The following is a 57212-nucleotide window of genomic DNA, read 5'->3' as shown; positions in this document are numbered from 1 at the left end:
GCGAAACTGTTCGGCGCCACCGACGAGGAGATCCAGGAGGCGGTGCACTACGCCAAGAGCAGCCTGGGATGGAGTGCCTATCTGAACGGCATTCGGCAGGACTACGACGGCTTCGCCGACGAACTCGCCCGCATCGGCGAGTATCTCGGATCCCGGGGCTGAACTCGTGCGTCTGGAACGGATCCGTCCGACAGTGCTGCGGATGGTGTTGCACGCGCACGAACTGGCCACCCTGATGACGGCGGTGCGCTATGTCGCGAAAACGAGGCCCGCCGAGGTGCCCGAGTCGGCGCGACAGGAGCTCCGGTCCCTGCTGCGGGACTACGACCAGCAGTTGCACCACCTCGACACTTCGGGGCAGCGGGATGACCCGAACCGCTCGCGGGCGGGGTGACGCGGTTCCCATGTGGCTCCGGTCTTTCGGTGCCGTGAGCCCGCTCGGCTCCGGTGCTTCGGCGAGTGGTGGTCTCCCGGTGGTGCGAACCGGAGTCACCGGTCACGGGACAGCCGCCAGTACTGTTTCCGATCCGTGTCCCGCACCACCACGCCCAACCGGGCGAGCTCGTCGCGCAGTTCTCGCGCTTCGCCACCGGAGTCGTTGTTGTGGCGCAGTGCTTTCGCACGCGCCTTGAGCAGCGCGTCCGCTCCTTCGGGGAGCCCCGGGGCATCCGGTACCCAGCGGCGGAATTCCTCGCGGTAGGGGTCCTCGTCGGTCCACCGGTATCCGTGGGCGCGGAAGGCGGCCGCCAGATCCTCGGTTCTGAAGTCGTACTTCTCCCGTGCCAGTTCGACCGCGTCGTCGTCCAGCAGCACGAGTTGCTTGCCGTCCCGGCAGGCGATGTCCACCCGCTCGGCGGGCCATTCGCGGCTCGTACCCCGTCGATTCAGCGCCACACGGTCAGCGGCTACGGTCACCGTGAGACTGTCGTGATAGGCGTACACCGCGAGGGCGATTCCGGCCAGGGCTCCGAGCACGACGAGACCGAGGGTCACCCAGGGCTCGGGCAGCGAGTCGACCAGTTCGGCCGGTCCCCGCATCGGTGCCCACGGCAACCCCACCAGCCAGTCGGCGAGCAGCCGCACACCCCATCCCAGTCCCGCGCCGAACACGGTGAACGCGACTCCGGCCGCCGGGTACGTCCACGGTGGTTCGGCCACCACGGTGGGCTCGGCGGACTGGTTCCGGGAAGGTTCGGGAGTGGATTCGTCGGTCACGGGGGAATCCTACTGAACGATTTCTCCGCTGTGGGGTCACGTGCCGTCAGCTACAGTGGAGCCGGCAGCGATGCCCGGGTGCCGCTGTCATGCTCTTCGAGAGGTTGGGGTGTCGCCGCGCTCAGCGCGGCTTTCGAGCCCCACGTGGCACCGAGTGTCGGGAAGTGCCGCGTGGGGCTCGTCATGGAACGGTCAGGCCGGTCGGCTGTCTCGGTGGATCAGCGGGGATGGCCGATGTCGGCGGCGGGCTCGCTCCGGCCGAAGTGGTTACCCGAGGCCCACATGTGCATCCACCGCTCGTTCTCCTGTCGGTAGGCGTTGCCCTGCTTGTTGACCTCGACGGGCTTCGAATCGTGGTAGAACCAGTTGTTGTCGATGTCGCAGCGGTTCTCCGGCACCCCGCGGATCGCGATGGCTTCCTGCGCACGGCTCTCGGGGAAGACGTCGGTGGTGAACCGGAAGGTGTTGTGGTGGATGTTGATGGTGCCACCCGCGACCTCGGTGTCGCTGCCGTCGTTCTGGGCGCGCCCGTGCATGTCGAAGGCGTGGCTGATCGGGTGCTCACCGACCAGGTTGTAGCGGGCCGTGTATCCGTTCGTGGCGTAGCCGTAACCGGCGATCGAGTGCCGGTTGTAGTCGAAGTAGTTCCACTCGATCACGGACTCGCCGTTGTAGAGGTTCACCCCGTAGCCGAAGTGTTCCATGGGGTTGTTGTGGATGCTGGAGTGATCGATCCGGGCCGAGACGGGGTAGCTACCGGCGCCGACCGAGATGGCCGCGTGGGTGAAACCGTACAGCTGACAGTTGTCCACCCGGCAATTGTCGCCGAGGAAGTGGATACCGCCGATGAGGTAGTTGTCGTAGGCCGTGTCGTCGTAGGGGTTGCCGTCGTAGCCTTCCGGGTCCCAGTAGTTCGCCAGCCGGGGTCCCTGGATCCGCAGTCCGGTGAACCGCACCCGGTCCCCGTAGGTCTTGAACATTGGTAGGGCCTTGTCCGCCACCGGGTTCCGGTCCCTGGTGGTGTAGATCAGCCCGCCGAGACTGCCGTTGTTGCCACGGCCGCCGGAGATGATGACACCGGTGCCGATCGAGAGCGTGTTCTCCGCGCCGGTCATGTCGATCGCGGCGTCGTCGGCGACGCGGATGATGTCGCCGTCACCGGCGTTTTCCACCGCGTTCTTGAAGCTGTCGAAATCGTTGACGTGGAACTCCGGGGTGTCGCCCGGGCTGGCGTGGTAGGTCTTGCCGCCGCCCTGCTTCAGATCCACCGGAGCGGGGTCGGGCATGGTGGTCACCGCGGCAGCGGTGGTGGCTGAGGTCCGCGTGGTCGCGGTGCGGGCCGAGGCGGTCGCCGTGCCCGCGGTCGCTCCCGCCACGGCGAGTCCGGCCACACCGGCGGTGCCCAGCCTCAGGAAGTTCCGACGGCCGAGCCCGCCGTCCGTTCTCCGTGCGGTATCGTTCGAATCACCCGAGTTCATGTTGATCTCCCGCTTCCTGGAGGGTGTTGTTCGGGACGATCGTGATCAATCCGGCGGGATCATCGATTACGGGTTCGACCCGTGTCAACATCCGTTGTCGAGAATGGGACATTTCCCGACACGCCGGGGCAGGCCGCCATTCCCGGAGGCGAGGCGGGCGAGACCGGAACGGGGATGGCAGAGGCGAGGCGGGGCTCGACCCGGTGTCAGCGTCCAGCGGTCTCGAACTCCTCCCGACGGGGCGAGGGCGGTTCCGGGTGCCGTTTGCTGATCTCGGCGCCCAGTTCGGCCAGCCGATCGGGCAGGTCGGCGGGGGGCGCCACGGCACCGGCGCTGGCCGCCTCCCGCAGCTGGCGAGCGGTCGATCGCATGCTCGACACGATCCGTTGGGTATGCTGCAGGCTGAACGCCTCGTCACCCCGCTCGATGTGGATGGCACGCTCCGTGGCGCCGTCGAGCAGCCGCTCCAGCACGATGATCGAGGTCCACCACTTCTCGGCGTTGTTCGCCGAGGTCGGCTCCACCAGGCGCTGTCGCAGCGCGGCGCGCAGTTCGGACAGCTCGCGGTAGCCGCGGCGGCGAGCCCCCGAGCGTCCCCGCTCGAATCCGCCCAGTGCCAGCGAGACGTACTCCGAAACCGTGTCCACCGCCGAGGCGAACCGGGGTGCCAGTGGGGTGTGCCGGTGCAGTGGGGACAGCAGCCCACCGACCACCAGCAGAATGGCGCACCCGATCAGTGAGTCGACCAGCCGCACGGCGGGCAGCGCCGGTGTCGGTTCCACCTGGGTCATCTTCAGCAGCACCAGGCAGGTCACCACGCCGGTGAACAGCCCGTAGTGCCGGCTCAGCGTGTCGGGCACCATCGCGGCCAGCAACACCATGAACGGCAGCAGCCACCAGCCGTGCGGGACGAACGTGAGCAGCGCGGTGGCGGCCACCACGCCGAGCACGCTGCCGATACCGCGCAGCACGCCCCGCGCGAAGACCGATCCCGAGTTCGGTTTCAGCACCAGTGCCACCGTGAGGGCCACCCAGTACGGATGTTCGAGCGGCAGCGCCAGTCCGACCAGCTCGGCCACCGCCAGGCACAGTGCCATCCGCGACGCCAGCAGCCAGCCGGTTCGCCCGACCGCCAGCCCCTCGCGCCAGGCCCGGAACCTGGCGCGGCGGTCCCGGTTGTTGTCCAGTTCGGTGGGATCGGTGAGTTTCGCCGTGCGCAGTGAGTCGGTCAGTCCGGCCAGGGCCTGTTCCAGAGCGCGCACCGCCGTGGAGGTCTCGTGTGCCGTGGGGTGGGAGGGCGGTGGGGTAGTGCCGGAGCGGACGCACCGTGCCAGGGTGCGCATCGTGGTCAGCGTGCGTTCGGGAGGTCTGCTTCCCGCGTGGGCCAGCGCGACCGAGGCCTCCACCATCGGCGTCGTCTGGGAGAGCACCACGTGCAGCCGGTCGTGGACGCGGCTGCGTGCGGTGGCTCCCGCCGTGACGGTGATCAGGACGTCGTGGGCCTCGTCCAACGCTTTCGTCAGGGCCTGCCGCGCGTCGGTGCGGGCTCGCGGGGTCTCGGCGGTGAGCATGCGCACGGTGGTGTCGAAGACCCGGGCCACGGCCTGGCGGGCGGGAGCGGTCCTGCGGAACGGCCAGGTGGCGGCGATCAGGCCGAACGCCATGAGCTCACCGGCCAGGAACCACCGGAGCTGCGCACCCGCCCCCATCGTCTCGGCGGGAGTGCCGGTGGCCACGATGCAGAAGGTGAGCATCTGGGTACCCGCGGCCGCCCAGAGATCCCCCATCCGGCTGGCCAGCACGGACAGTACCGACACCGTGACCACCACGCACGCCGCCGTCCAGGGGGCCGGAGCGAGGACACCCGCCCCGAAGCCGAACCCGCCCAGCACCACGGTCAGCCCCACGCGGCGCAGCCGGTACCGATAGGAGCTGGTCAGGTCCGAGAAGCTGATGCACAACGCACCGAGCGAGAGCAGGATCGTCTCGGCGACGCGCCCGCTCGCCAGGCCCACCGCCTGCGGCCCGGCTATTCCCAGAGCGGCCACCCCCACTCGGCTCCAGTCCACCGGTATCGGGGCGGGACGCAGCATTCTGCGCAGCCAGGACGGTACGACAATTCGCAGCAGGTAAGGCAGTCCGCCCCACCACGGTCGTTGTCGGGAAACCGCGCCGACGGAAGACACTCCACCTCCCGATGATCATGAGTGTGCCGCTCGGAGTACTGGCCTCTCGCGTCCTTCCCCGCCATTATCACCTGATTCGGCCCGCTGAAGTCCCGTTCACCACGCACATCACACCTTGTCGTGTGTCACTCCGGGATATTCGGTGAATATTCGGTGAAAAAGGCGTGTCGGATGTTTCGATGTGATTTTCGGCGCTTTTCCTTCGGGTAGCTGGTTTTCCCGGAATCTCGGAAAGCGCGAATCATTTCTCATGTTTCGGGAATCGTCGGGGTCGAGGGTGAAGCCCGTCGCGCCGCCACCGGCACACTGGGGCGATGACCCAGACGCCGCTGCTGCTGGCCCTCGACCTTACGGGGACGTTCGCGTTCGGACTCAACGGTGCGCTGACCGCGGTGCGGGCGGTGCGGTTGGACCTCGTCGGGGTGCTGACCCTGGGAGTGATTACCGCGCTGGGTGGTGGCATCGTGCGCGACGTCCTGATCGACTCGTTGCCGCCCGCGACCTTCGACGCGCTCGGTTATCTCGGGGTGGCCGCGGCCGGAGCGCTGCTCGCGTTCTTTCTGAGTCTGCCGTTGGAAAGGTTCACCGCGTTGATCACGGTTTTCGACGCGGTCGGGCTCAGCGTGTTCTGCGTGACGGGCGCCAGCAAAGCCCTGGAATTCGGACTGAACGGTGTGCAGGCCGTGCTGCTCGGAGTGATCACGGCCGTCGGGGGAGGAACGATGCGCGACGTCTTGATTCGGCGTGTTCCGACGGTACTGAGCAGTGATTTCTACGTAGTACCCGCGCTGGTGGGGGCGGCGGTGACCGTGGTGGCCGAGCGGGCGGGGATCTACGGCCCGGCCAGTGCACTGGTCGCCGCGGCGGTTTGCTTCGTCATCCGGATGCTGGGACTGCGGTTCAACCTCTACGTGCCGAGCACTCCGCGACGGACCAGTCGTCGTGGCGAAGGGGCCACCGAAGACGGGGGAGAGTGATCCGGTTCCGGACGGGGTTCGTCGTGGGCGTCCGCGTCCTTCGCCCGGATAACGAGCAGAGTCCTGCATAGCACTTCACAAGCTGTTTCGTGACCCCCTGGCCATATGATCTTCCCCATTCACGTGTCGACCACAAGAGGTTGACACAGCTTATCGATAACGGTTTTCATTTTCATATCGCTGTGTCGGCGGTATGCCGACACGGCTGATCACCCAGCGAGTCTCAGGTCGAGGAGAACCGAAGCTTGTTCACAGCATGGAGAAAATCTCGTGCTCGGAAGCCGTTGGCGCTGCTGCTGGCGGTGTCGGGGGTGCTGGCCGGTGCCTGCGGCACGGCGGGAGGCGGCAGCGGGGCCTCCGACAGGGGATCGGAGCGGCTACGGGCGTTCGTGAGCATTCCGCCGCAGCGCTACTTCGTGGAGCGAGTCGGCGGTGAGCACGTCAACACGTCGGTGCTGCTGCCGCCTGCAGCCTCGCCGGCCCTGTACGAACCCAAGCCATCCGAACTGCGCTCGCTGTCCGGGACGGACGTCTACTTCGCCGTCGACGTGCCCTTCGAACGTTCCGTGGCCGACCGGATCAGGTCGGCCGGGGGTGACGACATGCGATGGGTGCGCACCTGGCAGGACGTCGACCGTGGACACCTGGAGGGCGGCAAGCCGGATCCGCACATCTGGTTGTCCCCGCGCCGGGTCAAGACCCAGGCCGAGACGATCGCGGCAGCACTGAGCCGGATCGATCCCGAACACGAGCGCGACTACCGCGAGAACCTGCGACGGTTCGAGGAACGCGTCGACGCCCTCGACGCGGACATAACCAGCGAGCTCGAACCGGTAGCGGGCAAGACGTTCATGTCGTTCCACCCGGCGTGGCACTACTTCGCCGACGACTACGACCTGAAGATGCTCCCGATCGAGTCCGGCGGCAAGGAGCCCGGTGCGGCGCGGTTACGCGAGATCATCGAGCGGGCCGAGAACCGTGACATCCGGGCGGTGTTCGTCCAGCCGCGGTTCTCCGATGACGATGCCCGCACCATCGCCGAGCAGGTCGGAGCCACGGTGGAGCCGCTGGACCCGCTGGCGCGGGACTGGGAGAAGAACATGCGCCACGTCGCGACCGAACTGGCGGACTCGTTGCGGAGCGGTTTCTGATGGGACGGGCGAGCATCGCCGTGTCGCTGTCCGGGGTCCGGGCCGGCTACGGCGCCGCCCCCGTGCTGTCGGAGGTGGACCTGACCCTGGAGCGAGGGGAGTTCCTCGCCCTGATCGGTCCCAACGGGGGAGGGAAGTCCACACTGCTCGGACTGCTCGTCGGTCTGCTGCGGCCGATTCGGGGGACGGTCGAGATCCACGGTCAGCCGCCGCGACGAGCCCGGGGACGCATCGGCTACCTCCCCCAGGACGCCCGGCTCGATCCGGAGTTCCCCCTGACGGTGCGGGATCTCACGGCCATGGGGCGCCTCCGTGCCACCTGGCTGCCGCAGCGACTGCGCGCCGCCGACCGGCCGGCGGTCACCGGAGCCCTCGAACGGGTCGGTCTCGCGGAGCTCGCCGCGCGTCCGGTGTCAGCCCTGTCCACGGGGCAACGCCGACGCGTGCTGCTCGCCAGGGCACTGGCCGCCGAGCCGGACCTGCTCGTGCTGGACGAACCCGAAGCCGGTATCGACGCCGACTCGGCGCAGCACCTCCACCGGCTGCTGTCCTCGTTGACCGGCCGCACGACCATCGTCGTGGCCTCCCACGACATCGACGGCATCGCGTCCCGGGCGACGTGTGGCGTAACCGTGGACCACGGCGTGACTCCGTGGCCCGGCAGCGGACGGCTGGTCGGGGCGCCGGTTCACCACGACGACCCACCGGTCGGTCACGTCCCTCCGCCGGACGGCACCGCGGCTTCCGAGCGGGAGCACGCGCGTTCGACGAGGAGGCCGGTGTGATCGAGGTACTGCGGCTGGAGTTCATGCAGAACGCGGTCATCGCCGCCGTACTCGCCAGTGTGGTGCTCGGTGTCGTCGGCACCCTCGTGGTCGTCAACCGGGAGGTCCTGGCGGGCGGCGGCATCGCGCACGCCTCCTACGGCGGGGTGGGGCTCGGCTTCTTCCTCGGGATGGACCCCTCCGCGCTGGCGATGGTCTTCGGCGTGCTGGCGGCGGTGCTCATGGGGCTGCTGCGGCGTTTCGCGCGGCAGCGCAACGACACCCTGATCGGGATGCTGTGGGCCGTCGGCATGTCGCTGGGGGTGATCTTCGTCCACTTCACCCCGGGCTACACCGCCAACGCCCGTAGCTTCCTGTTCGGTTCGCTGCTGTCGATCCCACGCGGTGACCTCCCGCTGCTCGGTGCGGTCGCTGTGGTGCTCGTGGGGTTCGTCGCGCTGTACTACCGGCCACTGCTGGCCTACTCCGCCGACCGGGCGTTCGCGCGCAGTCGCAACCTGCCCGTGCTCGCGCTGGAGCTGGTGCTGCCCGCGGCCGTGGCTCTGGCCGTGGTGGTGCTCATCCAGCTCGTCGGCGTCGTGCTGCTCATCGCGTTGCTGACCGTTCCCGCCGCGACCGCGGGGTCGTTCACCCGCACGCTCGCGAGCATGATGACCGCCACCGTGGCGGTGGGCGTCGTGGTCACCCTGGGTGGTCTGGGAGTGTCCTACGCGTTCGACCTGCCGTCCGGGCCCGCGATCGTGCTCAGCGCCTGCGCGATCTTCACCGCTGTTCGGGGCGTTTTCCCGCTGTGGCGGGGACTTCGGAGGAGTTTCCGGGACGGACTGGCGTGATCCGGAGAGTACGATGGTTGAAAGGAGAAGGCCGTTGATCGTACCCGACGAAGGCGCCGAGTGATCTCGGCGCCTGATCGATTTCACCGCATGACCCCAGGCTGCGTGGCGTGAGCCCGCAGCGTCACTCGTCGGTGCTGGAAGTGAAGCCGACGTCGCTGGTAACCGGATCGCGTTCGATCCACCCCTTTCCTTCCGCCGCGATCCCTTCGAGGACGTGTCGGGTGTGCGTGAACCCCGCCGCGTCGAGATCGATTTCGGACAGTCGCTCGGAGGTGTCGTTGGGATTGGTGGTCGATGCCTCCTGGTCGGGTTCCTTGACGTTCACTTCCCTGGTAGGGCCATTGATCAGGGTTATCTTCAGGGTGTAACCGAGACCGCTGGACGGGATGATGTCGGTGGAGGAAATCGCATCGAATCGGAAGTTTCCACGTTGTGCCCTGCCGAACGATCCCTGCTCGAAATCCAGTGTCGTGTTTGTCTCGCGTACACCGTCTCGAGTGATCAGAAACAATCTGACATCGTATTTCGAGAAGCGCAGCGGGCCACCTCGGCGCTTTCGCTTGGCGTCCGAAGTGGGAGTTTGCAGGAAAGCGTGAGTTATGATGTCACGCCATGCCAACCTGTAATGACGCAGGGCGTCGTCGAGCATGATCACTTTGTCGCAGTGTAGCCAGTACTCCATCTCGGTTTCCGACGGGCACGTGGTCTCCAGCTTCCGCTTCCAGCGGAGGTACGCCTCGTGGCGTTCCTGGTGGAGACGGTCGCTTTCTCGCTGGTCCTCCTCGAACCGACGGCGTTCCACTGCGACGCGCAGCCAGCGCTTCACGGCGTCTCGCGTACTGGCCACGGCGACGAGCGCGGCGAGCACGGCGGGGAGGACACTTGTCGTCACGGTGGTGACGAGCACGATCAGCGTGGTGGGAACCAGGGCTGCCAGAGCCAGTGAGAACCGCACCTTCGTGGACGTGGCCACCCGATACCGCTCACGGTGTCGCAGCAGTGTTCCTGCTTGCCAGCGCTGCTTGACGTCGGAGGTCAGGTATCGGATCAACCAGTTCACGCGACCGACGCCGGTTCGGCTTTCCCGATAGAGTTCGACGATCTCGTCGCGGAGTGTGGCGCGAATCCCGGCGGTTTCGGCGAGCCACTTCTCGCGGTTCGTGTTCTCGGGGCAGTACTTGTGGAAATAGTGGGAGAAAGAACGATCGACCTGGTTGGCGAACCCGTCCGGATCGGATCCGGTGACCGATGTCGACCGGAAAAAATCACCCTCCTTGAGTCTCAAACGTGATGTCCGGTAGTGCCACTCGAATCCGTTCCTGCTTGCCACGTAGCCGAAAGCCAGCATGGCCAGGTAGGCGAGTACCGACAACACCGTCGCATGAGTCAGCACCAGCCATCCCAGGTAGCCGACAGCGGCCGTGCCGGTGCAGGAAGTGACTATCGCCCATCGGCGGTCGTGCGGCAGAAGGGGATCTTCGACGGGGTGCCTGACCCGTGCGTCCAGGGGGTCGGGTTGAAAGTAGGCCCACACTCGATTACTGCGGTCACCGCTGAATCGGCTCTCTCGGGCTTCATCGCTTGTTTCGGTCCACAGAACGTCTTTCAGTTCGCTGGTGATGAAGAGATCGAGATGCCGCATGATCTTTTCGTGCTGCTGCGACGGCAGATCTCTCAGTTTCTTGTCGGTGTGTCTCGTGCCGATCTCGGGGTTCTCGAAGTGTTCGAACAGTTCGCGTATCGCGTCCAGTGCACCGCTCCAGCTGTCGTCTGTGTGCTCGTGCGGTGATTTCGTGCTGAGTCTCATCTGTTCCCGGTCCTCGGCGGTGAGGTCCCGGTACGAGCGCTTGCTCAGGATCGCCAGCACGCGATGGAACCGTACTCTGGCGCCGTCGTGGCCCTTGGAGATGGCGTCGTCGATCAGATCGCGGGCCTTTCTGGGGACGCCTTCTTGCAGGAGTTTCTCGGCGGCTTCATATTTTTCTTCCGGGGAGTATTCGGCATAATCATTTATGGTTATGTTTGAATTTTTTATTTCGTCGGCTTGGGCTCCGACCTTGCCATTTTCCTTCACGATGTTCGTGGTGTGGTTCGTGTGTTCGCTCATGACAGTCCGTTCGCCGCGGTGATCAGGGTCGCGATCCGTGTCGCCAGGCTGGTGACGTCGCCGATGAGTCCGCTCACCTTCTTGAGGGCCAGCACCACCGTGCCCCTGTCTTCCCGCGGTTCGCTGTCCAGTGCCTTGCCCGCGATCTCGAGTTCGCTCTGAACCGCCTCGTAGGTCCCCTCGTCGATGTTGCCGATCGAACGTTCCTGCCTGAGGTGGTCGCGGAAAGCGGCCAGTTCTTCCGCGAGGTCGGTGGTACCGGACTCCTGCGGACCGGTGTTCATCCGAACGGTGCTGTTGGTCACGTGCGCGGCCTGGATGCCGACCTGGCTTCGGTAGGCGGAGTTGTGAACGACGGTGCCCCGCTGCGGCTCCGAGTGCTGGTTCATCTCGGCGTGCTCCTGTTCCGTGCTCAGTTCCTCGGCGAGCTTGCAGGCGAACGCCGCCGCGTTCGCAGCGGCTCGCGGTTGCCAGGTGCTGTCCTCGCTACTGGTCTTGGTCCCGTCGGCTCTGTCGCTGATGCCGCGCACGACCGCTACTCGCGAGCTGTTCAGGTGACCGGCTTGGGCCACACCGGCCGCTTCCATCTCGATGGCGAGTGCGTCGTTGTAGTGGTCGCGGATCCATCTCGCCTCACCGGAGATACTGGAGTTCTGCACCACTTCACCGGCGGCGATGGCGCCGAAGTGGACAGTCGGTTCCCTCGCGTCGGCTGACTTCTCGTCCCGCCATTCCTCGGTACGGGCGAGGTGAGCGGCGATCTGGACGATCTCGTGAGGTGCTTCCCAGACCCGGGGGCGTGCCTTGAGTCCGTCGTCCTCGCTGGTGCCGCCGTGATAGGCGTACACGTGTGTCGCCATCACGACATCACCCAGTGAAGTGGTGTCTCGCAGGGCTCCCGCGACTCCTACGAACAGGACCGCCGCTGGTGAGAACTGCTGAATCGCACGTTCCGCGAGTACCGCGGCGGGATGGTTCCCCTTGTCGGCCAAACCGAGAGCGATCCGGCAGTTCGTGCCGGACAGTGAACCCAGTTCGAAGCGGGTTCCCCGTTCGTGGCGGTACACACGCGGATCGTTCAACCTGCGGCGAACGGCGGTGTACTCACGATTGAGAGCGGTGAGTATCACCACCCGGTTCTCGGTCATCTCTCCTCCTCTTCCGGATTCGGCGGGTCGGGCCTTACCAGTGGTGGATGCAGCGTGGTTCGTGATCCGGCCCGGAACAGTCGGGCGGGGCGTCCCCGCGTGCTCCTGCGTTCGGTCCCGGCGGAGACGATGAAGCCGGGCACGGCCTGGACCTTGCGGTAGAAATTGCGGGGATCGAGCTCGACCCCCCAAACCGCTTCGTAGACCTGCTGTAGTTGCGAGATCGTGAACGTCCTGTCGCAGAACGCGGTGGCGAGTGGCGAATGCTCCAACTTGTTCCGCGCGCGCTCGACTCCGTCGGTGACGATCTCTTCGTGGTCGAAGGCCAGCCTTCGAGCTCCGGACAGGATTTCCTCGGCCGGTGCCCAGGACGCATCTGCCGCGTCGGTTCCCGCGATCGGTTCGGGAAGGGCGGGAGCGATCACCAGATATGCCACGGATACGACCCGTCCTCTCGGGTCGCGGTCGGGAGTCCCGTACGTGCCCAACTGCTCCAGGTGGAGTCTCGATGCGTCGAGGGCCGATTCTTCGCTCAACTCGCGAATAGCGGCGGCCCGGAGATCCTCACAGGAGTGTTGGAGAAACCCACCCGGTAAAGCCGGATCACCCTGGTGCGGCTCGATGCCGCGTTCCACGAGCAGTACGGACAGCCGTGAGTCCCGCAACGTCAGGATGACGAGATCAACCGCTAGCAGTACGGCCGGAGGTGACCACGATTCGTCACTCATGGTGGGAGATCGTACATTAATGTCAATATGACAGGAAGGGGGTTCACGGTAGGTCCACTTCGGGTGGTCCAGTGGCTCGTCGCCGAAGCGTCGGCGAGGCATGTCGGTGGAGATCTCACGGAGTCCGTGGTTTCAGCGGAAAGTTCCCGGAAAACGGGCTCGTTCCGCCTGAACTCTCCGCCCGCTCGGGTGCAAGCGGGTCCGGGCGGTGCGAGAGAAATCCCCAGTACCTCCGGGAGCGGAGCCGGAAACACGCAACTCGCCACGCCGAATCCGTTGAACGTCGTTCACTCCGTCCGCGCACCCTCGCCGGTGCCGAACCGGACGAGCCCGCCGGTGCCGAGCAGTACCACGGCGGCGAACAGCAGGGCGCTCGGCGCACCCAGTGAGCCGGAGACCACCGCCGCGCACGCGGGCAGCACCACCTGCCCGGCGCGGTTGGTCCACAGTCGCAGGGCGAGTCCGGATCCCCGGTTGGCCGTGCCCGCCGTGCGCACCACCGCGGTCATGGTCAGCGGTTGTCCGATGCCGAGGAGGAAACCGCCGACGGCGAGTGCGGCGGTCATCGTCACCAGTCCCAGGCCGGGGACGGTGACCAGCACGAGGCACGTCCCGGCGCCGAGACAGCTGGCCACGATCAGAGTGCGCCGCCGCCACCGCGCGGCCATGCGGCCCAGTCCCAGCCGGGAGAGGATCGAGGCCCCGGAGCGCGTCGCCAGCAGCGCGCCCGCCACGGCGGGGGCGATGCCCCGCTCCTCGGCGATCAGCGGCAGGTACGCGGTCAGCAGGTCGACCGCGCCGAGCAGCGCGAGGCTGGTGAACAGGCCGGTGGCCATGCCCGGTCGGCGCAGCAGGCTCAGCGCGCCCCGCTGGTCGCCGGACTCGGGGGTGGGCGTCGTGCCGGAGGGGTCTCGACGCAACAGCAGCACCGGCAGCAGACCGACCGCGGCCGTCACCGCACCGACGAGGAACGCCCTGGTCGTCGCACCTGCCAGCGCCTCCCCGGAAGCCTGGCCCAGCAGCAGGCCCGAGCCGAGCGGGCCGAGCATCTGCCCCACGGACACCGCGGCGGTGAACAGCCCGAAGTCGCGGTCCAGCGTCTCGTCGTCCGACACGGTGGTGACGAAGCGCTGGCCACCCATCATGAACACGATGTGGCCCAGGCCCAACACGGCCGAGCCGACGGTCACGCCCGACAAGGAGGTCGAACCGGCCAACCACAGCGGCGCCGCGACGAGCAGCACGGTCCCGGCCAGCAGCACCGGGACGGTACGGCCGTCGCGGTCGGTGTGGCGGCCGAGCGGCAGGGCCACCACGAGCGAGAGCAGCGCGTAGGCGGCCGTGATCAGCCCGACGGCCACCTCACCGCCGCCGAGGGAGAGCACGCGGTACGAGAGCAGTGGTCTGGCCAGGTTGAGGGTGGTCTGGGTACAGACGACGCACACCAGCACCAGTACCAACCTCGGCGATACGCCCTTCGACGGTGCGAGGCTCTTCGATCCGGCTCTGCTCAACACGCCGGTCCGAACTCGACGTCGAACGTGCCCGCGCTGATCCACCGCGTGAGCCACTCGACGATCGTCTCCCGGCTGCGGGACAGGTGCGCGGTGAGCGCTCTCGCGGCTTCCACCGCGTCCCCTGATTCCATCGCCTCGACCAGCTCGCGCGATCGGAGGCCGACCGCGTGCGTCTTTCCGGACGACATTCCTCTCCTCGTTCGGGGCACGGGGAAGTTTACAACCCGGTGTGCGCCCGAGCCGGGGCGCACGTGAGGGACGTTCGGATCAGCCGCGTCCCGTGCTCCGGGGCGCGCATGGCGTTGCTGAGGACGTGGGCCTCGTGCGGCAGCGTTCCCAACTCCGATTGGCGGACGGCGCGAAACCGCGTCTCGACACCGGTCAGGGGCAGAGCCCGGGCGGGTCGGCCGGAGCGGTCGAACACGACCGCGACGCCTCGTCAACGCCTGTCCCGGGACGTACGTCTCGGGGATTCCGAGGACGAGCGACCGATCCGGAGCCAGGATTCCGTTCGAGACCGCGGTTTCCGCGTCGGGCGTCGTCGGTTTCCCGGAGACGTCCGTGCGTATCGCTCGATTCGGTGACAGCGCCGCGCGGACGTGTTCTCACCGAGCGAGACTGGCGAGGTCGGAACAGGAGTGAGGGTGATCTCTCACCGCGACGGGCGTCCGCGGCGGTGAGTCAGGCCGGTTCGAGTCCGGGGATGATGCCACGGAGACGGACGCTGTGTCGCAGCCCGAGGATTCGCTTCGGCCACGGTCCCCGCTCTCCACCGCGTCGTGAGGTACCCGCACGCCGTCGAGTGGACGCTTCGAGGAGAGCAGGTGAACCGAGAACCGCACAGGATCTCACGCCGAACGTGGCGAACGCGCACGCGTATCGCGGAGCACCTGCGAAACAGGATCTGGATCGTTCCCGCCGTGTTCGCGGCGCTGGCCATAGCTGCCGGGATCGCGTTCCCGGTCGTCGACGGGAGCACCGGGCTGACGATCATCGCGTTCGATCCGGAGGCCGCCCGCAGCCTGCTCGGCTCGTTGGCGGGCGGGATGATCACTTTCACCGGCTTCGTCTTCTCGATCCTGCTGGTAGCGGTGCAGTTCGGTTCCAGCCAGTTCTCCCCGCGGATGCTGCTGTTGTTCCTGCGGGACCCGGTCACGCAGCTGGCGCTGGGCACCTTCATCGCCACCTTCCTGTATTCGCTGCTGGTGCTGAGCTCGGTCGGCCGTCCCGCGAATCCCGACTTCGTGCCCCACAACTCGATCTCGATCGCGCTGCTGTCGCTGCTGGCGAGCATGTTCATGTTCCTGCGGCTGATCACGAACACGACGTCGGGGCTGCGCGTGGCCTCGGTGCTGGGCGATATCGGCCGGGAAGCACGCAAGGTGATCGATCGCGTGTACCCGGAACCGGCGTTGTCCGGCGAGTTCGGTGAACGCGAACTCGCTCCGCTGCCGGAGGACTGCCGTGTGATCGCCCATCGTGGTGAGCCCGGCGTGGTCCGGAGCGTGGATCGGCGGGGTCTGGTCTCCCTGGCGACCGCCGCCGATACCGTCATCGAGCTGGTGCCAGCGATCGGTGATCTCGTCGTTGCCGGTGATCCGCTCTTTCGGATCGGGGGTGGCAGCGGTTCGCTCGACGAGGACGAACTCGTCTCCTCGGTCGTGGTCGGGGACGAACGGTCCGTGGATCAGGATCCCGCCTTCGCCTTCCGCCTGCTCGCGGACATCTCCGCCAAGGCGCTCTCACCAGGGGTCAACGACCCCACCACCGCGACGCAGGCACTCAACCAGATCGAGGTCCTGCTGCGGACCATCGCGCGTCGCCGCCTCACCCCCGACATCGTCCACGACGAGTCCGGGATCGTTCGGTTCCGGGCGCGAACACCCTCCTGGGAGGACTACTTGAGCTTGGCGCTCGACGAGACCCGCCAGTTCGGGGAGGGGGCGGTGCAGGTCTCCCGGCGCCTGTCGGCACTGCTGGAGCGCTTGCGGGAGACGGTTCCCGGTTACCGCCTGCCCGCCGTCGAGGCTCAGCTCCAGTTGGTGAGGTCGGGGGCCCGCAGGGCGTTCAGCGACGAGCCCGACCGTGAGGCTGCCGTCACCGCCGATCCGCAGGGGCTCGGTTCGAGGGAATCCGGCGGTTCGCCGGCCCCTCGGTAGTGCTTCCCGGGTAGGTCTTCGTCGAGCTCGACGCGCGTGTCGCGATGCTCTGCACCACCGGATCGTGGGGACGCGGGCGTGGACGCGCCGGTGTTTCCTTCGGTGCCCGGGAAAAACACCGATGCCCCCACCACTGTGGCGGCGGAGAGATCCATCGGTCCGCTCCGGGCGGGCGCGTGATGATCCGGTTCGAGCCGAGCGATGGGCAGGCAGCGCGCACCGACCCGCTCTCGACCGACCCCGTCGCGGTTGGCCGATAGGCGGTGAGCGGGAAGAGGGCAACGTGGCGAGGTTTCCCGTGTTCGGTGTCGGGGACCGACCGCGTGGGGCTGTCGCACCGCGACTCCACGCGGTCGGGTCAGGACGGACATCGCCACGAGCCGCGAGGGTCAGCACACGTCGCGGGAAGAGTTCACCAGCGTGTTGTCGGTGACGGTGATGTCGTCACCGCACGGGTTCTCCACGATCGCCGTGTCGGTGACGGTGAGGTTGTGCAGGGTCACGTTCCTGGTCACCGGGAATTCCGAGCGGGCGGCGAGCCGGATGGTGCCCGGCCCGGTGACCTGACCGCTCTCGGCGGCGATCTCCACGTTGTAGCAGTTCTCGATGAGGATCGCGTTGTTTCCGGTGTTGGCGATGTCGACGTTGTCGATCACCGCGCCGCCGCTCTCGGACACGCAGAACACGCCTCGACCGCCGCCGCGGGCGATCACCTCACCGACGTGGATGTTGGTCGGGTAGCCGCCGTCGACGCGTCCGTTCCGGTTGGCCATCCGAAACGCCGCGTACCCGGTTCCGGTGCCCGCGTTCTCGGCGTCGACCGTTCCGACCGTGGCGTTGGTGGTGTCGTTGAGCAGCAGCCCAGAGTAGGCGACGTCGCGAGCCACCACGGTGCCGACCGTCAGCCCGTCCACGCCGTAGGTCTCCACGCCGTGGTTGTCGGTGCCGGAGACGTAGACGTCGTCGATCCGCACGTTGGTGGTGAGTTCGCCGCGGTCGCCGTGGTTGTCGATGCGGATGCCGAGACCGCCGGACAGCCGCAGATCGATCTGCCCGAGGTGGATGTCGTCGCCGTTGCGGAAGAAGACGCCGAAGTAGGGCGCTCCGGTGACGCTGAGGTGGCGCACCTCGACGTGGTCGGCGTCGCGGCCGCGCACCACGGCGTTGTTGGCGGAGACACCGCCGGTCACGTCGATCGTGCCGCAGGATTCCAGGACGGTGTAGCTGGGCAGGTCGATGGAGCTGCTCGCGCTCATGGTCCCCGAGTTCCACAGGACCACTCGTTCCTTGCTCCGCCTGCCCGCCGTCAGGCTGTCCACGGCGGCCTGCGTCGCGGTTCGCATGTCGCCTCCGCTGTAGACCGTGGTGGAGCCGTTCCGCGCGATCCAGGTGCCGCCGTCCGAGTACACCTCGGCGTCGTAGGAGCCGCTGCCGCACGTCTGCCGCGTCGATGCCGTGCCGGTCGTCCCGGCCGGGGCGGGGGTGGTGGTTTCGCTCGCCGCGCTCGCTTCGCGGTCGGCGTGTGCCGGCGCCGCGAGAGTCAGCGTCGCCAGCAGGGCCATTGCCAGCACCTTCGGGACGCGATCGCGCTCGCCGGATCGTGAGTTGCCGATTCTCATTGTTCGTTCCCGTGATTGTCGGAAGTTTCACCGCGCTGTGCCGGAGACGATTCCCCGGGGCTTCCATTCGGGTTCGTCGGGGAGTGGCTTCTTTCGGTATCCGAGTGGGAGAACCTGGTTTCCCACTTTGGTAAGCGCTTACCGAGTAGGAGGTGAGTGTATAGGCGCGGCGGGTGACAATGTCAAGGATCGATTCGTGAATACAAGGAGAACGCGATCAATTCGCTGTGAACCGTTTTTCCCGGCGGAAGAATCCGGACGGAGTAGTCAGCGCGCCGTCTCGGGCGAGAACTCCCCGCCCGAGAAGCGGCACGAGATCACCCGTGAGGGGATCGTGCCGCTCCCGCCAGCCGGTCAGGCGTCGTCGACGATGACGACGTGGAGGTTTCGAGGGCCGTGTACCCCCTCCACGCGCTCCAGCTCGATGTCGCTGGTGGCGGAGGGACCGCTGACGAAGGTCATCGGTCTGCCCGGATCGAGTGCGGCCAGCGCGGCGGGCACGTCGTCGACGATTCGAGAGGAGGGGACGAGGCACACGTGCGTGTCGGGAAGCAGCGTCAACGCTCTCCGACCCTGACCGGGACCGTGGTCCAGCACGATCGTCCCGGTGGAGGCGATGGCCACCGTGCACGTGGTCACCACCGCGTCCACCCCTTCCAGGGTCGTCGTCGGCAGCGGGGGCCGGTCGTCGAACGTCTCGTACCGCTCGACCAACGGCTCCACCCAGGTGGCGGGCAGCCCCTCCGGAAGCACCACCCGGCCGGCCGCCGCGTGTTCCAGGATCCGCAGCACTGTTTCCGGGACTCCGGCGGAGTCTGCGGCGCGCACCTCCGCGCGGTAGTCGGCGACCCGCTCGCGGAACAGCTCGGGAGGCGAGTCGACAGGACGCTGTCGGCGGTACTCCCGGGGTATCGACTCCGCCGGGGTTCGTTTCCCACCGCCCAGTGCGGCACGCACGGAGTCGAGCACCGCCCGTCGTCCGTCACGGGAAGCTCGGTTCATCGCCGGTCCTCATCGCTCGTCCTGGTCCGCTCCCACCACTGCCGGAAGGACTCGGCGGGCGGGGTGGGAGCGTCGCGCGCGTCGGTCCACCGCGAGAGCGGCCACGGCAGTCTGCCGACCCCCCGTTCGCCGAACAATCCACCGCCGAGCGAGGCCACCCGCTGGGCCCGTGCCAGACGCCCGCTGTCACCGAACACCCACCCCATCGCCCGCATGGCGGTCTTCGTGAGCCGGTCGACCCAGCCCTTCCGCTGCCGCACCGTCCTGTTGCGCAGGTGCACCAGCAGTTCGGGGATCTCGATGGCCACCGGGCAGACGTCGTAGCAGGCTCCGCACAACGTGGACGCGTACGGCAGCGAAGCCGTGTCCTCGGACTCCACGCCGTACAGCTGCGGCGTCAGCACGGCCCCGATCGGTCCCGGGTACACCGAACCGTAGGCGTGCCCGCCGGTCCGTTCGTACACCGGGCAGACGTTGAGGCAGGCCGAGCAGCGGATGCAGCGCAGTGCCTGGCTGCCGATCTCGTCTGCCAGCGCCTCGCTGCGACCGTTGTCCAACAGCACCACGTGGAAGTCGCTCGGCCCGTCACCGGCGGTGACACCATTGAGGACGGAGGTGTAGGGGTTCATCCGCTCGCCGGTGCTCGATCGGGGCAGCAGCTGCAGGAACACCTCGAGGTCCCGCCAGGTCGGGACGATCTTCTCGATGCCGACCACGCTGATCAGGTGTTCGGGCATGGTCAGGCACATCCGCCCGTTGCCCTCGGACTCGACCACCACGAGGCCGCCGGTCTCGGCCACGGCGAAGTTCGCTCCCGAGATGGCGACCCTGGCCCGGAGGAACTTGTCCCGGAGGTGGTGGCGGGCCGCCTCGGCCAGCTGTACCGGATCGTCGGTGAGATCAGCGGGAGCGGGGGTGCCGCTGCCCGCCATCTCGCGGCGGAAGATCTCGCGTATCTCGGAACGGTTGCGGTGGATGGCCGGTACCAGGATGTGGCTGGGCCGGTCCTCGTCCAGCTGGACGATCAGCTCGGCCAGGTCCGTCTCCCAGGCCGATATCCCGGCGGAGGAGAGTGCCTCGTTGAGCCCGATCTCCTGGGTGGCCATGGACTTGACCTTGACCGCCTCGGTCTCCCCTGTCTCGAGGACGAGCTCGGTGACGATGCGGTTGGCCTCGGCCGCGTCGCGGGCCCAGTGCACCGTTCCGCCCGCCGCCGTCACCGCTGACTCGAACCGCTCCAGGTAACTGTCCAGATTGCTCAGCGTGTGCGTCTTGATCGCCGCGCCCGAGGCGCGCAGCTGTTCCCAGTCGTCGAGCTCGCCGACCACCGCGGCGCGCTTGTTCCGGATGGTGTTCGTCGCCTTGCCGAGGTTGTGGCGCAGTTGGGCGTCGCGTACCGCCCGGCGTGCCGCGTCCGGGAACGAGGGCATCCCCAGGTCGACTCCGCTCATCGTTCCTCCTCGGTGCTCGCGAGGATCTCGGCCAGGTGCATCGTGCGGATTCCCTCGCGTCGCCTGTTGAGCAGCCCGCCGATGTGCATCAGGCAGGAACTGTCCCCCGCGCACAGGACCTCGGCTCCGGTCTCGCGGACGTGCCTGGTCTTGTCTGCGCCCATCGCCACGGACACGTCCGGGTTCTTCAGAGCGAAGGTGCCGCCGAAACCGCAGCACTGCTCGGCCTCGGACAACTCGATCAACCGGATGCCGCGCACCGCCCGCAGTAGTCGTCGCGGTTTGTCACCCACCCGCAGCATCCGCAGCGAGTGACAGGTGGGGTGGTAGGTCACCCGATGGGGGAAGTAAGCCCCCACATCGGTCACTCCGAGCACGTCCACGAGGAACTCGGACAGTTCGTAGACGCGGGGCGAGACTCGCTCGACCGCCTCCGCCAGTTTCCGACCCCCGCCGTGCTCGGCCACGATGCCGTGCTGGTGCCGGATCGACCCCACGCATGATCCCGAGGGAGCCACGACGTGGTCGTACCCGTCGAACGCCGAGACGAAAGCGCGCACCGCGGGCACGGCCTGCTCGTGATAGCCGGTGTTGGTGTGCATCTGGCCGCAGCAGGTCTGCCCCGTCGGGAAGTCCACCTGGCATCCCAGCCGTTCGAGCACCCGCAACGTGGCGCGCACCGCGTCCGGAAACAGCGTATCCCCGAGACAGGTCGCGAACAGCGCTACTCGCATAACAGCGGTTTCCCTCCTGGTAAGCCCCGGGGCGGCACTCGCGTACGGGTACACGGGTACCGGTCGGTGCCCGAGCACGGCGAGGTCCTGTCGCCGGTTCCGGGGACCGCACTCGGCCACGGGCCGGTACCCGGATCCGGGGCCGGTTCCTCAGTCGACTGTCGCACGCCCCACGGTTCGGGCGCGATCAGGGACGCGGCGGTCCACGGCGTCCCACTGGTTGGCGGGCCCGCCCGGTTCGAACCGCCGCGACGGCTGCGTGGTGGCCACGAGTCGGCGCAGCTCTGACCGGTCACCGACCACGCCGTGCGCGCGTGCCTGGACCAGCACGTTGCCCAGCGCGGTGGCCTCGGCCGGACCCGCCACCACCGGGAGCCCACAGGCGTCGGCGGTGAGCGAGCACAACAGCTCGTTGCGGCTGCCACCGCCGACCAGGTGGACGATCTCGACATCCCGGTCGGCCAGCTCCGCCACATTTCGCACCGTTCTGCGGTGGGCCAGCGCCAGGCTCTCCAGCACGCACCGCACCGTGGCCTCCGGGCTCTCCGGCACGGGCTCGCCGGCCTCGGAACAGGCCCGGCCTATGGCGGTGGGCATGTCCTGCGGCGCGATGAAGGCGGGGTCGTCGGTGTCGAGCACGCTGCGGAACGCGGGCTGGCGGGCCGCGCCTTCGAGCAGTTCCGCCAAGTCGGCCCGGAAGCCGCGTTCCCGCCAGCGGCGCAGGCACTCCTGTAGCAACCACAGTCCCATGGTGTTGCGCAGGTAGCGGGTGGTGCCGTCGATGCCGCGTTCGTTTGTCACGTTCGCCGCGCGGGAGCGTTCGGTCAGCACCGGGGAGTCGAGCTCCAGCCCCACCAGCGACCACGTGCCGCAGGAGATGTAGGCGAACCGGCTGGTGGTGGCGGGAACGGCCACCACCGCCGAGGCGGTGTCGTGCGAGGCGACGGCCGTCACCGGCACCGAGGAGGGGAGTCCGGTGCGCGCGGTGACCTCACCCAGCGGTCTGCCCACCACCTCACCGGGGGAGCGCAGCGGTGGGAGCAGGTGGGCGGGCAGCTCCAGCCGTCGGGCGAGGTCGTGGGCCCACTCTCCACGTCGGACGTCGAACAGCTGGGTGGTGGAGGCGTTGGTGACCTCCGCGCCGATCTCCCCGGTGAGCCAGTAGTTCAACAGGTCGGGAATGAGCAGCAGGGTTTCCGCCGAGTCCAGTTCACCTTCCTCCAGGGAAGCGACGAGCTGGTACAGCGTGTTGATGGGAAGCCGCTGCAGTCCGGTGGTCCGGTAGAGTTCGCCGTCGTCGATCCGCTCCCGCACCCGCTCGATCATCGCCGCGTTCCTGGGATCCCGGTGGTGACGTGGCTCGGCGAGCAGGGTGCCGTCCCCGTCCAGCAGGCCGTAGTCCACCGCCCAGCTGTCGATGCCCACCGAGGACGGCTCGTACTCGGCGGCACCGCGCAGCCCGGCCAGCGTTTCGCGGTGGATCGCGGTGATGTCCCAGCGCGGACCGGAACCGTCCGCGACCGGGTTGTTCGGGAACCGGTGCAGTTCGGTCAGTTCCAGCAGGCCGTCGCCTACCCGGCCCAGCACCACGCGGCCGCTGGAGGCGCCCAGGTCGACAGCGGCGCAGTTGAAGTCGTTGCTCGTCATAGCGGTCTCGTCCCCGGAGGTCTCGGTGGGTGGCCGGCGGTGCGGGGCCGGGCGGGTGGTCTCCGGTGACGCCGCCGCGCCACCGGAAGAGCCCCGTCAACGCAGGAAGGCGGCGGGAACCCCGCTGTCGACCGGCACGTGCGTTCCGGTCGTGTGGCTCAGGTCGCCGCCCACCAGCGCGAACACCGCCGCTGCCACGTGTTCGGGCAGCACCTCCCGCTTGAGCAGCGTGCGCCGCGCGTAGAACTCGCCGAGCTCGCTTTCCCGCACCCCGTAGTGGGCCGCCCGCTGTGCGCCCCATCCACCGGCGAAGATCCCCGAGCCGCGCACCACACCGTCCGGGTTGACGCCGTTGACGCGGATGCCCCGCTCACCGAGTTCGGCCGCCAGCAGCCGCACCTGGTGCGCCTGGTCGGCTTTGGTGGCGCCGTAAGCCACGTTGTTCTGCCCGGCGAAGACCGAGTTCTTGCTGGCGACGTAGACGATGTCCCCGCCCTGTCCCGCGGCGGTCATGGTGCGAGCGGCTTCCCGGGAGACCAGGAAGGAACCCCGCGCCATCACGTCGTGCTGGACGTCCCAGTCCTCGGCCGTCGTTTCCAGCAGTGGTTTGGAGATGGACATCCCGGCGTTGTTGACCACCAGATCCACGCCGCCGAAGGCGCGCGCCGCGGTCGCGAACAGTTCACCGACCTCGGACTCGTCGGTGACGTCGACACCGACGGCCACGGCCCTGTCCGAGCCACCGAGTTCGGCGGCCAGCTCCTCGGCCGAGTCGGTGTCCCGGTCGGCCAGCACCACGCAGGCACCCTCGGCGTTGAGTCGGCGAGCGGTGGCCCTGCCGATCCCCGAACCGCCGCCGGTGATCACCGCGACCCGCCCGGCCAGCGGTTTCGGGGCGGGCATGCGGGCGAGCTTGGCCTCCTCCAGCGCCCAGTACTCGATGCGGAACTTCTCGGACTCCTCGATCGGCCGGTACCGTGAGACCGCTTCGGCGCCGCGCATCACGTTGATCGCGTTGACGTAGAACTCCCCGGCCACCCGGGCGGTCTGCTTGTCCTTGCCGAAGGAGAACATGCCCACCCCCGGCACCAGGACGATCGCCGGGTCCGCCCCTCGCATCGCGGGCGAGTCGGCCTCGGCGTGGCGGTGGTAGTACTCGCTGTAGCGCCGCCGGTAGGAGGCGTGCAGCTCCCGCAGCCGTTCGGTCACCTCCTCCAGCGGTGCGGTGGGAGGCAGGTCGACCACCAGGGGACGTACCTTGGTGCGCAGGAAGTGATCGGGGCAGGAGGTGCCGAGTTCGGCCAGCTCCGGGTGCTTCTCCCTCGCCAGGAAGTCCAGCACCTCGCTCCGGTCGTCGTAGTGACCCACCTGCGTGTGGTCGGTGGAGACCAGGCCACGGATCACCGGGGCGAGCGCGGCGGCCCGGGCGCGTCGTTCGGCGTCCGGCAGTGCCTCGTTGGCGGGTACCACGGCGCCGAACGGTTCGGGACTTCCCCGTTCGGCCAGGAACTCCTCCGCGGTGCGGATGATCCACAGCGAGTTGCGTTCGCACTCCTGGCTCGTCTCGCCCCAGGCGGTGATGCCGTGGCCGCCGAGGATCACCCCGACCGCCCTCGGGTGCCGGTTCCGTATCTCGGCGATGTCCAGGCCGAGCTGGAACCCGGGGCGGCGCCACGGAACCCACACCACCCTGTCGCCGAAGCACTCCTCGGTCAGTCTCGGGCCGTCCGCCGCGGTGGCCAGGGCGATGCCCGCGTCGGGGTGCAGGTGGTCGACGTGCTCGGCCTCGACCAGTCCGTGCATCGCGGTGTCGATCGAGGGCGCGGCACCGCCCTTGCCGTACAGACAGTGGTCCAGGGCCGCCACCATCTCGTCCTCGCGCTCGACACCCGGATACACCCGGGTCAGCGCCCGCATCCGCTCCAGTCGCAGCACGGCCAGCCCGGACTCGGAGAGTGTGCCCAGGTCACCGCCGGACCCCTTGACCCACATCAACCGTTCCGGTTCGGCGGTGACCGGGTCGTGACCGGTTGCCTTGGCCGAGGTGTTGCCGCCCGCGTAGTTGGTGTTGCGGGGGTCCGCGCCGAGCCGGTGGGACCGTTCCAGCAGTTCGGCGGTCACGCTCCCGGGAGGTTGCTCGTACAAGGAGTTCGTCCTTTCGTGTCCGGCAGAGGGTGGCTCACGCGCCCCAGCCCGCCTGTTGACCGCCCTGCCGTTCGGCGGCCAGCTTCTCCTGGTGGCCGGAGGCGCGGTAGGCGGCGCTCGGGTCGGGCTCGACGCCCATCTCCCGGCGGACCTCCCGCAGCAGCGGTCGCACGTCGCAGTTGTAGGCGTCCATCAGCACCTCGTTGGCGCCCAGCACGTCACCGGCCCGTTGCGCCGCCGTCAGCGCCTCGTCGTCGACGAGCAGGGCCTTGGCGGTGGCCTCCTGGACGTTGAGTACGGAACGGATCATGGCGGGAATCTTCGGCTCGATGTTGTGGCACTGGTCGAGCATGAACGCGATGCCCGCGCCGTGTTCGAGCGCGCCCGCCCGGACGATCTCGTGCATGATGCGGAAGAGCTGGAAGGGATCGGCGGCTCCGACCATGAGGTCGTCGTCGGCGTAGAACCTGCTGTTGAAGTGGAAACCGCCCAGCTTGGACCGTCGCAGCAGCGTGGCGACGATGAACTCGATGTTGGTTCCCGGCGCGTGGTGCCCGGTGTCCACCAGCACCCGCGCGCGCGGGCCGAGGTCGGTGCAGTGCGCGAAGGAGGTTCCCCAGTCGGGTACGTCGGTGGCGTAGAAGGCGGGTTCGAAGAACTTGTACTCCAGCAGCATCCGCTGGTGCTCGCCCAGCCGGCGGTAGATCGTGTCCAGCGCCTCGGAGAGCCGTTCCTGGCGGGCGGCCAGCGAATCCTGCCCGGGGTAGTTGGTGCCGTCGGCGAACCACAGGCTCAGGATCTCCGAGCCCGTGCGGTCCATGATGTCGACGCAGTCCAGGATCTGCGCGACGGCCTTCTCGCGGACGGCGGGATCGGGGTTGCACACGCTGCCGAGCATGTAGTCGTCGTCCTGGAAGACGTTCGGGTTGATCGCCCCGACGCGCAGCCCGAGTTCGGTGGCGTGGTCGGCCAGCGCGGCGTAGTCGTCCACCCGGTCCCAGGGAATGTGTAGTGCCACGCTCGGCGCCACACCGGTGTGGGCGTGTACCCGGGCGGCGTCCTCGAGCTTCTCGTACGGATTTCGGGGGACCCCCGGCTGGGGGAAGACCTTGAACCGGGTTCCGGAGTTGCCGTACGCCCAGGAGGGGGTCTCGATGCGTTGGTCCTTCAGGGCCGCCTTGACGGCGTTCTCGTCCGGCATTGCTGGTTGCTCCGATGTTCAGGCGGCGGTCGGGTGAGGGAGTGACACGCGAGATGCGCGATCATGAACGATTGAAATGAAACGTTTCATTCAAGCGAAGGATAGGATGGGGGTGTAGCCGAGTCAAGGGAGGCGTGGTGCCAACCGCGGGCAGCAACCGCAGAACCGGAGAGGTCAGCATCAAGGACGTCGCCCACCGGGCGGGTGTTTCCATCGGGACCGTCTCCAACGCGCTCAACCGGCCGGACCGCGTCTCGGCCGACACCCGGTCGCGGGTCCGCGCGGTCATCGACGAGCTCGGCTACGTGCGGAGCGAATCGGCGCGCCAGCTGCGCTCGGGGGACAGCCGCATGGTGGCGCTGCTGGTGCTCGACATCGGCAACCCGTTCTTCGTCGCGCTCTCCCGGGGTGCCGAGCGGGCGGCGCGCGAGCACGAGCTGGGGGTCATGATGTGCCACAGCGCGCAGGACCCGGACGCGGAGTCGCTCTACCTGTCCATGTTCGCCGAGCAACGGGTGCGCGGCGTGCTCGTGACCCCGGCGGACACCACCGGATCGAACCTGCTCGCCTTCCGCCGCCACGGCATTCCCTACGTGTTCGTCGACCGGGTGGTCGACAGCGACGACGCCTGTTCGGTCTCGGTCGACGACGTCGCCGGGGGTGAGCTGGCGATGCGCCACCTCGTCGAGGCCGGTCACGAGCGTGTGGCCTACATCAGCGGCCCGTCCCACCTGGCGCAGTGCACCGATCGGCTCGTGGGGGCCCGGCGCGCCGTGGCGGCGACCGGGCTGCCGCCGGAGGCTCTGACGGTGCTGGAGACCACCAGGCTCGACGTCGCCTCCGGGCGGGACGCCGGGGCCCGGCTGCTCGGGTTGCGCCCGCGCCCCACCGCCGTCTTCTGCGCCAACGACCTGCTGGCCCTGGGATTGTTGCAGGCCATGTTCGACGCCGGGGTCCGCGTCCCCGAGGACCTCGCCCTGGTCGGCTACGACGACATCGAGTTCGCCGAGGCCGCCGCCGTCCCCCTGACCTCGGTGCGCCAGCCCGCCGAGCGGATGGGGGCCACCGCGGCCGAGCTGCTGTTGCGCGAGACGGAGGGCGGCCGCGAGCACGAGCACGAGAGCGTGATCTATCCTCCCGAACTCATCGTCCGGCGCTCCACCCTGCCTCGTCGGGAGTGAGGGTTCGCCCCTCCTCGTGGGGATCGGCTTCGGTGCTGGTGGAGGCTCCGGTCTCGTGGGGTGCGTTCTCGGTCTCGTCGCGCCCCGTGGTTTCCCGGCCGCGTTGCCGAGACGTCGCCGGGGTGTTGACTGGGCCACACTCCGGCTCTACGGTCTCGCTCTATAAAACGTTTCATCGAATCGGCCTGGAAAGCCGTGGTGGTTTTCGCGGCGCGGCCCGTTCGGTGTGCGTGGGACGAGGTCGAAGAGGTCTGTGAGATGACGTCAGCGGGTTCCGGGGTGGCCGACCCCAGTGAGGACGCCACGTCCCGGCAGTTCTGGAAGTGGTCGTTCGTCGCGGCCATGGCGGGCTACATCGACGCCGGATCCATCGTGGCCGGATCGGTGGGACTCGGGCTGTGGGTGCGAGCGTTCGACCTCTCCGAGAGCACGGTGGGGCTGCTGGGCGCGTTCAGCTCCAACGCGATCTCGGCGGGTGTGGGAGCGTTGATCGGCGGCTACGTCTGCGACAAGTACGGCCGCAAGAAGATCTACGCCTACGACCTGCTGCTCTACATGTTCGGCACGCTGTGGATCATCTTCGCGGTCAACACTCCGATGCTGTTCGTCGGCTACGTCATCGTGGGGCTGACCGTCGGTGCCGACATCCCCGCCTCGTGGAGCCTGATCACCGAGTTCTCCCCGGCGGGCAGTCGCGGCAAGTTCGGCGCGCTGGCCCAGGTGCTGTGGTCGCTGGGGCCGGTGGTGACCCTGTTGCTGGGACTGGCGCTGCAACCGCTGGGCATGCTGGGAATAAGACTGCTGTTCGCGCACCTGTTCCTGGTCGCTCTGGTGACCTGGTGGATGCGCCACGGTGTGGGGGAATCCGCCCGGTGGAAACGCGAAGTCGCCACCGGAGCGGCCGCGTCCGGTTCCTCCGGAGGTCTCCGGTGGATCGACGGTCTCCGCCCCCTGCTGTCCCGGCGGGCACTGCCCACCATGCTGTTTTTGATCGGCATGTACGGCATCTGGAACCTCTTCGCCGGGACCAACGGGTTCTACTACCCCTACCTGCTGCAGGTGTTCGGAAGTCAGAGCGAAGCGGCCAGCGTCGGCCTGCAGTCGTTGTACTTCCTGCTGGTGGCGCTGTTCACCGGTCTGGTCTTCATGCCGCTCAACGACCGGATCAACCGCAGATTGTTGTTCGCGCTGTCCTCACTGATTCAGATGATCGGTGTGCTGTTCCTGGCGCTGCTGCCGCTGAACTTCACGACCGCGCTGGGCTACATCCTCGCCATCGGCATCGGCGGGGGTTTTGGAGCCCAGCACTTCTTCCAGCTGTGGTCCGGTGAGTTGTTCCCCACCAGGCTGCGTAGTACCGCGCAGGGCCTGATGTTCGCGGTGGTGCGCATAGCCCTGGGGGTCTGGAGCTTCTTCGTGCCGCTGGTGACCGCCACCGGCTTCCGGAACCTGGCGTTCATCCTGGCCGGTTTCCTGTTCGTCAGCGGGGTGATCGGCACGGTGTTCGGCCCTCGGACGGAGGGAAGGACGCTGGAGGAGATCGAGACCAGCGGTGGCTGGCAGCGATACCCGAGTGGGGAGCTCGTCACCGGTACCGCTGCCACCGACCGGTGAGGATCCCGGTCCAACCATCGGACGTCGTCGAGAGGAGAGGCCGTGCGAGTGTGCTTCGTGCTGCGTGTGAAACCGGAGCGAATGGACGAGTACCGGCAGCGTCATCGTGACGTGTGGCCGAGCATGCGCCGCGCGCTGTCCGAGGCCGGATGGCACAACTACTCGTTGTTCCTGCGCCAGGACGGGCTGCTGGTGGGCTATCTGGAGTGCGAGGACTTCGAGGCAGCCAAGGAGGCCATGGCACGCACCGAGGTCAACCGGCTGTGGCAGGCCGAGATGGCCGAGTTCTTCGCCGACACCGACGGTGCCGATCCTGACCAGGCGATGATCGGCCTGGAGGAGGTCTTCCACCTCGACTGACCGGTTCCCCGGCCCGTACCGGGGAGTTCCGTTTCGACCGTTCCCGAAACAGTTCTTCCGTTCCCCGTCGGGGAAGGATCCCGACGGGCCGATTGGTCCACCCGGTGCGTTCGCGGCACTTCGAGAGCCCCAGCCACGGTTTCGCGAGCGAGTGCGCCACCCGTTCCTCGAGATTCAGCGACATCCCAGATCGTCGTTCGGAGGTTGTTCGTGTCAGCGAGTTCCGAATTCGCCCGTCGTGGTTTTCTGGCCGGGGCCGGGGTGACGGCCGCGACCCCGTTTCTGACCCGCGGTGCCGAGGCGGGCGCCTCACCGCAGGGTGATGGTGAGTCCGGTGAACCCACCGAGCTGCACTGGCTCGGCAGGGCCCCGGCCGCGCCGACCACCACGGCATGGGGTGTGCCGTGGCCGCGTGGGAAGGTCTCGGCGGACACCCCGTTCGCCCTGACCACAGCGGACGGTGATCCGGTTCCCGTGCAGTCCTGGCCGTTGGCCTACTGGCCGGACGGCACGCTCAAGTGGAGCGGTCACGCCGTGGCGGCGGGCGCCGCCGCGGATGGTTACCGTCTCGCACCCGGTGAACCCGCCGCGCCCGATGACGCGGTGCGCGTGTCCGAGCACGGCGACGAGATACGGCTGACCAACGGCACGGTCGAGGTCAGGTTGGGCCGCCGGGGTCCACAAGCGATCCGGTCGGTTCGGCGCGGTGAGCGGGTGACGGCCGAGAACGGCAGGCTGGCGCTGCTCGTGCAGGACCGCCCGGACGGCGAACACGCCGAACCACGTCGGACCGAGTGGTCCGGGGTGGTCGAGGAGGCCGAGATCGAACAACGCGGACCGGTGCGCGCGGTGGTCAAGCTCTCCGGGCGCTACCGGCGGGACCACGGCCGCAATCGTGGTGCCGGCGGTCGGAAGATGCTGCCCTGGAGTATGCGGGTCTACCTCGCCTCGGGTGACGAGTCGATGAGTCTGGTGCACAACTTCTACTGGGACGCCGACAGCGGGCACGTCTTCGTGCGCGGCATGGGGCTGCGGCTCGGGGTGCCGATGACCGACGACGCCCACAACCGCCATGTCCGGTTCGGCACCGCCACCGGGGGTGTGTGGGGTGAGCCGGTGCGGGTGCTGACCGGCCTGCGGCGTGATCCCGGCGAGGCGGTGCGGCGGGCCCAGTACGCCGGGAAGGCCACCCCACCGCCGGCCGAGTGGTCCGAGGAGGTCCGGGGCGGATATCGGAAGCTGGCGCTGTGGAACGACTTCGCGCTGTTCCAGGACTCCTCCGAGCACTTCGCGGTGTGGAAGCGGACCTCCTCGGAGTCGAGCTGGCTCAGGAACGCGGGCAGGGGGCACCGGGCCGCCGGGTTCGGCTACGTCGGCGGTGCCTCCGGCGGTCTCGGGGTGGGGATGCACGACTTCTGGCGGCGGTTCCCGCGTTCACTGGACGTTCGCGGTGCCGCGGGGGACACGGCGACCGTGACGCTGTGGTCCTACTCGCCGCACGGCGAGGCCATGGATCTGCGGCACTACGACACCGAGGCACACGGGCTGGGACTGGCCTATGAGGACGTGCAGGAAGGACTCAGTTCACCGGAGGGGATCGCACGTTCCACCGAGATGCGGTTGTGGGCGCTGGACTCGACTCCTTCGCGGGAGCGGGTGGTGCGGCTGTCCGAGGTGGTGGACTCGCCACCGAGGCTGGTCGCCGCTCCGGAGCGCTATCACCGTGCCGGGGTGTTCGGCCGGTGGAGCCTGCCCGACCGCACGAGCGAGCGGAAAGCCGAGTTGGAGGACTCCCTCGAACGCGACGTCGCCTTCTACGCGGGACAGGTCGACCAGCGCCAGTGGTACGGCTTCTGGGATCACGGCGACGTCATGCACACCTACGACGGTGACCGGCACGAGTGGCGTTACGACGTGGGCGGTTACGCCTGGGACAACGGTGAGCTCGGCACCGACGCGATGCTGTGGTACGCCTTCCTGCGTTCCGGTGACCCGCAGGCCTTCCGGCTGGCACGGGCGATGACCAAGCACCTCAGCGAGGTCGACACGCACCACACCGGCCGCTTCGCCGGGCTGGGCTCGCGGCACAACGTCTCGCACTGGGGCGGCGGTGCCAAGGAGGCACGGGTCTCCGAGTCGTTCACCAAGCGGTTCTGCTACTACCTCACCGCCGACGAGCTGCTGGGCGAGCTGATGCGCTCCTCGCTGCGGGCGGACCGGACCATGGTGCGGCTCCCACCGCTGCGCAACGTGCTGGAGCCCCAGGACCGGGTGCCGACGCGACTGCGCATCGGCCCGGACTGGTACGCGCTGGTCAGCAACTGGATGACCGAGTGGGAACGCACCGGTGACACCCGTTGGCGGGATCGCATCGTCACCGGGATGCGCGACATCGCCGCTTTCCCGGCAGGTCTGTTCACCGGCGAGGCCGGTGGTGCGGTCGGGTTCGATCCGGAGACGGCGCACCTGACGAACCTCGGCAAGGGAGACTACGAGGGCGGCTACAACCTGTCGATGGCCTTCTGCGGTGAACAGATCCTGTGGGAGGCGCTCGACCTCGTCGACGTGCCCGAGTTCCGGCGGACCCTGCTGGACTTCGCCCGCTACGTGCAGGCCCCGGCGGAGGAGAAGATCGACAGGTTCGGGTTCGACTTCGATCCCGGAGTGTTCGGGACGATCTACTCCCGGGTGACCGCGTGGGCGGGTGAGCAGTTGGACGAGCCGTGGCTGCGTCGCCGCGGTTGGCAGCGTTTCACCTCCGATCCCAACGGGCGGCCCTGGCCGGAACCGGTTCGGGTGGACGGTGCGGCGGTGGCCTCGCCGGTGGACGAGATCCCCACGAACCGCTCGCAGAACCAGTCCGGCGACTTCACCGTCTGTGGCACCAACGACGCCGCCCAACGTGGCCTGGCGATCGTCTCGTTGCTGGCCATCGCCCCGGACGAGGCGCCCTGATCCGCTCCTCCGCGGTCGCGGGTGGGACGACGCCGGTTGTCGTCCCCCCCCCGCACCGCCTCCGGCCGGACGGTTTCCGGGGGGTGTTCGGCCGTGCCGCGTGCTCCGGGGGGCCGGGTATTTCCACTCGGAAGCCTCCTTGGTGGTGTGGTTTCTCAGCTCTCGTCTTTGGCGCTGATCAGTTCTACGGGGGTGGGAGTTCGTTCGGTGGTTGCCCGGCTTGGGGGTTCACGTCGTTGCCCGAGTTCTGGCAGGAGGGTGACGAGGCCGAGTACGGCCAGGGCGGCGCCGAGCCACAGCGGGGCACGTAGGCCGAAGTGGCCGACGAAGATGCCGCCCACCGAGGAGCCGATGATGATGCCCAGCGTGATGAAGGAGGCGTGGACGGTGTTGACCAGCGGTTTGGCGTTGCCGGTGCGCTGGACGCGGGCGGTCATGGCGGGGTTCATGGTGACGCCGACCAGTCCGATACCGAGCATGAACGCCACGGCGGGGATGTTGAATCCGGCCAGGAGCGCGAACCCTGTCAGGAACAGGGCGTTGAGCACCAGTCCGGCGACCTGGACGCTGACGGTGTAGCGGTCCGCGAGCCGCCCGACGATGTTGTTGCCGACCACGGTGGCGGCACCGTAGGCGACCAGCAGGACGGGGATGGTGCCTTCGCTGAAGCCTGTGACGGTGGTCAGGATGGGGTTGAAGTAGCTGAAGGCGGAGAAGGTCGCACCGATGATGAGGGTGCTGGTGGAGATGACCAGCCACAGCTTGGGGTTTTTGAGGACCCGCACTTCCCGGCGGAAGTCGCCGCTGTCGTCTCCGGCGTGCTCCAGGTGGGGAACTCCGAGGGCCGTGGCCGCCGCGGCGATCAGGGTGAGCACGGTGATGGCCCAGAACGCGGCGCGCCAGCCCAGGTAATCACCGATGAAGGTGGCCATCGGCAGGCCGAGGAGGGTGCCGAGCATGAGGCCGTTCATGACCGTCCCGATGGCGCGGCCGCGCACCTCCTCACGGGTCATCTGGGAGCACGCCGACACGGCGACGCCGAAGAACGCTTGGGAAGCGACGCCGGTGATGACGCGCGCGGCCATCATGACCTCGTAGGTGGTGGCCAGCGCGGCCAGGAAATTACCGACCAGGAACACGGCGAAGAGGACGAACAGGGCGGGTTTGGGGCGCAGCCGCATTACTCCCACGGTCAGGAAGGGGCCTCCGGCGGCCATGGCGACCGCGTAGGCGGTGATGAGATAGCCGATTCGCGGAATGGTCGTACCGAGCCCCTCCGCCAGCTGCGGCATCAGCCCAGCGACGACGAACTCGCTGGTCACCATGGCGAAGATGCCCAGAGCCAGGACATAAACAGCGCGTGGCAATGTGATCACTTTCTCCACCGGTTTTGGATTGATCAGAACAAAATAAGGGCGTGACCGAGCGCCGGTTCGGGTTGTGTCCGATTCAGGGGATCAGCGCCTCCAGGGCGACGGTCGCGATGGACTCCAGGGTGGCGCGGTCGGCCCCGTTCTGGGCCGAGACGCGCATGCCCGCGATCGTGGAGTTGAGGAACAGCGCGACCTCCTTCGCCTCGTGTGTCCCGGAGATCTCACCGGTACGCTGGCCGGACGCGACGGTCTCGCGAAGGACCTCGAGTCGTCGTCGCAGGTCGCGGTTGAGCACCTCGGCCACCTCGGGGTCGCGCCCCGAGAACTCGACGGAGCTGTTGACGCCCAGACACCCGATGTTGCGGCCCTCGCGTCGATGGGTCTCCTCGGTGTCGATGATGGCGGTGAGCAGGTCCCGGAGTCGGGAGACGGTCGGCCGCTCCGGGTTCTCCAGGATGGCCAGTTGCTCGCCCGCCGTCCTGTCGAGGTAGTGCTCCAGCGCGCGGACGTAGAGGGCGTGCTTGCTCGTGAAGGTGTTGTAGATACTGCTCCGCCCCAGACCGGTGGCTTCGCACAATTCCTGGGTTGATGTGGCCTCGTATCCCTTCTCCCAGAAGAGGCGCATCGCCGCCTCCAGTGCGTGCCCCTCGCCGAACGTTCGTGGCCGTCCCATGCGGACACCATAACATCTTTTTGGATCGAACTGTTCAATACTGGCCGTGACGGAAAGGAGCAGGATTCGAGCTCTCGCGGACGAACGAACTCTTGCCGGAGGTCGTCGGGCCGAAGCGACGCTCGTTGCCGGAGGTCGCGGCCTTCAGCCCGTTGTCAACCGGTCGATCACACACCGCCGCACGCACTCGGTGGTCTCGTGCCAGGCACGCCAGCGTCCGAACTCGGCGGAGACGTCCCGAATCGGGACCAGCTCGGCGGCCTCGGCGCTCGCGGTCCCCACCACCGCCAGGACCTCCACGTCGTGTCGCCACGCCTCGCGGGCCACGCCACCGACCACCTTTCCTCCGAACGAGCCGAGGTCGAGCTTGCCCTCCCCGGTGACCACCAGGTCCACGGTGTCCAGGAGCGCGTGCAGTCCCCGCTCGCGGGAGATCGTGTCGAAACCGGACACCGGCCGTGCTCCCAGCGCTGCCAGTCCGCCCGCCAGTCCACCGGCGGCCCCGCCGCCGGTCAGGCTCGAGACGTCCACCCCGAAACGGTGGCGGTAGCTCGCCGCGAGCTCGTGCAGCCGGGCGGTCAGGTACTCGATCCGTTCCGGGCCGACACCCTTCTGCGGGCCGAACACCCGCGCCGCCTCCGGGAACACGGTGTCCACATCGCAGCAGGCCAACACCTCGGGGCGACCGTTCCCGCCGTTCAGCGGCGCGAACGGTGCCAACACCTCCACCGCTCCGGCGCCGCCGTCGGTGGTCGCCGAACCACCCATGCCGACCAGCACCCGCTGTGCTCCCTCCCGCAGCGCGGCCGCGATCAACTCACCCGTCCCCGAACTGCTCGCCCGCTCGGGGGAGTTGCCCTCGGCGCCACCCACCAGAGTCAACCCCGAGGCGCGGGCCATCTCCACCACGGCGCGCCCGTCGGGGTCGAGACGCCAGCCCGCTCGTACCCGCTCTCCCAGCGGGCCGGTCACCTCGGACCACCGGTTGGGGCCACCGAACGCGTCGAGCGTGCCTTCGCCGCCGTCGGCAAGCGGCAGTTCGAGGCATTCCAGTCCGCACGACCGCGCCGCGTCGGCGATGGCGCTCGCCACCTCGGCCGCGTTCGCGGAGCCGCGGAACTTGTCCGGAGCCGCCAACACCCGCATCCAACCCTCCTGTCGTGAAATGTCGTCCCGGTTCTCGTAGCTGGTCGTTTGGCGGAACCTCCGGGGGCGCCTCGCTGCGGGTGCCCCGACATCGGGTAGCGACCTACACAACGTCGGGGCCGTCCTCGCGAGGCACTCCCCGGAGAACCCGCGGGTGGTCGGGCTGCGTGCGTGGTGGTAAGCGGCTGCGCCGCTTGTTGGCATAGCCGAGCTGGCTCGGTCCAGTCGGGGTGTCGGTCGCGGGACCGTGCGTGCCGCGGCGCGCTAAGCCCCGTTGCGTGAGGCGGACGCCTCGCGAGGCCGGGCCGCCTCACCGCGTAGGTCGCTGCTCAAGAGCGGCCCGCCGCCGCGAGGCGCCGTCTCACGTACCGGTTAATCGACCACAGTGACAGAGCGACCGTTCCGGCAAAGCAGCGAGGCATCGCCGGAGGCTCCGCCAAGCGAACCTCCTCCAGAAGCGGGACGAGAGGACTCATGTCAGGCGGAGGTAGCGTTCGATCATGGTGTCCACCACCTCGTCGGAGGGCGTGGACCAGACCTCCTCGTTGAAGATCTCGACCTCGGTGTCACCGGTGTAGCCCGCCCGGTGGACGGCCTCGCGGATCGGTGGGAAGTCGATGTGGCCGTCGCCCATCATCCCCCTGCCCAGCAGCACGTCGGCGGGCAGCGGGGTGAGCCAGTCGCAGACCTGGAACGAGGCGATACGCGTACCAGCCCGTTCGATCTGTTCGAACAGCTTCGGGTCCCACCACACGTGGAAGGTGTCGACCACCACGCCGACCTGGCTCTCCGGGAACGGTTCGGCGAGGTCCAGGGCTTGTTCGAGGGTGGACAGCACCGCGCGGTCCGCGCAGTACATGGGATGCAGCGCCTCCAGGGCCAGCCGGATTCCGTGCCGTTCGGCGTAGGGGGCCAGCTCACCCAGCGCGTCTGCCACCCGTTCTCGCGCCCCCGCCAGATCCCTGGAACCGTTCGGCAGGCCGCCGACCACGAGTACCAGGCAGGCGGCGCCGAGTTCGGCGGCCTCGTCGATCGCGCGCCGGTTGTCCCGCAGCGCCTCCGCGCGTCCCTCGGAAGTGTCGGCGGTGAGGAAGCCGCCCCGGCACAGCGAGGAGACCCGCAGCCCGTTCGAGCGCACCAGTTCGGCCGCCTCGGTGAGACCGAACTCCCGCACCGGTTCGCGCCACAGGCCCACGGCCGGGATCCCGGTGCGAACGCATTCCGCGACGACCTCGGGCAGGGAGCAGCGGTTCAGGGTCTTCTGGTTCAGCGACAGTCGTGCGGTACCGTCCTCGGTCATCGGGACACCCCCGCGGTCACGAGCAGGCAGCGCATGCGGTCGGCGGCCAGCTCCGGGTCCGGCAACGTCCCGGCCAGGTCGGCGAGGCGGAACACCTCCGCCAGGTGCACCACGCTGCGTCCGCTCTGCAGGCCGCCGACCATGCTGAATCCCGGTTGCCGGCCGCGCAGCCAGGCAAGGAAGGCGATGCCGGTCTTGTAGTAGTAGGTGGGGTGGGCGAACAGCTGTCGCGCCAGCGGCACGGTGGGCCCCAGGATCTCGTCGAACCCGGTTTCGTCGCCCTCGTCCAGGGCGTGCAGCGCCCCCGCCGCGGCGGGGGCGATGGCGGCGAACACGCCGAGCAGCGCGTCGCTGAAGGTGCCCGACTCCCCCTTGATGAGCCTCGGGTAGTTGAAGTCGTCGCCGGTGTAGAGCCGGACCCCTTCGGGAAGCCGTTCCCGCAGTCGTACCTCGTGTTCGGCGTCCAGCAGCGACACTTTCACGCCGTCGACGCGATCCGCCCGCGCGTGCAGGATCTCCAGCAGTGACTCGGCCGCCTCGTCGATGTCGCTCGACCCCCAGTAGCCCTCCAATCTGGGGTCGAACGCCGGACCGAGCCAGTGCAGGATCGCCGGTTGCTGCACCTCGGCCAGCAGCTTGTCGTACACCCGCCGGTAATCCGCGGGGCCCGTGGCGGCCGCGGCCAGCTGCCTGCTGGCCATCAGGATCACGCGCGCACCCGCGCGCTGGGCGACGTCGAGCTGCTCGCGGTATCCGGTGACCAGCTCGTCGAGATCGGTGACGTCGGGGGAGAGGTGGTCGGTGCCCACACCCGCCGCGATGCGTCCGCCGACACGCGCCGCCTCCTCGCCGCTGCGGCGGATCAGTTCCCGCGTGGCCTCCCAGTCGAGGCCCATGCCGCGTTGCGCGGTGTCCATGGCCTCGGCGACCCCGAGGCCGCACTCCCACAGGTGCCGGCGAAAGGCCAGGGTGCTGTCCCAGTCGATCGCCGCGGGCGAGCCCGGGGTGTTCTCCCCGAACGGGTCGGCCACGACGTGGGCCGCGGCGTAGGCGATGCGGCTGTTGGGGGGATTCGTCGGGAGTGGTCGGTCGGTCGGCTCGTTCAGGTGGTGTGTGTGGAGCGAACCGTCCGAGCGGGGGAGTTGGATAGTGCGCGACACGGGTACCTCGTCGAAGTCTTCTGTTCGGGTTGTGCCGGGAGGTTCCGTTCTGGTGGAACCTCCCGTGGCTCTCGTTTCGGGCCGACCCGGCACCGGCTGGGACTGGGTCGGGGTCGCCCCCGCGTGATCGCGGCGTGGAGTTCCGCGGCGGTGCCGGTCGTTCCGGCGCTCACCGAGTCGGGTGCCACGCCGTCCGCCGATGCGAAGGGGGAAACATCTGCCAGCAATTAGGAAAGCGTTTTCCAAAGAGCTTAGGGGGAACCTACCGGGAACGCAAGAAACCTCCGGGGAGCGTGCTGGAAAGAGCTTTCCAGCGGGTAGCATCGAATGACCCGAAAGTGAGGGAGGACCGATGCCGCGCGGTTCGGGCAAGGTGAACCTGGTCGACGTCGCGCGCCAGGCCGGGGTGTCACTGGCCACCGCGTCACGGGTTCTCAACGGCAGTACGCGCAGTGTCGGTGCGGAACTGCGGGAACGAGTGCGTCAGGCCGCCGCGAAGCTGGACTACTCACCCAGCGCACCGGCGCAGGCCATGGCGCGGGGTGGCACCGACGTCGTCGGTCTGGTGGTGCCGGACATCTCCGATCCGTACTTTTCCACCATCGCGGCCAGCATCGTGCGCAACGCCGAGCCGCACGGATTGATCATTACGCTGGCCAGCACGGAACGCCGCTTCGAGCGGGAGGCCGAATATGTTGCCTCGCTGCGCAGCCAGCAGGCACGCGGCATCGTGCTGGTGGGCAGTCGGACCACCAACGAGGAGCAGTTGGAGGCCCTGCGGGCCGAGCTGGAGGCCTACACCACCGCCGGGGGAAGAGCGGCGGCCATCGGGCAGCACAAGCTGCCCGCCGACACCGTGATCGTCGAGAACCGGAGCGGGGCACGTGCGCTGGCCGAGGAACTGGTGGCCCTCGGATACCGGCGGTTCGCCGTGCTGGCCGGTCCCGCCGACCTGCTCACCGCCCGGGACCGATTGGTCGGTTTCCGGGAGGGGCTGCGCCGCCACGGGGTCGAGGTGGCCGCTCGTGACGTGATCAACGGCGAGTTCACCCGGGACGGTGGTTACGAGGCGGCCTCCGAGCTGCTGGAGCGCGGCCGGGAGCCCGAGTGCGTGTTCGCGGTCAACGACGTCATGGCGGTGGGGGCGCTGTCGGCGTTTCGCGATCGCGGGGTGCGGCTGCCGGACGAGCTGGCCGTGGCCGGGTTCGACGACATCGCCAGCCTGCGGGACGTGTGGCCCTCGTTGACGACGGTGCGGATCCCGCTGGAACGCCTCGGCGAGCAGGCGCTGGGCTTCCTGCTCGACGAGCCCGCCGAACGCTCCCGCACCCGCCGGTTCCGCGGCGAGGTCGTCGTTCGCGCCAGTACTCCGCCGCTGCGCTGAGGGCCGCTGCGTTGAGGCACCCTCGCGCCGAGCTCCCCGAAGCACCCGGCGGGAATCGGCAGGACCGGCCGGTGGCCACGGTGTCCCGTGGTCACCGGTCCTTCCGCCTCGGGGCTCGCGAGCCACCCTAAGGGTGGGGCCGCTCCACCCGCGCGCCGCTCGCGGCGTCGAACAGGTGTATCTCGCCGGGATCGCGTATCACCACGCGCACCGTCTCGCCCAGGGACGGTGGTCTGCGCCCGTCCGCGCGCACGATCAGCCGCTTGCCGTCCACGGCGGTGCGGCCGTGGATCAGGCAGTCCGCGCCCAGCTCCTCCACGAGCTCCACGCGCAGCGCGAGGCTCTCGGGCTCATCGGAGACCAGCCGCAGCGATTCGGGACGGATGCCGACGGTGACCTCAGAGCTCTCGCCGAGGGAGGCCGTCACCTCGCGGGAGACCGGCAGGGTGAGGTCGTCCAGCCGGGCACCCTCCGAGGTCAACGGCACGGTTTCCAGGTTCATCGCCGGGGAGCCGATGAACCCGGCCACGAAGGCGTTGGCCGGGTGCTCGTAGAGCTCCCTGGGGGTGTCGCACTGCTGCAACACCCCGCCCGCCAGCACCGCGACCCGGTGGCCCATCGTCATGGCCTCGGTCTGGTCGTGGGTGACGTAGATGGTGGTGGTGCCCAGTCTCCGTTGCAGCGCCGCGATGTTGGCACGGGTCTCCACCCGCAGCTTGGCGTCCAGGTTCGACAGCGGCTCGTCCATGAGGAACACCGAGGGCTCGCGCACGATGGCGCGGCCCATGGCCACGCGCTGGCGTTGCCCGCCCGACAGTGCTCTGGGCTTGCGGTCGAGGTAGTCGGTCAGGTCCAGCAGCTCGGCCGCCTCGACCACCCGTTCCCGTACCTCTTTTTTGGGCACCCGGCGCAGCTTCAGGGCGAACCCCATGTTCTCGGCCACGGTCATGTGCGGGTACAACGCGTACGACTGGAAGACCATCGCGATGTCACGGGCCTTTGGAGGCATCGAGGTCACGTCGGTCTCACCGATGTGCACGCTGCCTTCGTCGATCTCCTCCAGGCCCGCCAGCATGCGCAGCGCGGTGGACTTGCCGGAACCGGACGGGCCCACCAGTACCAGGAACTCGCCGTCGTCGACGGTCAGCCGTAAGCCGTCGACCGCGCGGACGGGCGAGCTGCCGGAGAACACACGTGCGGCGTCGTGATAGGTCACTCGCGACATCGATCGTCCTTTCGGAAGGTTGTTCGCGGTTCGTCCTGGGTCACCGTTCGAGACTTTCGAGCGGGACTCGCTGTCCGTCCCGGGAGGAACGCAGCCCCGCCTCGGCGAGCTGGATGCCCCGCGCGCCCGCGAAGAAGTCGTACGGGTGGGGCCTGTCCCGCAGCACGTCGTGCAGGAAGCGTTCCCACTGGGCCTTGAAACCGTTCTCGAACTCCTCGTTGTCGGGGACCTGCGACCACTGCTCGCGGAACCGCTCACCGGTGGGGAGATCGGGGTTCCACACCGGTTTCGGAGTCATCGAACGGTGTTGCACGCGGCAGCCGCGCAGTCCGGCTACGGCGCTGCCCTCGGTGCCGTCGACCTGGAACTCCACCAGCTCGTCGCGGTTGACCCGAACCGCCCACGAGGAGTTGATCTGGGCGATCACCCCGTTGGCGAGCTCGAAGATCCCGTAGGCCGAGTCGTCGGCGGTCGCCTCGTAGGCCTCGCCCCGTTCGTCCCAGCGCGTCGGGATGTGGGTGGTGGCTCTGGCGGTCACCGAGTCCACCCGCCCGAACAGGTTCTCCAGCACGTAGTGCCAGTGGCAGAACATGTCCGAGACGATGCCACCGCCGTCCTCGGCGCGGTAGTTCCAGCTGGGGCGCTGCGCGCTCTGCCAGTCACCCTCGAAGACCCAGTAGCCGAACTCGCCGCGTACCGACAGCACCCGGCCGAAGAAGCCGCCGTCGATCAGTCTGCGCAGTTTCAGCAGTCCCGGCAGGTACAGCTTGTCGTGCACCACGCCGTGCCGGATGCCGGCCCGTTCCGCGAGTCTGGCCAGCTCCACGGCCTGCGAGGAGCTCTCGGCCACCGGTTTCTCGGAGTAGACGTGCTTGCCCGCCGCGATCGCCGCGCGAACTCCCCGCTCCCTGGCGGAGGTGATCTGGGCGTCGAAGTAGACGTCGACCGACTCGTCCGAGAGTACCGTGTCCAGTTCGGTGCTCCACTCGTCGATCGAGTGCCGCTGGGCCATTTCGGCGAGTTTGGCGGAGTCGCGTCCCACCAGTATCGGTTCCACGGCCACCCGCTCGCCGTCGGCGATCTCGATGCCTCCCCGGTCGCGCAGTTCGAGGACGGACCGCAACAGGTGTTGCCGGTAACCCATGCGGCCCGTGACGCCGTTGAGCGCGATACGCAGCGTTTTCTGCGACATGTGTGATCGTGTTCCTCTGTTTGTCGGATCGGAAACGGCGGGGCCACGCCGACCGGCAGGTCTCTCCGCGGCCCCGTGGAAGGGAAATCGGCTGGCTCAGTGGTTCGGAGATCGTGCCTGGACCGCGGTGGCGGCCAGGCTCAGCGGGCCGAGGATCAGCACGGCCAGCACCGGCAGCATCCACACGCACAGGGCCGCCACCGCCACTGCCATGACGAGCAGTACGCTGCCCAACGGATCCAGTGCGCTCGCCCGCACCGCGAGCCGCAGGGCCGGTCGCCAGCCGTGTTCGGACATCGGCAGCGCCACCGTGCGCAGGCAGAGCGCCGCCAGGCTCGCCGTCAGCAGGATCAGCGTCACCGTGACGATTCCGGTTCCGGGGATGACTCCTCGCGTGCTACGGAGCAGTAGGGCGTCGACGGCCAGCAGTGCGACCACCAATACCGACACCGCTCCCGCGAGCAGGTCAGCGGGACCACGTGGTCCGCACAGCCGTCGTGCCAGTGCCCGGAAGTAGCCGGTGCCGTCGGTTGAGCGGCGTCCCCCGGACCGCGCCCGCAGTTGCCCGCAGGCCGTGGACACGGCGGCCGGGGCGGTGACGACCGGCAGCGAGGCCAGCGTGGTGGCCACACCTATCCCCAGCATGTCGGCGAACAGCTCGAAACCGGCCCCGAACGGGCCGCGCTGCCCGCCGGCGTCCGTGGTGGCTGTCATGCGGTGATCACCCCTTCACCCCGGAACTGGCCATTCCTTGCACCAGGAACCGCTGGAAGGCCATGAAGAACAGCACGATGGGAAGCAGCGCGATCACCGACATGGCGAACATCGGGCCGTAGGCGGACTGGCTGGACGTGTCCACGAAGGACCGCAGCGCCAACGTGATGGTGAACTTCTCCGGCTCGAACAGGTAGATCAGCTGCAGGAAGAAGTCGTTCCACGTCCAGATGAAGGTGAAGATCGCGGTGGTGATCAGGGCGGGCCTGCTCAGCGGCAGGATGATCCGGAAGAATGTCCGGAACGGACCGCACCCGTCGAGGGTGGCGGCCTCGTCGAGCTCCTTCGGGATGCCGCGCATGAACTGCACGGTCAGGAACACGAAGAACGCGTCGGTGGCCAGGAACTTCGGCAGCACCAGCGGCCAGAACGTGTTGACCATGCCCAGCTGGTTGAACACGATGTACTGCGGGATCAGCACGGCGTGCTGCGGCAGCATGATCGTGGCCAGCATCAGCGCGAACAGTGGGCCCCGCAGCGTGAACCGCAGCCGGGCGAAGGCGTAGGCGGCCAGCGAGCAGCTGATCACGTTGCCCAGCACCGCGCCGGTGGAGATGATCAGCGAGTTGCCGATCAGCCGCAGCACGCTCACCCCGCCGACGCCCTCCAGCGCGGTGGTGTAGTTGCTCATCGCGAGCCTGCTCGGCAGCAGCCGCAGACTCGATATCACCTCGTCGGCGGGCTTGAACGAGGTCGCGATCAACCACGCCAGCGGGTAGAGCATCACCAGCAGGGCGGCCAGACAGCCCACGTGCAGTCCGACGCGTCCCCAGTCGACGCGGCGTCTCGGCACGGGTTCTCGGACGGCTACCATCGTCACCCCTTATCGTTGTAGAAGACCCAGGAGCGCGAGCTGCGGAACAGCAGCGCGGTCACGATGCCGATGACCACGAGCAGCACCCAGGCCATCGCCGCGGCGTAGCCCATGTGCGAGGCGGTGAATCCGCGGTCGTACAGGTAGAGCGTGTAGAACAGCGTCGAGTCGGCGGGCCCGCCGCGTCCGCCGCTGACCGTGAAGGCCGGGGTGAACACCTGGAAGGCCTGGATGGTCTGCAGCACCAGATTGAAGAACAGTACCGGGGAGAGCATCGGCAGCGTGACCGAGAGGAACCGCCGTACCCGGCCGGCACCGTCCACCTCGGCCGCCTCGTACAACTCGTGGGGGACCTGCTGCAGCCCGGCGAGGAAGATGACCATGGGGGCGCCGAACTGCCAGATCGTCAGCAGCGCGACCACCAGCAGTGCCCAGCCCGGCTGGTTCACCCAGCCGCCCATGTCGATCCCGAAGGTCGACAACAGGTCGTCGACCGTGCCGCCGTCGTTGAACAGCGCGCGCCAGACCAGAGCGATGCTCATGCTCGCGCCCAGCAGCGAGGGGGCGTAGAACGCCGAGCGGTAGAACCCCTTGCCGCGTCCGATGGAGTTCAGCGCCAGTGCGACGGCCAGCGCCAGCGCCAGCTGCAGCGGTACCGCCACCAGCACGTACAGCAGGGTGTTGACCGCCGATCTCCAGTAGCGGGGATCGGAGGTGAACATGTGGACGTAGTTGTCCAGGCCCACCCACTTCGGAGCGGTGAACAGGTCGTACTCGGTGAACGACAGGTACAGCGAGACCAGCATGGGGGTCAGCGTCAGCACCGCCGCTCCCAGCAGCCACGGCGACAGGAAGACCCAGGCGGCCCCCTCGCGCCGTCGTGGCCGGTTCCGCTTGGCGGTGGATTCCGCTGCCGCGCTGTCCGGGGTCGGTCTCGGGTGCGGTGCGCTCACCTGTTGATCAGGTGCTTCGACGTTCAACGTTGCAGCTCCGATCTCGCGTTGGTGAGGAACTGCTCAGCCGTTTTCCGGGGTGACTGCAGTTCGAAGCCGACGTGGTCGTAGTCGCGCTGGAAGGCGGTCTGCAGCGCCAGATCTCCCTGCGGTGGCGCGCTCGGCGGGGCGAGCAGTTTTCCGTCCAGGCTTTCCTGGAACTCGGCGATGCGTTCGTCCAGCCCGGTCAGCGAGGGCGTGATCTTCTCCCGGATCGTCCGGTTGACCGGCAGCCCTCGGCTCACGCCCAGGATCTCGCCCGCTCTGGGATCGTTGATCAGGAAGTCGACCAGCTTCGACGCCGCCTCCGGGTGGGGGCTTTCGGCCGAGACACCGACGAGCATCGAGGGCTTGAAGTACTGCCCCGGTGTGCCGTCGGGACCGACGGGCAGCGGGGCCAGCCGCAGGCTGTCGCCGATGAGCGCCTGGAAACCACCGACGGCTGAGTCCCAGGTGAACCCGGACAGCGCGTTGCCCCGTCCGAACGGCATGTTGGCCGCCGAACCGTCGATCTGGGTGGTCTGCCGCGCCGGACTGACCGCGCCCCGCTGGCTGAGCTCGTTCGTGGTGCGCCAGAACCTCGCCAGATCGGCCGCGTCGTAGTTCAGCCCGCCACGGTCGGTGTAGAGGCTCTTGCCACGCCCGCGCAGCCACACCTCGAACCAGTCCTCGCTCCAGCCTGGATCGGTGGCGCCGGTCCTGTCGGTGGCCTCGCCGAGCTGGCGCATCGCCCGGCTCCAGTCCCGCCAGGTCCAGCCGAACTCCGGCTCGGGCACTCCCGCCCGCCGCCACCGCGCGGAGTCGTAGACCATGACCTGCGAGGTGCGTCCCATCGGGATGGCGTACTGCTCGCCGTTCGACTGGCCGGTGCGCAGCATCGCCGAGGTGACTTCGCCGGTGCTGATCGAAGGCCTGTCGTCGAGGTCGAGCAGCAGCCCCGCCGAGGCGTACTGGCTGATCTGGCGGTAGTCCAGCTGCATCACGTCGGGAGCGTTACCACCGGCGGCCTGGGTGGCCAGCTTCTGGATGTAGGAGTTGTAGCTGGAGAAGGAGGTCTGCACCTCGATGCCGGGGTTGCGGCGTTCGAACAGCTCGACGGCCTCGTTGGTGACCTCGGCGCGGTCGGCGTTGCCCCACCAGCTGAACTGCAGCTCGATCTCGCCGCCAGGCGCGCCGTCGGCTTTCGCGCCGCATCCCGCGAGCAGGCCGCACAGCAGCAGCAACGCCGTGGTCACCACGGTGAGTTTCCCGGCGCTGGTCGATTCCGGGGCTCTCGGGGGTTTCTGCCGCATCACTCGCCTCCGTACGCGACGGTCGTGCCGGGGATCTCGTACTCGTCGCGCCACCCGCACATCCCGTGGCCACCGCTCCGGGAGGGACGCGCCAGCCGCACCCGCGAGCTCGCCAGCTCCGAGACGTCGCCCTCGGCGAGCGCGTCGAGCCCGGCACCGGTGCGTTCGGCCGCTGCCAGCGCGCCGTCGCGCCACAGCTTCTTCCAGTGGTCCAGCCGGGGGGTCACCAGTGCCGCGGCGGCCCGGTGGAACTCGCGCAGCGGTTCCGGGTCTCCCGAGCGCAGCGCGTCCCGCAGCGGCAGGTAACCGGTCACGGCCAGATCCCTGCGGCGTCGGGCGGCCGCCTCGGCGTCCGGGCCATCGGGCAGCGTGGCCGCCTCGGCGTAGGCGTCCGGATCGGCCAGGATCTTCGGCGGAAAGGTGAACACCGCGTCACCGGCCTCGGGCAGTCCGCTGTTCTGCATCAACACCGTCACGCGCAGCGCCTCGTGACCCACCATGCGGTGCACCGTGCCCGGTTCGAACCAGACGACCGCCCCGGGGGACAGTTCGTCCTCCCGGTATCCCGCGGTGCTCAGGGTCTGCACCACGCCCTCGCCCCGGGTGACCACGTAGGCCTCCGTGCACGCCAGGTGCAGGTGGGGACTTCCGCCGCCGAGCCCGTCGTCGGTGGGCCAGTCGTAGCAGTCCACATGGGATATGCCGATCGCTCCGGGAAGCGGTATCGGCCGGTCTTCGGTCATGCCGACCTCCTACCAGGAGTGCTCGTCGAGTTCTCGTTCGATCCGTTCGTGATCACGGGCCCCGTCGGCCAGCAGGATTCGATAGGTGTAGGAGAAGTCCTGTCCAGGGGGGAGTTCGAACTCCTCGAAAAACGCCCAGGACAGCGCCACGGCCGGGGTGGGGTTCGAGCGTACGAACCAGTGGGACTCGTGAATGGCCCCGCTGTTGGCCGGGGAGTGTTCGAAAACCACAGTGGAGTGCCGGTCGACCCCGTCGTGCTCGCCGACGAAGCCCAACCAACGGGCCCGGCGGCCCATCATCTCCTCCTCACCGGAGGCGCCGTCGGGGCCGAGCACGGTGCCTCCGGTGAAGTCGCGGGGGCCGCGCCAGTGCAGGCCGGTGTAGCCCGCCATCTCGCGTCCGGCCGTGGTCGGACTGCCGAAGCGCAGCGGCCGGTCGCGCACGTTGGTGAGCCGAATCGACCAGTCGAGCGCCCAGCTGCCCCGCTCCGGGGTCACCGAGTGCACCCGGATCGTGCGGTGCTCCCGCGCCCAGGGGGTTCCGTCGTTGTGCAGCCAGCGCAGTCGTTCGACCAGACGCATCTCGTCGGTCGCGACGTCGATGGACTCGAACTCCTCGTGCCGCATCGAGCCGATCCGGTCGGGGAGCTCGCGGTAGCCTTCCCCGGTGACGTAGCTGTGTCCGCCCCAGAAGTTCTGGCCGGAGACGTGGCTGGCGGTCAGCTGCAGGCCCTTGTGCCAGCGGTGGTCATTCGGGCGGTATCCCGTCACGGTGTTTCCGGCCAGGGTGCGCAGCGGGTGGGCGTAGGGTTTCCGCGACTCGTACTCGACCGGGTCGGGTTTGTACACGTAGGTCAGGATCTCGGTCCCTCCGGCCGAGACCGTGATGTTCTCGCCGTGCCGGTGGGTCACGATGATCGGATGACTCATGAGCGGTCGGCCTCTCCGTCGCCGGTGAGCTTCTCGGGAGCGCCGCCGTGGACCACGGCGTGGAACGGGTCGTCGGGGCCGATCTCGCCCGAGCGCACCGCTCGGCCGGTGGCGGCGGACTTGTACAGCGCGGTGACCAGCTCCAGAATCCCGCGGCCGTCCTGTTCGCCGCAGGGCGGACGTCGTCCCTCGCGCACCGCCGCGACCAGCTGCCGCAGCATCGCGCCGTGGGAGCTCGGCTCGTCGTGCGCCGGGCTGCGCCAGCGTTCGATCCGTGCCGCGTCGGTGACGTGCGGTGCGGGGGTGTAGTGCCAGTCGGCGTTGCTGTGCCCGTACAGGTGGGTGAGCTCGACGGTGGCCTCCGAGCAGTCCAGGCGGATCCTGCTCACCTCGTCGGGCGAGAGCACGCTGTTGACCACGGTGGCCATGGCACCGGAGTCGAACCGCACCAGAGCCGTCGAGACGTCCTCGGTGGCCACCTCGTGCCACAGTCGTCCGGTCATGGCCCGCACCTCGGTCCAGGGGCCGAGCAGGTGCAGCAGCAGGTCGAGCTGGTGGATGCCGTGGCCCATGGTCGGACCGCCACCCTCGGTCTCCCACCTGCCGCGCCACGGCACGGCGAAGTACTCGGAGTCGCGGTACCAGGTGGTCTGGCAGTGCGCGACCAGGGGCGTGCCCAGCTCGTGCGCGTCCAGCAGCTCGCGGGCGTGCCGCGCGCCGGAGCCGAACCGCTGCTGGAACACGAAGGAGACGTAGGGGCCGTGCTCTCCCTGGGCGGCGATCATCTCCTCGTAACCGGCCAGCGACAGGCAGGGCGGCTTCTCGCACCACACCCACGCCCCGGCGCGCAACGAGCGGGTGACGTGGTCGACGTGGGAGGCGGGTGGGGTGCAGACCGAGACGAGATCGGGCTTCTCGGTGGCGAGCATCTCGTCGATGTCGGTGTAGCCCCGTGGGCCGGGATGGTTCGCCAGGAAGGCGTTCAGCCGTTCGGGGGCGAGGTCGACTGCTGCCACCGGCTCGACGTCGGCGTGTTCGGACATCGCGGTCAGGTGGTGCGTGGCGACCGCGCCGGTACCGATGATCGCGGCGCGCAGGCGGTGGTCGGTGGGGGACGTGGCTTTCTCCTCTCTGGTGCGTCGAGGCCTTCTCACCTCGACCGGAAGGCTGGAAAGCGCTTTCTCGTGTTGCGAGACATTAACCCGGTTGTAACGCCGACCACAAGGGGGACGGTCGATTTGGGAGGTCGCCGGGAGCCGGAGTGTCCGCTGACCGGGGTTCGACTCCGTCAGGGCGCGTAGATCGGTGTTCCCGGAGGAGCGCCGGTAGTCGTAGCAGTGGAGCGTGCGGCGGTTGTGCCGTCCGATGAAGTGCCTGTGGTGGTGTCGCAGAATGTCTCGGATGGAACCCTTACCGGAATTTGTCGAGGCTTCGCCCGACCGGGGGCTCATCGGCTTCTGCGGTGACCACGTCGAAAACCACGATATCGACCTGCACCAAGCCGACGAGAGTGGTGTGTTGGAAAGTGACGGCCGGGAGAACTATTTGCGGACGGAGCAGACATTGGCGCCGGTGACGTTGGTTTTCACCGGTTCGGAACCTGCGATGACAGGTCTGGAAATGCTCGGCCGGACCGTGCTCGACATCCCGACCGGTCGAGTGATCGTCGACGAGATCACGATCGGTGTCCAGGGCCCTTTCGTGTTGCCCGAGGGGCCCGGTAGTTACCGGCTCACGATCCACGGGGATCCGTGCCGGATACGTCGAGCCGCGGAGGTCGTGGATCGGATGCTCGACGAGGACGTCGAGGGGCCACTGTTGGCCCGCGAGGACGGCGAGAACCTCGAGCGCTATCACGTACGACTCGAACGAATCGGCGACGCGGTGGAGACGGTGGTGGAAGAGGAACTCGAAGATCCACTGTGACGGCCGAGAACACCGAAAGCGGTGCGGTGAAGCGCAACGCCGCGTCGGCTCCACCGCACGCATGTCGGTTTCGGTGACGAACGATCCCGACCGGCTCGGTGAAGTGGAATCGCCGAGCCTGCTCGAGAGTCAGCAGAAGGCGGTCGGTCGGTTTTCGGACGGACTCAGCTCCCGCAGCTTCGCGCGTTCGCGTGCAGCGCGAGTGCCGTGTTCGGTCCGAGGGTGGCGGTGAACCGACCATCGGAGTCGACCGTGACGGGCGTGTCACGCTGCACGTCGCAGTACTCGCCCGCGGGCAACGAGGTCCGGAAGGTCCGACTCAGCGAAGTGGTTTCGTGGTTGATGGCCACGAACCCTTCGCTGCCGCGTCCGAACGCGATGGCGTCGTTGCCGTTGTCCCACCAGTCGGTGACGCTCGTGCCGTCGGTGGCGTTGCGGAAGGCGACCATCGCCTCGATCTCGGGCCAGGCGTGCTGGCACTTCCAACCGTCCTGCCAGCACGCGTTGACCGTTCCGCCGTTGGGCGGTCCGGCGTCGGTGTCGCTGAACTCGTAGCCCGAGTGCACGTCGGGTGAGCCGTAGGGCCAGGCCAGCATGAACACGTTGGCCAACGTGTAGTTCGCGCCGTCCTTGTAGCTCAACGTGTCACCGTTGCGTTCGGTGTCGTGGTTGTCCACGAAGACGGCTGCCCGGGAGGAGTCCATGTAGCCCCAGCCCTCACCGTAGTTGTTCAGGTAGGCGAGCTTCTCCTCGTCGAACACGCGTTGGAGGTCACGGGCGTAGCGGAACTCCTGGACGTCGCCGGTTCCGAGGTACTCGGTGGGCGAGACGACCTCACCGGAGCCGTGGATCGCCTCCTGCTTCCAGTACACGTCCGGTTCGTCGAGGCGGGACTTGATGTCGGCGAGGTCGGAGGCGGCCATGTGTTTGGCCGCGTCTATGCGGAAACCGTCCACTCCCAGTGACAACAGGTCGTCGAGGTAGGCGGCGATACGTCCGCGCACGTATTCCTCACCGGTGTCGAGATCGGCGAGATCGAGCAGTTCGCAGTTCTGCACGCGCCACTTGTCGGTTGTGTAGTCGGACTGGTTGATCCGGGACGTGCAGTTGTCGAAATCGTAGGGGGAATAGATTCCGGGGTAGTCGTACTTCTCGTAGCTAGAACCGCCGGTCCCCGTTCCCGAACCCGCCGACATGTGGTTGATCACCGCGTCGGCGATGACTTTCACGCCAGCCGCGTGGCAGGTATCGACCATCTCGGCGAAGGTGGCGCGGTCGCCGAGGCGAGAGGCGATCCGGTAGCTCACCGGCTGGTAGGAGGTCCACCACTGCGGTCCCCGGATGTGCTCCTGAGGTGGGGAAACCTGTACGGCGCCGTATCCGGCCGGACCCAGCCGGTTCGTGCACTCCTCGGCCACCGAAGCGTAGTCCCATTCGAACAGCACGGCTGTTACGTCCTTGTCGCTCGGTAAGTCGGCTCGGGACTGCGGTGGCGCGGCAACGGCCAGTGCCGCACTCGCGAGAAAGGCGAGTGCCGCGCCCAGGGGTTTTCGAAGCATGATTCCTCCGGAGCGGCGGGAACGGGGCGTTGGTGAACTTCCGCGTCGCGTAAAAGATCTTGTTTTCGTTGCGTTTTCCGTCGTGTAACGGAGTGCCGAAACGATGCGGTGAATACCGCGTCCAGTCAATATCTGAACAAATCTTGCTTTTTGACGTGCGAATATTCGCCCGGTTTCCGGGTTTCCACGGCACCTGAGGCCGGGGTCGCCGCTGGCTGTGAGGGGCTGGGCGGACGCGAACAGCGGCACCGTCGGTGCGTGCGCCGAGCCGGCTCGTCAGGCGGGCTCGCCGACGGTCGGTTCTCGGTCAGGAAGAATCGTTCCCGCCGTCCGAACCGGATGGTCCTCGCCCGTTGCCGTCCGTGACGGAAGCCGACTCGCCGCGGAGACCGTCCGATCACCGGATGCGGTGCTCACCCACCGCTTCGGGGCGAGACGCGTTCCCGTGGCGGGACCGGGCCGGAGAACCGGACGACCTTCCGCGCGCTCTCGTCGTTGCCTCGCCTGGCGGCGCTGGTGAGTTCGGACAGCGTCGCGGCCAGTTCGGCACTGTCGCCGCCCGCTTCGGGCAGTCGGGGCGCGGGAAGGCACACGTCCATCGCCGCTTCGAAGTGCTCCAGGTCCAGATAGGCGAAGGCGAGTTGACAGCGCAGCCGCGACTCCGCCAGCGGATGTCCCAGCCGGGAGGCTGCCTCGATCCCGAGCCGGTGCGAGTCGATCCAGTCGCGGTAGTGCTTGCGGTGGAAGAAGAACCCCCACATCGCTTCGCACAGTTGCCAGACCGGTTCGTCCCACTGGTTGTGGTGGGCCTCGATGATGACGGCCCGCAGATTGCCCCGTTCTCGTTCGAACCAGTCCAGCGCGGCTTCGGGGCCGTCCCAGACCGGCCAGTCGTTGGACCGGTGCGGGTAGTGCTGCCCGAACCGGGGGCGTCGGGGGGTGACCACCAGGTCGGCCTCCACGGCTCGGCCGATGTACCAGTCGATCACGCTGTGCAGTGTCCGTCGCCTGGTGGGCGGGGAATCCTCCACCAGACTCATGGTCCGGGCGTGCGCGAGGACGAGATCGTGGAACCAGTAGCGCTCGGGGTCCGCCTCCAGCAACCTGGCGTCGCGGAGTTCCGCCAAGGCCCGCTCGCAGTCGCTGCCCTCGATTCCCGCGAGGTGCCGTGTCAGCTCCACGGGAAGGTCGCCTCTGGGATGCTGGGCGAGTCGCCGGTAGAGCGTGGCGGCCGGTGAGGACAGTCCCCGGTAACAGATGTCGACCACCGAGCGTGCCGAGAAGTCGTCACTCGGGGGCAGCGTCGCCAGGCGTTGACGCTGCTCCCGCAGTTGGTTGGCGGCGTGGGCCAGCGAGCGGTGCGGACGGGCCGCCAGCCACGCCGAGATTTCGGTGGCGGCCAGTGGGGAGCCGCCGCACAGCTTGGCCAACAGTCTCGCGTTGCCCATCTCGCGCAGTACCCGGGAACGCCCGAGCTTGTGGGAGAGGAGCTGGATCACCTCCTCGGCGTTCAGCGGTGCCGGCTCCATGAACCGCGCGCCCTCCATCGTCAGACCGACCAGGTGACTGCGGCTGGTGACCAGCAACGTGCTCGTCGTCGAATCCGGCAGCAGCGGCCGCACCTGCGCGGTCGAGACGGCGTTGTCCACCAGCACGGACAGGGAACGCCCCGCCGTGAGCGAGCGGTACCAGCTCAGGCGTTCGGACATCTCCAGTGGAACCCGCTCGGCGGGCACGCCCAGTGCGCGCAGCAGTCGTCCGAGCAGCTCCGCCGCCGCGATGGGGTGTTCGGCGGAGCGGGTGCCCGCGTCGACGTAGAGCTGGCCGTGGGGGAACCTGCGTTCGTACTGCCGCAACCACTGGCAGGCCAGCGTCGTCTTGCCGATGCCGCCGGGGCCGGTGAGCGCGATGACCAGTGCCCGCTCGGACTCCTCGCGGTGCCACGCCTCCATGCGGTTGAGCTCGGAGACCCGGCCGACGAAGCTCTCGGGAGGTGGGGGGAGCTGATGAGGGGTGAGTGGAACTATGCCCACCCGGCTCGGGGCGAGTCGGGGAGCCCCACCGCCGCCTCCCTCGTGGATGACCGGTTCCGAGGTCTCGGCCGGGGTCGCCGTTGGTCTGTCGGTGCGGACCGTGTTGTTGGCAGCGTCGTGGGGGGCGATGTCCGCCGCGGGGACATCCCCTGTCACGCTCGTTTCCACACTTCGTGGCATACATCCGACTCCGCCCGTACGAGCAACCGGTCACTCGGGACAACCCCGCCGTTCGTCTCCCTCTCAGGTAAATGTGTTCGGCGGTCTCGAACAAGCACTTCCACCGGCGAGTCCGGAAATCGGGGCGATCTCCTTCCGCGCTGGTCGCGGTCGTTGTGCCGCGACGCGCGTGAGCCGGGCGGCTTCCGGCGCGGCGAGTTCCCGGGAAGCCGCCGCGCCGGCGCGCTGAAAGGTGACCGCTGCCGGACGCCGTCCCGGATCCGTGTCGGGATCTCAGCCGTCGGTCGTGGCAGCGGCCGTGACGCCGCAGCAGGAGCTCCGCTCGTCGCCGTCCTCGGCGCCACTGAGGGTGGGCGATTCCTCGGTGACGGTGTAGACCTCCCAGGGTTCGCGGCCGGGGCCGTGGACCCAGACCTTGTCCTGGGTGGCGTAGCAGCAGGTGGTGTCGGTTTCGACGTTGGTGAACAGGCCGAGGTCGGACAGCCGCCGGGTGGCCTCGTGGACGGTGCCGCCGTCGGCGACCTCGACGCCGAGGTGGTCCAGCACGGTGTCCTGTCCCTCGTCGCCTTCCAGGAGCACGAGTTTCAGCGGGGGTTCGGCGACGGCGAAGTTGGCGTATCCGGGCCGCAGTTTGGCCGGTTCAGTACCGAGCAGCTTGGTGTAGAAGTCGATCGATGCTTGCAGGTCGGCGACTCGCAGGGCGAGTTGAACGCGGGACATGACCACTCCTTTGATTAGATGTTTGTCTATTCAGCTGACGGCTCGCAGTTTGCGCCCTGAATTGACAGCTGTCAATATAGAGCTATGTCGAATCAGGTGCGGGACGACGAGGGGCTGTGCTGCTCACCGATGACCGGGGAACCGTTGTCGGCCGAGCAGGCCGCGGAGCTCTCCTCGGTGTTCAAGGCGCTGGGGGATCCGGTGCGACTGCGGCTGCTGTCGCTGATCGCCGCCCACGCGGACGGGGAGGCGTGCGTGTGCGACCTGTCCGGCGCGTTCGAACTGTCCGGGCCGACGATCTCGCACCACCTCAAGGTGCTGCGCGAGGCCGGTGCCATCACCGGTGAGCGTCGGGGTACCTGGGTCTACTACCGGGTGCTGCCGGAGACCCTGCGCCGGTTGGCGGCCGTGCTGGGACCTGCCCCGTCGGCGTCCACATCGGCCTGAGCGGCCCGGTGGAGCGGCTCCGGTACCGCTGTGGGTGAGGATCGCGGCCCCGTCATGCCGTCGGGCCGCGCCCTCGACGTGTCGAGCGGCGGAGTGCTCCTGGAGCCGTCGAGGGTTTTGGGGTGAGTGTTCCCGAATCGGTCGAACGAAGTTCCGTCGTGAGTGTGACCAGGACTAGTGCGAGGTGACGAGTGTCGGAGACGACTCAGCGGTCGGCGGCGGGAGTGGCCGCACGACTGTCGGTGATGGACCGGTTCCTTCCGGTGTGGATCGGTGCGGCCATGGTGGCCGGGTTGTCGCTCGGCCGATTCGTGCCGGGGGTGAACACGGCGCTCGACTCGCTGCACGTGGTCTCCGGGGTGTCGCTGCCGATCTTCGTCGGGCTGCTGGTGATGATGTACCCGGTGCTGGCCAAGGTGCGCTACGACCGGCTGGACACCGTCACCGGTGACCGGCGCTTGCTGGTCAGTTCGCTGGTGGTCAACTGGCTGGTTGGCCCCGCGGTGATGTTCGCGCTGGCCTGGACCTTCCTGCCGGACCTGCCCGAGTACCGCACCGGGTTGATCATCGTCGGGCTGGCCCGCTGCATCGCCATGGTCATCATCTGGAACGACCTGGCCTGCGGTGACCGCGAGGCAGCGGCCGTGCTCGTGGCGCTGAACTCGGTGTTCCAGGTGATCGCCTTCGCCGGATTGGGGTGGTTCTACCTGAGCGTGCTGCCCGGCTGGCTGGGACTGGCCCAGGTGGGGCTGGACGTCTCGGCCTGGCAGATCGCCCAGTCGGTGCTGATCTTCCTCGGTGTCCCGCTGGTGGCGGGCTACCTGTCGCGGCGGGCCGGAGAACGCGTCAAGGGCCGTGCCTGGTACGAGTCCACCTTCCTGAACCGGGTGGGACCGCTGGCCCCGTACGGCCTGCTGTTCACCATCGTCGTGCTGTTCGCGCTGCAGGGCGGGGCGATCACCAGCCAACCCCTCGACGTGGCCAGGATCGCGCTGCCGCTGCTGGTCTACTTCGTGGTCATGTGGGCGGGCACGTTCGCGCTCGGCAAGGGCTTGCGCCTGTCCTACGAGCGCTCCACGACGCTGGCGTTCACCGCGGCGGGCAACAACTTCGAGCTGGCCATCGCGGTGGCCGTGGCCACCTTCGGCGTCACCAGCGGTCAGGCCCTGGCCGGGGTGGTCGGCCCGTTGATCGAGGTGCCCGTCCTGATCGCGCTGGTCTACGTCAGCCTGGCCGCCCGTCGCTGGTTCGCTCCCGACCCCGCCGCTTCCTCCACCGCTGTCGCCGAGTCCGTCCGGCAGTGACCGCCACCGACAGGTTACGAGGAGATCCTGTGCCCACCATCCCCGAAGTGCTGTTCGTCTGCGTGCACAACGCCGGACGCTCCCAGATGGCCGCCGCACTGCTGGCCCACCACGCCCGGGGGCGGGTGGCCGTGCGCTCGGCCGGTTCCACGCCCGCCGAGGAGGTCAACCCCGCCGTCGTCGAGGTCATGAACGAGCTCGGCATCGACCTCTCCCGCCGGTTCCCCAAGAAATTGTCCACAGAGGACGTCGAAGCCTCCGACGTGGTCATCACCATGGGGTGCGGGGACGCCTGTCCGGTGTTCCCGGGCAAGCGCTACCTCGACTGGGACCTCGACGACCCGGCGGACCGAACCGTCGATGAGGTCCGTCCCATCCGCGACGACATCGACGCCCGGGTGCGGCGGCTGCTGACCGAGCTGATGTGAGGCCGGGGAACGGGGTGGATCTCGTTGGTTCGCCCCTTCCGGCCCGTACGAGGGTGTGCGGGCCGACCGCCGAGGAATCGACCCCACCGGTGTCACCCCGGTGTCCGCTCCACCCGCGAGGCCGAGGCGGGGTCGTCTTCGCGCCCCGGTGGTTTCCCGCCGAGGGGCCCACGCGCCGACGAGTGAGCGGGTCCAGCCCTCGGGAAGCCGGGGAACCTGTCGCTCTGGTTCGTCACCGTGACGATTTCCGAGTGCGGTCCCTCTGAAGTCCCGGTTCGGACATTTAATCTAATAGCGAGTCGCCTCGTTTCTCGACGAGGGGGATATCTCCCGGCGTTGAACCGAGCGCCACCGGGCCCAGCGTGCCCGCAGCGGCTTGCCGTGCGCACCCCAGCGAGTGCTGTGACACTCGGCGAATGGTGGAGCATCCGGGGGACGTCGAACGCCCCACCTCCGATGAACAACTCCCCGAGCGGGAGTCCGCGCGCCAGCCCGGCTGGCACCCGGTCGGCGTCGAAAGCTCCCGGCAGGCGCACACCGAGGACGTCGAGACACCGGACTCCGCCACGGCGCGACCGCACGAGATCATCTTCGCCCCGGCGCCGGGGGAGGAGACCCCCACCGCGCCGGACTCCGCCCTGGACCAGGGCGAGACTCCCCTCGTCGGGCTCCGGATCGTCGTCGCCGACCACGATGTCGGGCTGCGGCGGCGCACGGCCGAGCTGCTGCGCGAGTACGGTGCGCGGGAAGTCGTCGAGGCCGGTGACCGCGAGAAGTTCCGCACCGTGCTGCGGACCCGTCCCCGTGCCGAGAGCCGCTGGCACGTCGCGCTGTGGGACCGGGAGCTGGAGCCGGATCCCGAGGGGCTCGCCGAGTTCCTCAACACCTGCAGGCACGAGTTCCCCGGTACGGCGTTCGTGCTCACCACCGACGAGATCTCGACCACCTCGGCGGTGAGCGCGCTGCGCGGGCGCGCCTCCGAGATCGTCACCCGTCAGGCTTCCGGAGCCGAGCTGGCCGAGACCGTGCTGCGCGCCCTGCGGGACCGGCAGCAGGACCACGAGGAGACGCGCGGTGGCCGGGAACCGTTCCGGATGCTGGTGGTCGGTGCCCACCCCGACGACGCCGAGATCGGGGCGGGCGGAACCATCCACCGCCGGGTGCGGGCCGGTTGGGAGGTCACCGTGCTGACCATGTCGCACGGCGCGGTCGGTGGTGATCCGGACGAGCGGGTCCGGGAGGCACACGCGGCCATCAACTCGCTCGGCGCGACGCTCCTCCTGGAGGACCTGCCCGACGGCGCCATCCTCGACGACGTCGAGACCGTCCGCCGGATCGAGCGGGCGGTGCGGCGGGTCCAGCCCGACGTGGTGCTCGTCCACTCCGAGAACGACACCCACCAGGACCACCGAGCCGTCTAC

Annotated in this window: 48 protein-coding genes and 2 pseudogenes (2 of these 50 cut by a window edge); 17 read left to right on the top strand and 33 right to left on the bottom strand. The window is 68.4% G+C overall.

Features of this window, described 5'->3' with window-relative positions:
- Together BLQ75_RS24675 and BLQ75_RS06385 are read left to right on the top strand one after the other, a co-directional pair.
- Positions 1-33: pseudogene (locus BLQ75_RS24675) on the top strand (carboxymuconolactone decarboxylase family protein); its annotated part reaches 18 nt to the left of the window's first position; the annotation flags it as partial.
- Positions 34-166: 133 nt separating this feature from the next.
- A complete protein-coding gene (locus BLQ75_RS06385; RefSeq protein WP_092599214.1) occupies positions 167-394 on the top strand; it encodes a hypothetical protein in 228 nt (75 codons plus the stop codon).
- Between the two features lie 95 nt (positions 395-489).
- On the opposite strand, the gene BLQ75_RS06380 is transcribed toward BLQ75_RS06385, so the two are convergent.
- The 3 genes from BLQ75_RS06380 to BLQ75_RS06370 all read right to left on the bottom strand — a co-directional run bounded on the left by BLQ75_RS06380 (position 490) and on the right by BLQ75_RS06370 (position 4879).
- Positions 490-1215, bottom strand: a complete 726-nt coding sequence (locus BLQ75_RS06380; protein WP_092599211.1) for a YqeB family protein — start codon at positions 1213-1215, stop codon at positions 490-492.
- A 218-nt stretch (positions 1216-1433) separates the two neighbouring features.
- Positions 1434-2693: a hypothetical protein gene (locus BLQ75_RS06375; protein ID WP_092599208.1), complete on the bottom strand. Its 1260-nt coding sequence runs from the start codon at positions 2691-2693 to the stop codon at positions 1434-1436.
- A gap of 206 nt (positions 2694-2899) precedes the next feature.
- Positions 2900-4879 (bottom strand): FUSC family protein, encoded by a 1980-nt coding sequence (locus BLQ75_RS06370; protein ID WP_244515280.1) that lies wholly within the window; start codon positions 4877-4879, stop codon positions 2900-2902.
- A gap of 314 nt (positions 4880-5193) precedes the next feature.
- Here BLQ75_RS06370 and BLQ75_RS06365 point away from each other — a divergent pair, with 314 nt between their 5' ends.
- From BLQ75_RS06365 to BLQ75_RS06350, 4 genes are all read left to right on the top strand, one after another.
- The gene (locus BLQ75_RS06365) at positions 5194-5856 is read left to right on the top strand and encodes a trimeric intracellular cation channel family protein (protein WP_092599202.1); all 663 of its coding nucleotides are present in this window, start codon (positions 5194-5196) and stop codon (positions 5854-5856) included.
- A gap of 245 nt (positions 5857-6101) precedes the next feature.
- Complete coding sequence (locus BLQ75_RS06360; RefSeq protein ID WP_092599199.1) at positions 6102-7007, top strand: metal ABC transporter solute-binding protein, Zn/Mn family; 906 nt, start codon at positions 6102-6104, stop codon at positions 7005-7007.
- A complete protein-coding gene (locus BLQ75_RS06355; protein ID WP_092599196.1) occupies positions 7007-7792 on the top strand; it encodes a metal ABC transporter ATP-binding protein in 786 nt (261 codons plus the stop codon). The genes BLQ75_RS06360 and BLQ75_RS06355 overlap by 1 nt, the downstream gene beginning before the upstream one ends.
- Complete coding sequence (locus BLQ75_RS06350) at positions 7789-8625, top strand: metal ABC transporter permease (RefSeq protein ID WP_092599193.1); 837 nt, start codon at positions 7789-7791, stop codon at positions 8623-8625. The genes BLQ75_RS06355 and BLQ75_RS06350 overlap by 4 nt, the downstream gene beginning before the upstream one ends.
- A gap of 124 nt (positions 8626-8749) precedes the next feature.
- On the opposite strand, the gene BLQ75_RS06345 is transcribed toward BLQ75_RS06350, so the two are convergent.
- The 6 genes and pseudogenes from BLQ75_RS06345 to BLQ75_RS24670 all read right to left on the bottom strand — a co-directional run.
- Entirely contained in the window at positions 8750-10735 is a 1986-nt protein-coding gene (locus tag BLQ75_RS06345; protein WP_139182927.1) for a hypothetical protein, read from the bottom strand.
- Positions 10732-11883, bottom strand: a complete 1152-nt coding sequence (locus BLQ75_RS06340) for a 5'-methylthioadenosine/S-adenosylhomocysteine nucleosidase family protein (protein ID WP_092599187.1) — start codon at positions 11881-11883, stop codon at positions 10732-10734. Before BLQ75_RS06340 ends, BLQ75_RS06345 begins: the two co-directional genes overlap by 4 nt.
- Positions 11880-12611, bottom strand: coding sequence for an NUDIX hydrolase (locus tag BLQ75_RS06335; protein ID WP_092599184.1), 732 nt, complete (start codon positions 12609-12611; stop codon positions 11880-11882). Before BLQ75_RS06335 ends, BLQ75_RS06340 begins: the two co-directional genes overlap by 4 nt.
- Positions 12612-12898: 287 nt before the next feature.
- Positions 12899-14125: an MFS transporter gene (locus BLQ75_RS06330; RefSeq protein WP_211481197.1), complete on the bottom strand. Its 1227-nt coding sequence runs from the start codon at positions 14123-14125 to the stop codon at positions 12899-12901.
- The gene (locus BLQ75_RS06325) at positions 14122-14316 is read right to left on the bottom strand and encodes a hypothetical protein (protein ID WP_092599178.1); all 195 of its coding nucleotides are present in this window, start codon (positions 14314-14316) and stop codon (positions 14122-14124) included. The genes BLQ75_RS06330 and BLQ75_RS06325 overlap by 4 nt, the downstream gene beginning before the upstream one ends.
- 104 nt (positions 14317-14420) lie before the next feature.
- A pseudogene (locus BLQ75_RS24670) lies at positions 14421-14558 on the bottom strand (IclR family transcriptional regulator); the annotation flags it as partial.
- A 394-nt stretch (positions 14559-14952) separates the two neighbouring features.
- On the opposite strand from BLQ75_RS24670, the gene BLQ75_RS06315 reads away from it, so the two are divergent.
- Complete coding sequence (locus tag BLQ75_RS06315; RefSeq protein WP_170837357.1) at positions 14953-16287, top strand: DUF2254 domain-containing protein; 1335 nt, start codon at positions 14953-14955, stop codon at positions 16285-16287.
- 389 nt (positions 16288-16676) lie between these two features.
- On the opposite strand, the gene BLQ75_RS06310 is transcribed toward BLQ75_RS06315, so the two are convergent.
- From BLQ75_RS06310 to rhaI, 7 genes are all read right to left on the bottom strand, one after another.
- Positions 16677-17849, bottom strand: a complete 1173-nt coding sequence (locus BLQ75_RS06310; RefSeq protein ID WP_244515279.1) for a right-handed parallel beta-helix repeat-containing protein — start codon at positions 17847-17849, stop codon at positions 16677-16679.
- 411 nt (positions 17850-18260) lie between these two features.
- A complete protein-coding gene (locus BLQ75_RS06305; protein WP_092599169.1) occupies positions 18261-18908 on the bottom strand; it encodes a LutC/YkgG family protein in 648 nt (215 codons plus the stop codon).
- The gene (locus BLQ75_RS06300; protein WP_092599166.1) at positions 18905-20359 is read right to left on the bottom strand and encodes a LutB/LldF family L-lactate oxidation iron-sulfur protein; all 1455 of its coding nucleotides are present in this window, start codon (positions 20357-20359) and stop codon (positions 18905-18907) included. The genes BLQ75_RS06305 and BLQ75_RS06300 overlap by 4 nt, the downstream gene beginning before the upstream one ends.
- Positions 20356-21093, bottom strand: a complete 738-nt coding sequence (locus BLQ75_RS06295; RefSeq protein ID WP_092599163.1) for a (Fe-S)-binding protein — start codon at positions 21091-21093, stop codon at positions 20356-20358. The genes BLQ75_RS06300 and BLQ75_RS06295 overlap by 4 nt, the downstream gene beginning before the upstream one ends.
- Positions 21094-21243: 150 nt before the next feature.
- The gene (locus BLQ75_RS06290) at positions 21244-22740 is read right to left on the bottom strand and encodes a rhamnulokinase (protein ID WP_092599160.1); all 1497 of its coding nucleotides are present in this window, start codon (positions 22738-22740) and stop codon (positions 21244-21246) included.
- 96 nt (positions 22741-22836) lie between these two features.
- Positions 22837-24885, bottom strand: a complete 2049-nt coding sequence (locus BLQ75_RS06285; protein WP_170837356.1) for a bifunctional aldolase/short-chain dehydrogenase — start codon at positions 24883-24885, stop codon at positions 22837-22839.
- A gap of 34 nt (positions 24886-24919) precedes the next feature.
- Complete coding sequence (gene rhaI / locus BLQ75_RS06280; RefSeq protein ID WP_092599154.1) at positions 24920-26086, bottom strand: L-rhamnose isomerase; 1167 nt, start codon at positions 26084-26086, stop codon at positions 24920-24922.
- A gap of 134 nt (positions 26087-26220) precedes the next feature.
- Here rhaI and BLQ75_RS06275 point away from each other — a divergent pair, with 134 nt between their 5' ends.
- The 4 genes from BLQ75_RS06275 (at position 26221) to BLQ75_RS06260 (ending at position 32196) form a co-directional block, all read left to right on the top strand.
- Positions 26221-27267, top strand: a complete 1047-nt coding sequence (locus BLQ75_RS06275; RefSeq protein WP_092599151.1) for a LacI family DNA-binding transcriptional regulator — start codon at positions 26221-26223, stop codon at positions 27265-27267.
- A gap of 258 nt (positions 27268-27525) precedes the next feature.
- Positions 27526-28881 carry an MFS transporter gene (locus tag BLQ75_RS06270; protein WP_092599695.1) on the top strand — a complete coding sequence of 452 codons (1356 nt, stop codon included), beginning with the start codon at positions 27526-27528 and terminating at the stop codon, positions 28879-28881.
- 42 nt (positions 28882-28923) lie between these two features.
- Positions 28924-29241, top strand: a complete 318-nt coding sequence (locus tag BLQ75_RS06265; protein WP_211481196.1) for an L-rhamnose mutarotase — start codon at positions 28924-28926, stop codon at positions 29239-29241.
- A 210-nt stretch (positions 29242-29451) separates the two neighbouring features.
- Positions 29452-32196, top strand: coding sequence for an exo-rhamnogalacturonan lyase family protein (locus BLQ75_RS06260; RefSeq protein WP_092599689.1), 2745 nt, complete (start codon positions 29452-29454; stop codon positions 32194-32196).
- A 155-nt stretch (positions 32197-32351) separates the two neighbouring features.
- Here the strand turns inward: BLQ75_RS06260 and BLQ75_RS06255 are convergent, their stop codons facing one another.
- The 5 genes from BLQ75_RS06255 to BLQ75_RS06235 form a co-directional block, all read right to left on the bottom strand.
- Complete coding sequence (locus BLQ75_RS06255) at positions 32352-33563, bottom strand: MFS transporter (protein WP_092599148.1); 1212 nt, start codon at positions 33561-33563, stop codon at positions 32352-32354.
- 82 nt (positions 33564-33645) lie between these two features.
- Positions 33646-34242 (bottom strand): TetR/AcrR family transcriptional regulator, encoded by a 597-nt coding sequence (locus tag BLQ75_RS06250; protein WP_092599145.1) that lies wholly within the window; start codon positions 34240-34242, stop codon positions 33646-33648.
- A gap of 144 nt (positions 34243-34386) precedes the next feature.
- Positions 34387-35388 (bottom strand): glycerate kinase family protein, encoded by a 1002-nt coding sequence (locus tag BLQ75_RS06245; RefSeq protein WP_170837355.1) that lies wholly within the window; start codon positions 35386-35388, stop codon positions 34387-34389.
- Positions 35389-35860: 472 nt separating this feature from the next.
- Positions 35861-36688, bottom strand: a complete 828-nt coding sequence (locus BLQ75_RS06240; protein ID WP_092599139.1) for a sugar phosphate isomerase/epimerase family protein — start codon at positions 36686-36688, stop codon at positions 35861-35863.
- Complete coding sequence (locus BLQ75_RS06235; protein ID WP_211481195.1) at positions 36685-37848, bottom strand: dihydrodipicolinate synthase family protein; 1164 nt, start codon at positions 37846-37848, stop codon at positions 36685-36687. The genes BLQ75_RS06240 and BLQ75_RS06235 overlap by 4 nt, the downstream gene beginning before the upstream one ends.
- A 352-nt stretch (positions 37849-38200) precedes the next feature.
- Between BLQ75_RS06235 and BLQ75_RS06230 the strand changes: the two genes are divergently transcribed.
- Positions 38201-39232 carry a LacI family DNA-binding transcriptional regulator gene (locus BLQ75_RS06230; RefSeq protein WP_092599135.1) on the top strand — a complete coding sequence of 344 codons (1032 nt, stop codon included), beginning with the start codon at positions 38201-38203 and terminating at the stop codon, positions 39230-39232.
- Between the two features lie 127 nt (positions 39233-39359).
- Here BLQ75_RS06230 and BLQ75_RS06225 read toward each other — a convergent pair whose 3' ends face one another.
- The 9 genes from BLQ75_RS06225 to BLQ75_RS06185 form a co-directional block, all read right to left on the bottom strand.
- Positions 39360-40457 (bottom strand): ABC transporter ATP-binding protein, encoded by a 1098-nt coding sequence (locus BLQ75_RS06225; protein WP_092599132.1) that lies wholly within the window; start codon positions 40455-40457, stop codon positions 39360-39362.
- Positions 40458-40497: 40 nt separating this feature from the next.
- Positions 40498-41649, bottom strand: a complete 1152-nt coding sequence (locus BLQ75_RS06220; protein WP_092599129.1) for a Gfo/Idh/MocA family protein — start codon at positions 41647-41649, stop codon at positions 40498-40500.
- 96 nt (positions 41650-41745) lie between these two features.
- Positions 41746-42363, bottom strand: a complete 618-nt coding sequence (locus BLQ75_RS06215) for a hypothetical protein (RefSeq protein ID WP_092599126.1) — start codon at positions 42361-42363, stop codon at positions 41746-41748.
- A 7-nt stretch (positions 42364-42370) separates the two neighbouring features.
- Positions 42371-43237: a carbohydrate ABC transporter permease gene (locus BLQ75_RS06210; RefSeq protein ID WP_092599123.1), complete on the bottom strand. Its 867-nt coding sequence runs from the start codon at positions 43235-43237 to the stop codon at positions 42371-42373.
- Positions 43238-43239: 2 nt separating this feature from the next.
- On the bottom strand, positions 43240-44190 hold the full coding sequence (locus BLQ75_RS06205; RefSeq protein WP_092599683.1) for a carbohydrate ABC transporter permease: 951 nt from the start codon (positions 44188-44190) through the stop codon (positions 43240-43242).
- Between the two features lie 23 nt (positions 44191-44213).
- Positions 44214-45521: an ABC transporter substrate-binding protein gene (locus BLQ75_RS06200; protein ID WP_092599120.1), complete on the bottom strand. Its 1308-nt coding sequence runs from the start codon at positions 45519-45521 to the stop codon at positions 44214-44216.
- Positions 45521-46264 (bottom strand): cupin domain-containing protein, encoded by a 744-nt coding sequence (locus tag BLQ75_RS06195; protein ID WP_092599117.1) that lies wholly within the window; start codon positions 46262-46264, stop codon positions 45521-45523. Before BLQ75_RS06195 ends, BLQ75_RS06200 begins: the two co-directional genes overlap by 1 nt.
- 9 nt (positions 46265-46273) lie before the next feature.
- The gene (locus tag BLQ75_RS06190) at positions 46274-47194 is read right to left on the bottom strand and encodes a DUF6807 domain-containing protein (RefSeq protein WP_092599114.1); all 921 of its coding nucleotides are present in this window, start codon (positions 47192-47194) and stop codon (positions 46274-46276) included.
- Positions 47191-48348 carry a Gfo/Idh/MocA family protein gene (locus tag BLQ75_RS06185; RefSeq protein ID WP_244515278.1) on the bottom strand — a complete coding sequence of 386 codons (1158 nt, stop codon included), beginning with the start codon at positions 48346-48348 and terminating at the stop codon, positions 47191-47193. Before BLQ75_RS06185 ends, BLQ75_RS06190 begins: the two co-directional genes overlap by 4 nt.
- 451 nt (positions 48349-48799) lie before the next feature.
- Here BLQ75_RS06185 and BLQ75_RS06180 point away from each other — a divergent pair, with 451 nt between their 5' ends.
- Entirely contained in the window at positions 48800-49120 is a 321-nt protein-coding gene (locus tag BLQ75_RS06180; RefSeq protein ID WP_139182926.1) for a hypothetical protein, read from the top strand.
- A 164-nt stretch (positions 49121-49284) separates the two neighbouring features.
- Here BLQ75_RS06180 and BLQ75_RS06175 read toward each other — a convergent pair whose 3' ends face one another.
- The 3 genes from BLQ75_RS06175 to BLQ75_RS06165 all read right to left on the bottom strand — a co-directional run bounded on the left by BLQ75_RS06175 (position 49285) and on the right by BLQ75_RS06165 (position 53612).
- The gene (locus BLQ75_RS06175; RefSeq protein ID WP_092599106.1) at positions 49285-50679 is read right to left on the bottom strand and encodes an alpha-amylase; all 1395 of its coding nucleotides are present in this window, start codon (positions 50677-50679) and stop codon (positions 49285-49287) included.
- Between the two features lie 413 nt (positions 50680-51092).
- The gene (locus BLQ75_RS06170; RefSeq protein WP_170837354.1) at positions 51093-52868 is read right to left on the bottom strand and encodes an NB-ARC domain-containing protein; all 1776 of its coding nucleotides are present in this window, start codon (positions 52866-52868) and stop codon (positions 51093-51095) included.
- Between the two features lie 297 nt (positions 52869-53165).
- Positions 53166-53612: an ArsI/CadI family heavy metal resistance metalloenzyme gene (locus BLQ75_RS06165; RefSeq protein ID WP_092599100.1), complete on the bottom strand. Its 447-nt coding sequence runs from the start codon at positions 53610-53612 to the stop codon at positions 53166-53168.
- 84 nt (positions 53613-53696) lie between these two features.
- Between BLQ75_RS06165 and BLQ75_RS06160 the strand changes: the two genes are divergently transcribed.
- From BLQ75_RS06160 to BLQ75_RS06145, 4 genes are all read left to right on the top strand, one after another.
- The gene (locus tag BLQ75_RS06160; RefSeq protein WP_092599097.1) at positions 53697-54059 is read left to right on the top strand and encodes an ArsR/SmtB family transcription factor; all 363 of its coding nucleotides are present in this window, start codon (positions 53697-53699) and stop codon (positions 54057-54059) included.
- A gap of 245 nt (positions 54060-54304) precedes the next feature.
- The gene (gene arsB, locus BLQ75_RS06155; RefSeq protein WP_092599680.1) at positions 54305-55363 is read left to right on the top strand and encodes an ACR3 family arsenite efflux transporter; all 1059 of its coding nucleotides are present in this window, start codon (positions 54305-54307) and stop codon (positions 55361-55363) included.
- Positions 55364-55392: 29 nt separating this feature from the next.
- Positions 55393-55791, top strand: coding sequence for an arsenate reductase ArsC (locus tag BLQ75_RS06150; RefSeq protein ID WP_092599094.1), 399 nt, complete (start codon positions 55393-55395; stop codon positions 55789-55791).
- 416 nt (positions 55792-56207) lie between these two features.
- Positions 56208-57212 carry the 5' portion of a PIG-L family deacetylase gene (locus BLQ75_RS06145; protein ID WP_092599091.1) on the top strand. It continues 276 nt past the right edge of the window, so the window shows 1005 of its 1281 coding nt (coding positions 1-1005); its start codon is at positions 56208-56210; the stop codon falls past the right edge of the window.

The organism is Actinopolyspora xinjiangensis (assembly GCF_900104475.1).
GTDB lineage: Bacteria > Actinomycetota > Actinomycetes > Mycobacteriales > Pseudonocardiaceae > Actinopolyspora > Actinopolyspora xinjiangensis.
This window is presented reverse-complemented; position numbering and strand designations above follow the sequence as displayed.

What these genes read in the sequence shown, in the direction of transcription:
- BLQ75_RS06375 (WP_092599208.1), bottom strand. Translation starts at nt 2,693, where the DNA reads ATGAACTCGGGTGATTCGAACGATACCGCACGGAGAACGGACGGCGGG.
- BLQ75_RS06365 (WP_092599202.1), top strand. Translation starts at nt 5,194, where the DNA reads ATGACCCAGACGCCGCTGCTGCTGGCCCTCGACCTTACGGGGACGTTC.
- BLQ75_RS06355 (WP_092599196.1), top strand. Translation starts at nt 7,007, where the DNA reads ATGGGACGGGCGAGCATCGCCGTGTCGCTGTCCGGGGTCCGGGCCGGC.
- BLQ75_RS06345 (WP_139182927.1), bottom strand. Translation starts at nt 10,735, where the DNA reads ATGAGCGAACACACGAACCACACCACGAACATCGTGAAGGAAAATGGC.
- BLQ75_RS06340 (WP_092599187.1), bottom strand. Translation starts at nt 11,883, where the DNA reads ATGACCGAGAACCGGGTGGTGATACTCACCGCTCTCAATCGTGAGTAC.
- BLQ75_RS06335 (WP_092599184.1), bottom strand. Translation starts at nt 12,611, where the DNA reads ATGAGTGACGAATCGTGGTCACCTCCGGCCGTACTGCTAGCGGTTGAT.
- BLQ75_RS06325 (WP_092599178.1), bottom strand. Translation starts at nt 14,316, where the DNA reads ATGTCGTCCGGAAAGACGCACGCGGTCGGCCTCCGATCGCGCGAGCTG.
- BLQ75_RS06310 (WP_244515279.1), bottom strand. Translation starts at nt 17,849, where the DNA reads ATGGCCCTGCTGGCGACGCTGACTCTCGCGGCGCCGGCACACGCCGAC.
- BLQ75_RS06305 (WP_092599169.1), bottom strand. Translation starts at nt 18,908, where the DNA reads ATGAACCGAGCTTCCCGTGACGGACGACGGGCGGTGCTCGACTCCGTG.
- BLQ75_RS06300 (WP_092599166.1), bottom strand. Translation starts at nt 20,359, where the DNA reads ATGAGCGGAGTCGACCTGGGGATGCCCTCGTTCCCGGACGCGGCACGC.
- BLQ75_RS06295 (WP_092599163.1), bottom strand. Translation starts at nt 21,093, where the DNA reads ATGCGAGTAGCGCTGTTCGCGACCTGTCTCGGGGATACGCTGTTTCCG.
- BLQ75_RS06290 (WP_092599160.1), bottom strand. Translation starts at nt 22,740, where the DNA reads ATGACGAGCAACGACTTCAACTGCGCCGCTGTCGACCTGGGCGCCTCC.
- rhaI (WP_092599154.1), bottom strand. Translation starts at nt 26,086, where the DNA reads ATGCCGGACGAGAACGCCGTCAAGGCGGCCCTGAAGGACCAACGCATC.
- BLQ75_RS06270 (WP_092599695.1), top strand. Translation starts at nt 27,526, where the DNA reads ATGACGTCAGCGGGTTCCGGGGTGGCCGACCCCAGTGAGGACGCCACG.
- BLQ75_RS06250 (WP_092599145.1), bottom strand. Translation starts at nt 34,242, where the DNA reads ATGGGACGGCCACGAACGTTCGGCGAGGGGCACGCACTGGAGGCGGCG.
- BLQ75_RS06245 (WP_170837355.1), bottom strand. Translation starts at nt 35,388, where the DNA reads ATGCGGGTGTTGGCGGCTCCGGACAAGTTCCGCGGCTCCGCGAACGCG.
- BLQ75_RS06240 (WP_092599139.1), bottom strand. Translation starts at nt 36,688, where the DNA reads ATGACCGAGGACGGTACCGCACGACTGTCGCTGAACCAGAAGACCCTG.
- BLQ75_RS06230 (WP_092599135.1), top strand. Translation starts at nt 38,201, where the DNA reads ATGCCGCGCGGTTCGGGCAAGGTGAACCTGGTCGACGTCGCGCGCCAG.
- BLQ75_RS06225 (WP_092599132.1), bottom strand. Translation starts at nt 40,457, where the DNA reads ATGTCGCGAGTGACCTATCACGACGCCGCACGTGTGTTCTCCGGCAGC.
- BLQ75_RS06220 (WP_092599129.1), bottom strand. Translation starts at nt 41,649, where the DNA reads ATGTCGCAGAAAACGCTGCGTATCGCGCTCAACGGCGTCACGGGCCGC.
- BLQ75_RS06215 (WP_092599126.1), bottom strand. Translation starts at nt 42,363, where the DNA reads ATGACAGCCACCACGGACGCCGGCGGGCAGCGCGGCCCGTTCGGGGCC.
- BLQ75_RS06210 (WP_092599123.1), bottom strand. Translation starts at nt 43,237, where the DNA reads ATGGTAGCCGTCCGAGAACCCGTGCCGAGACGCCGCGTCGACTGGGGA.
- BLQ75_RS06200 (WP_092599120.1), bottom strand. Translation starts at nt 45,521, where the DNA reads ATGCGGCAGAAACCCCCGAGAGCCCCGGAATCGACCAGCGCCGGGAAA.
- BLQ75_RS06195 (WP_092599117.1), bottom strand. Translation starts at nt 46,264, where the DNA reads ATGACCGAAGACCGGCCGATACCGCTTCCCGGAGCGATCGGCATATCC.
- BLQ75_RS06190 (WP_092599114.1), bottom strand. Translation starts at nt 47,194, where the DNA reads ATGAGTCATCCGATCATCGTGACCCACCGGCACGGCGAGAACATCACG.
- BLQ75_RS06180 (WP_139182926.1), top strand. Translation starts at nt 48,800, where the DNA reads ATGACAGGTCTGGAAATGCTCGGCCGGACCGTGCTCGACATCCCGACC.
- BLQ75_RS06175 (WP_092599106.1), bottom strand. Translation starts at nt 50,679, where the DNA reads ATGCTTCGAAAACCCCTGGGCGCGGCACTCGCCTTTCTCGCGAGTGCG.
- BLQ75_RS06165 (WP_092599100.1), bottom strand. Translation starts at nt 53,612, where the DNA reads ATGTCCCGCGTTCAACTCGCCCTGCGAGTCGCCGACCTGCAAGCATCG.
- BLQ75_RS06160 (WP_092599097.1), top strand. Translation starts at nt 53,697, where the DNA reads ATGTCGAATCAGGTGCGGGACGACGAGGGGCTGTGCTGCTCACCGATG.
- arsB (WP_092599680.1), top strand. Translation starts at nt 54,305, where the DNA reads ATGGACCGGTTCCTTCCGGTGTGGATCGGTGCGGCCATGGTGGCCGGG.